Consider the following 56,445-nt stretch of genomic DNA (forward strand, 5'->3'; position numbering starts at 1 on the left):
GCCAACATCTCGGGCGTGATGATGGTGGCATTGGCCTTGTCGGCCGTGACGGTGGTGACGATGTCGGCACCGCGCACCGCCTCGGCCGTGTTGGCGCAGACGATCAAACGCAGGCCCTGCACATGACGCAGATTGCGCTGCAGCTTGGCAGTCGCGGCCGGGTCCAGGTCAAACAGGCGGATTTCCTGAATGCCCAGCAGGTGGTGAAAGGCCAGGGCCTGGAACTCGCTTTGCGCGCCGTTGCCGATCAAGGCCATCACCCGGGACTCGGGCCGCGCCAGCTTCTTCGCCACCATGGCAGAAGTGGCAGCAGTGCGCAGGGCCGTGGTGAGGGTCAGCTCGCTGAGCAGTTCGGGCAGGCCGGTGGCCACATCGGCCAACACGCCCAGGGCCATCACCGTGGGCAGGCCGAGCTTGGTGTTCTTGGGGTGGCCGTTGACGTATTTAAAGCTGTAGAGCGTGGCGTCGGCGATGGGCATGAGCTCGATCACGCCGTCCTTTGAGTGGCTGGCCACGCGAGCGCATTTGTCGAACTCGTTCCAGCGCAGATAGTCGGCCTCGATGTACGCCGCCATGCGTTGCAGCAAGGCAGGGACGCCCAGGCTTTGGGCCATGTGGGCGATGTCTTGGGTGGTGAGCAAGGTGGTCATGGAAGTCTCCTGGGTGTTGGATACGCCTTGTGATCCGTCCACTTTGCTTGTCAAAAAAGCAGGGGATCTGGCGCCGCCGCTGGGCAGGGCAAAAGCCTGCAAAAGCGCGCACCAAGCGCATCACGTTCGATGTGACTCAATTCTTGCCAGCCTCGCTGCCAGGCGGAAGCGCAAGAAGTGCTTAGTAATTGCTAGCAATTTGCCATTTCGCCAGCCTCAATTGCCAAAATGGCAGAATCAGAGCGAAATTCGCGCGCAGCCGCAGGGCCAGGCCCAATCACAGCGAGACCTCTTGATGGACACCTTGGATCAACAACTGCTGGCGCTTTTGCGCCTGGACGCCCGTGCCACCGTCGCCACCCTGGCGCACAAGCTCAAGGTCTCACGTGGCACGGTCAGCAACCGCATTGCCAAGCTGGAGGATGCCGGTGTGATCGTGGGCTACACCGTGCGCCTGCGCCCTGACGTCACGCCCAACGAGATCACCGCCTGGATGAGTATTGCGGTGGAGGGCAACAAGACCCGCGAGGTCATCAGCATCCTGCTGGGCGAGCCGGGGCTCTCGGGCCTGTTCGACACCAATGGCCGCTGGGACCTGCTGGCCGAGCTGCGCGCCGCCAGCTTGGGCGAACTGGCCGAGGTGCTGGAGCGGGTGCGTCTGATCCGCGGCATTGGGGCCACGGAGACGAGTATTCATTTGCAGACCTATAAGGCGTCTTAGGCGCGGCGAGAACAGGCGTAGCGTGTTCAGAAGAGTGGGCAGGGCCGCGCCAGGGCCCAGACCTGCCCCTGGTATGGACCCTTGAGCAACTCAAGCTTCGCCGCGCTTGGACCTTTTGTGCGCCATCGCCTCCCGCCCCATTGCTGCCCGCTCGTTGAAGCGGGCGCGCCGCTCCAGCGGGCCCACGCTGTCGCGGGCGAGTTCGCGCTGCAGTTTTTGGTAGCTCCTCAGCCGCGCCGGCGCTAGCTCGGCGCGCACCGCGCAGCCGGGTTCATCGCCATGGCTGCAGTTGCGGAAACGGCAGCCCCGCGCCAGGGCCTGCACATCGTCGAAGGCTTGCGCCAACTCGGCCGCGCTGGCATCGAGTTGCAGGCCGCGCAGGCCCGGGGTGTCGATGATGCAGGCGCCCTCGGCTGTGCCGTGCAGCCTGCGCACCGTTGTTGTGTGGCGGCCCCGGCTGTCGTCCCCACGCACGTTCTGGGTGGGCTGCAAGCTGGCCTCGCAAAGCGTGTTGGTCAAGGTCGATTTGCCCGCCCCGCTGGAGCCCAGCAGCACCAAGGTCTGGCCCAGGCCCAGCCAGGGCCTCAGCTGCTTGACTGTGTCGGCCTGGGTGCCGTCCACGGCCAGCACATCCAGCACGGCATTGCGGCTGTGTGTCAGATGTTGGCGTACCTCCTGCACCCGCGCCGCCGGATCGCGGCAGAGATCGGCCTTGCTGAGCACAAGCAAGGCCGGCACGCCGGAGCTGTGCGCCAGCACCAGATAGCGGTCCAAGCGAGCCAGATTGAAGTCATGGTCCAGCCCCATGAGAAGCAGGGCGGTGTCGACATTGCTGACCAGGGTCTGGCGTTGGCCGCTGGGGTCGCGGCGCTGCAGGCAGTTGAGCGGCGCGAGCCGCCTGTGCACCCAAGTCTCGCCCAGCGCATTGCGGCGCGCCAGCACCCAGTCGCCCACGGCGAGCTGGCGTGCCTCGGCGAATAGGGCTTGTTGCAGCGCCGGCAGCGCTCGTGCGCGACAAGTGCCTTGCTCGGATTGCAGGCCCAGCTGCTCCCGCTGGACTTCGGTGACGCGCCATAGCGTGGACGGTTCCTGCCCCTCCATAGGGGCGAGTTGAGAAAGAATGAAATGGCTGAGGCCTAGCGCTCGCAAGGCCTCGATCGTGGTGGTGTCGAGCATGGTGATGAAATGACAACAAACAGGCGAACGAAAAAATCCGCAGCCGATGCGTGCAGCATCGGCTCGGGAAGATCGTCGTGTTGTCGGCCGCTCACCCGCGGCGTAGAGGCGCTGCCTGGAACTTCAGGTGTTCCTGCTGCGCGAATCCAGCGTAAGGTCGGCCGACAGCGGCAGAGCAAGATCAAATGCAGCCATAGCAGACTCCTGTGTGGATTGAAGAGGCTGCCGAGTTTGTGGCGGGGGCCGCTTGCGGTCAAGCGCGGCGTGGGGGCCTAGCCACAAAGGTCTTGAAACCCAAGCCGCACAATGGCTGAGCTCTCGCCATCGCTGTCGCCCTCGTTGTCGCTCAAAATGCTCAAGACCCTCTGGGCTGCTCCCTGTTCCGCCCTCGGCCTGCTGGCCGCTTTGCCCCTGCTGCTTTTTGCCGGCGCCCAGCTGCGGCGGATCGAGGGCAGGCTTGAAGTCGCGCTGTTCCAAGGCGAGACGCCCAGGCACTCGGTTTGGGCGCGCATGCCCTTCAGTGCGCTCACTCTCGGCCATGTCATTCTTGGCTGCAGCGAGGCCGAGCTGGCGCGCTTGCGGCGGCATGAACAAGCGCATGTGAGGCAGTACGAGCGCTGGGGTGTTTTGTTCCTGCTGGCCTATCCCGCGGCAAGCCTGCTGGCGGCTTTGCGAGGTGGGCATTTCTACCGCGACAACTGCTTTGAAGTGCAGGCGCGTCTTGAGGAAGAATGGCCGCGCGACTCAGGATAGAAGCAGCCCATCATGTCCGACGTTTTCCTCAGCTATTCCTCTAAGGACCGCGACCTGGCCCGTCGGGTGGTCAAGCTTTTGCTGGACCATGGTTGGTCGGTCTGGTGGGATCGCGGCATTCCGGTGGGGGCCGAGTGGGCACCGGAACTGGAGCAGGCCCTGGCCCGCACCCGCGCCGTGCTGGTGCTGTGGTCGCCCAATTCCCGCGCCAGCGAGTGGGTCCACCACGAGGCCTTGATCGGGGCGGAAAAGGGCGCGCTGTTCTCGATCCTGCTGGACGGAGCCATGGTACCGGCCGACTTTGCCCAGCACCAGGCCTGCGATCTCTCCAAATGGGAGGGCGACCCCAAGTTTGCCGAGGCCGAGGCCTTGTTGACGGGCTTGGCGGCGCTGGTACCGCCCTCGCGCCTGCGCGAGCTGCGGCCGGGCTTTGACCCTGCTTTCATTTCTAAACGCAAGCCCCTGGGCCTGCCTGCCGTGACCGGGCCCGCTGTGGTGCTGCGCTATGTGCATTTCACCGTGGTCATGCACCCAGGCCGGCGCCTGGCGCATTACGTGGCCTACAACGTGGCGGGCGAGCAGTTCAGCCGGGTAGACAGCGAAGTCAGGCAGGAGTGGACGGCCGACCCCATGGTGCCGCGCTCCACCCAGATCACGGTGGCCCTGACCACCCGGAGTGACTACCACCGCGGCCATCTGGTAGCGCCGCAGACGGTCTGCTGGGGTGAGCCCGTCGTCGCGGAGACGGCCGCGCGCCACGCCATGTTTCTGCCCAATATCTCGCCCCAGCATGCCGATGTGAATCTGGGCTCCTGGCTGGCGCTGGAGAAGTGGGAGCGCGGCCTGGCGCTCAGCCACAAGAAAATCATCGGCTTCAGCGGCCCGGTGTTTGCTGCGGACGACGCCGCCTTCCGTGGCGAAATGGAGTTAGAGGATGGCGTCAAGGCCATGGACAGTTTTCGTCTGCCTCAGCATTTCTGGAAGCTGGTGATTGCCATGCCCAGCAGCCGTGCTGGACGGGGCGGCCTGCAATTGGCGGCCTATCTGGTGGCCAATACCAGCAAAGACAAAGTGGGCGCGGCACCGCAGCGTGTTGAGCTGAAAGACTTGGAGGCGCGCACCGGCCTGCGCTTCTCCGAGGTCTATCACCAGGCCAAGGCTTTGACTGGTCTTTGAGCCGCTTTTGCTTACTGGCCCTGGCGAAGACCGCCCGCCACCGCCCGAGCCAAATCCGCCAGCACCTGGCTATGCGCCTGCGCCACCCGCTCCGGGTCGCGTGAGCTGGCCTGGGCCTGGAACACACCGTGTTGCCAAGGTTTCTCACCCTGGCCCTCGCGCAGCCAGCTCCAATGCGCTTCTAGCAAGACCTGACCCTGGGCGTCGGCCTCCAGGCGGCGCACATCCAGCCAGAGCAGCCAGGCGGGGTCGGCGGCATTGGCCTGGGGGCGCAGCTTGGTCAGCGTCACGCTGCGACCCAGCAGGGCCGACAAATCATCGGCCAGCACCCTGGGCAAGGCTTCGCCCAGAGGCTCGGCCCAGCGCGCGCTGTCGCGGTAGTTCAGCTCGCCAGGCGCGATGCGTTCCAACAGGGGATTGCGTTTGACGTAGTCGGGCAGGATCACCCGGTCCACCACCACGCTGGCGCTCATGGAGGGCAGGCCGGGCAGGGCTTGCAGCGCTTGCGCCTGCAGCACCAAGCTGCGCGGCGCGGGGGCGTCGCTGGCGCAGGCGAGCAGCAAGGCGCTCAGCAGGGTGACCAGGCCCAAGGTTTTGTATCGCATCATGGCGGCTCCGATGGCTTGTTTTATCGTGAGGGAGGGGCCTCGGGCGCCGGCTTGCTCTTGCGCCCCCAGATCAGCACCTCGGGTTTGCTTTCCACGGCGTCGGAGAGTTGGCGCAGGCTCAGCGCCGTGTTCTCCAGCTCGCGTGCGGTTTGTTCCAGCTGCCAGACGGCGGTGGAGTCGCGCGTGCTCAAGTCCCGCAGGGCGCGGGCGGCGGCGCCCACCTCGGCCACGCCCTCGCGCAAGCTCTTCAGCGTGGAGGAGTTTTCGGCACTGAGCTGGCCCAAATTGTCCATGGCAGCGCCGGTCTTCTCGGCCGCTTGTTGCATGGCGGCCAGGGACTGCGCGGCCTGCGGCAACACGGCTTGCTTCTCGATCTGCAGCTCCAGGCGTTCGATGGAGACCAGGGTGCGCTTGAGGCTGGCCATGGTGCCGCCGGCATTGCCAATCAGGGTTTTGAGCTCGGGTGAGTTGACCAGAGTTTTGAGCGCCGACATGGTGCTGCCCAGGTCGGCAATCATGTCCTCGATCGGCAGCTGCTCCAGTCGCGCCGTCATCTGGTCAAAACGCGAGGGCAGGGTGGGGATCTCGCCCATCTCGTTGGAGAGACCGTAGAGCCGCTCCGGTGTCTTGGGCTGCAGCGACAAGTCCACCATCAAGAGCCCGGTCAGCAGGCTCTGGCTTTGCAGCTGGGCGCGCAGCCCCAGGCGGCGCATGCCTTCCAGATCGGTCACGCCGGTGCTGCGCAGGCGCTTCTCGGCCTCGGGTGAGAACTCCACCACCACCGGGATCAGGTACTTCTTGGTCTCGGGCGAGACGGTGATGCCCAGCTTGGCGACCTGGCCCACCTTGACGCCCAGGAACACGACGGGCGCGCCCACCTGCAGGCCGTAGACCGAGCCCTCGAAATACATCACCGCCCGTTCGGGCCTTTGGAATAGCGTGCCGCGGGCCAGGGCCATCACGGCCACAAAGGCCAGCAGCAGGGCGCCGATCACAAAGGCGCCGACCAGGGTGGGGTTGGCTTTTTTGCTCATGCTTGTTGTTCCATCTCGGTCTGGCCGCGGGTCAAAAACTCCCGCAGCTGAGGCTGGCCATGGGCCAGCAAATCCTGTGGCGAACCCAAGGCCAGCTGGGTCTTGGTCTTGGCGTCCAGAAACACCGCCCGGTCGGCGATGCCAAAGATGCTGGGCAGCTCATGCGTCACCATCACCACGGTGGCGCCCAGGCTGTCGCGCAGGGCCAGAATCAAGTCGTCCAGATTCTTGGAGCTGATCGGGTCCAGTCCGGCCGAGGGCTCGTCGATGAACAGAATCTGCGGGTCCATGGCCAAGGCGCGGGCCAGACCGGCGCGCTTCTTCATGCCGCCGCTGATCTCGCTGGGGTAGTAGTCGTCAAAGCCGCGCAAGCCCACCAGGGCGAGCTTGAAAGCGGCCAGCTCGGCGATCTCGGCGGGGCTGAGTTCGGGGCAGTGCTGTTCGATGATCAGGCCCACGTTCTCGTTCAGCGTCATCGAGCTCCACAGTGCGCCGCTCTGGAACAGCACACCAAACTGCCGCTGCAGCAGGCGACGGCTGGCTTCCTCGGCGGCCCAGAAGTCCTGGCCCTGGATCAGCACCTGGCCCCTGGCTGGCGTTTGCAAGCCGATCAGATGGCGCAGCAAGGTGCTTTTGCCGCAGCCGCTGCCACCCATGATGACGAAAATTTCGCCACGCTGGATCTGGAAGTTCAGCCCTTGCTGGATGACCCGCGAGCCATAGGCCATGGTCAGGTCTTGGACGACGATGGGAGGGCGGTCGCTCATATGCCCAGCTTGTAAAACATGATGGTCAGCATAGAAGCGGTCACCACGATCAACAAGATGCCGGTCACCACGGCCGAGGTGGCAGCCTCGCCAACGGCCTGCGCGCTGCGCCCGCACTGCATGCCGCGCAAGCAGCCCGACAAGCCCACCATCGCACCATAGACCCCGCCCTTGAGCAGGCCGACCCAGAAGTCGGTCAAGGTCAGCACCTCCAGGGTTTGATGGAAGTAGGCCGTGGCGTCCAGGCCAAACACCAGCACCACCACCAAGGCCCCGGCCAGAATGCCCATCACGCTGGAGTAGATAGTCAGCAAGGGCGTCATGCACAGCAGGGCCAGCACGCGCGGCAGCACCAGAAACTGCATGGGTGCCAGGCCCGCGGTGCGGTAAGCATCGATCTCCTCATTCACCTGCATGGTGCCCAGCTGGGCGGCAAAAGCCGCACCCGAGCGACCGGCGATGACGATGCCCGTCATCAGCGCGCCAATCTCGCGCACCATGCCAATGCCCACCAGATCGGCGATATAGATTTGCGCGCCGAACATGGCCAGCTGGGCCGCGCCCATATAGGCCAGGATCAGACCGACCAGAAAGCTGATCAGGGACACGATGCCCAGGGCCTGCGGCCCCACTTGCTCAACGACGGCCCAGAAGTCGCGGGCTCGAAATGCGCCACGCCCCCGCAGACATTGCAGGCCGGCCAGCAGCAGCTCGCCCACAAAGCGGGCGAAGGCTTGCAAATCGCCCCATAAATTCAGTGTGGCCAGACCCAGGCTGTGCAGCCAGCCGAACTGGCCTTGGCTTTGCGCCTCGGGCGGCTGGCCTTGTTGGGCCAGCTCCAGCAGGCGGCGCAAGCCCTGGGGCAGGGCGGAGAGGTCAAGCTGGGCACCCTGGGCTTGCAGCTGCAGGCTCAGGCGATTCAGCAGCATGGCAAAGGCGCTGTCCCAGGCGCTGACGGCGCTGGCGTCCAGGGTGATCCGCGGCGGCTTGGCTAGGCTGGGCAAGGGCCCGGCCAGGGTCAGCAGTTCAGCGGCGCTGGGCAGCCTGTCTTTCAGGCACCAGGAGCCTTGGAACACCCAGCGTTGGCCCGGCTCGGCCGAGCCGGGCGGAGCTGCTGCTGGGATGACATGAAATCGCTCCATGCCTGAGTCATTCGTCGTTGGGATGTGTTTGAGTGTCGCATGGGCTTTGCCCTGTGTTGGGGTCTGTGTTCCTGCGGGTACATTGGGCTCTACCACTCTTGAGTCGATGAAGCCGTGAGCACCTCTTCCAGGCCTTTCCTCCACCTGCTGATCATCGATCCGCAAAACGATTTCTGCGATCTGCCCCCGGCCCGCTGTGCGCCGGGCCACAGCCCCGCCTTGCCGGTGAGCGGCGCCGATGCCGATATGCAGCGCTTAGGCGCTCTGATCGCGGCCGCGCAAGCGCGCATCGATGCCATCACCCTTACGCTGGACTCGCATCACCGCCTGGACATCGCGCATCCAGCCTTCTGGCAAGACCGCGACGGGGGTCAGGTCTTGCCCTTCACCCAGATCACGGCGGCCGCCTTGCGGGCCGGGCAGTTCCGCCCACGCTTGCCTGAGCATGGACCACGCGCCCAGGCCTATCTGGACGCCTTGGAGGCCACGGGCCGCTACACCTTGATGGTCTGGCCCGTGCATTGCGAGATCGGCACTTGGGGCCATGCGGTTCATGACAGCGTGCATGCCGCCTATCAAGCCTGGGAAGAACAGCGGCAGCGCTCGGTCCACAAGCTCTTGAAGGGCAGCAACCCCTGGACCGAGCATTACAGCGCCTTGCAGGCCGAGGTGCCCGATGCGAAGGACCCGGCCAGCCAGCTCAACCGTGAGCTGCTGAATCAGCTGGCCCAGGCCGATGAGATATGGGTGGCGGGCGAAGCCTCCAGCCACTGCGTGCGGGCCACGGTGGAGCATCTGCTCCAGCATCTGCCGCAGCCGCTTCTGCCGCGCATCAGCCTACTCACCGATTGCATGAGTCCGGTCGCGGGCTTTGAGGCCCAGCAAGCCGAGTTCTTCGCCGCCATGCGCTCGCGTGGCCTGCAATTGCTCAGCAGCAGCGAGGCCATGCGATGAAGCCGCCCGTGATCAGCAGCTTGCTGGAGACCGATCTCTACAAGTTCACCATGTGGCAGACCATGCTGCACCGCCACCCGCAGGCGCAGGCGGAGTACCGCTTTGTCTGCCGCAACCGCCCGGAGTTTCCGCTGGCCGAGCTGCTGCCCGAGCTGGAGCGGGAGTTGGATGCCTTGTGCAGCCTCAGCTTCAAGCCGGAGGACTTGCGTTTTTTAGCCGGCCTGCGCTTCATAAAGTCGGACTTCATCGACTTCCTGCGCATCTTTCGCTTCCAGCGGGATTTCATCGAGATCGGCTTGGGCGAACCGGGCGAGGGGCAAGACCTGACCCCCAGCCTCAGCATCATCGCGCGTGGCCCGCAGGTGCATGTGATGGGCTTCGAGATCTTTGTGCTGGCCATCGTCAACGAGCTGTACTTCCGCCGCTTCGAGCAGGCCCCGGCCTTGAGCACTGGCCGCGCACGTTTGCAGACCAAGATCGCCCAGCTGCGGGCCTTCGAGCAAGAGCCCCCGCGCAGCCACCCCTTCGAGGTGTTTGACTTCGGCGTGCGGCGGCGCTTCTCCGGCGCTTGGCAGCGCGAGGTGGTGTCCACGCTCAAGCAAGAGCTGCCGCAGTTCTTCAAGGGCACCTCCAATGTGCTCTTGGCTCGCGACCTCGACCTGGTGCCGATTGGCACCATGGCGCATGAGTATCTGCAGAGCTACCAGGCCACCGGCGTGCGCCTGCGCGACCATCAGAAAGCGGCGCTGGAGGACTGGGTGCAGGAGTACCGCGGCGATCTGGGCGTGGCCCTGACCGATGTGGTGGGCATGGATGCCTTCCTGGCCGATTTCGACCTCTACTTCGCCAAGCTTTTCGACGGCCTGCGCCACGACAGCGGCGACCCCTATGTCTGGGGCGAGAAGGCCTTGGCCCACTATGCCAAGCTGCGTATCGACGCCCACACCAAGCGCCTGGTCTTCTCCGACGGCCTGGACGTGCCGGCCGCCCTGGCGCTTTACCGCCACTTTGCCGACCGCACCCAGCTGGGCTTTGGCATCGGCACCAATTTCTCCAACGATATGGGCCTGACCCCGCTCCATATCGTGATGAAGCTGACCCACTGCAATGGCCAGCCGGTGGCCAAGCTGAGCGACAGCCCCGGCAAGACTTTGTGTGATGACCAGACCTTTCTGGCCTATCTGCGTCAGGTTTTCAGCATCGCTGCGCCCTGAGTGGCTGCGGCCAGCTCGCTTGGGTGCGCTTGTTTTGAATGTTAGAGTTTTGCGCCATCATGGACCCCACCCCCGTCAACCGCCCCCAAGACATCGAGCCAGACCCCGAGTCCGCGCGGGCCGAGCGCGCCGTGCTTGAACCGATAGACCGCATCTCCGAAGTGCTGTTTGGCCTGCTCATGGTGCTGTCCATCACCGGCAGCCTCAGCGTGGCCAGTGCCGGGCGCGAGGATGTACGCACCATGTTGCTGGCGGCCCTGGGCTGCAACACGGCCTGGGGCTTGGTGGACGCGGTGATGTTTGTGCTGCGCAGCCTGGTGGCGCGCGGCCATCAAGCCAGTCTCTTGCGCCGGCTGCAGGCCTGCCCCGACGCGGAGCAGGCGCGGACCTTGATTCGTGCGGAACTGGGTGATCTGGCCAAAAGTCTGAGGCCGGCCGGCTTGGATGAAATCTACCGCTGGGCCTTGCATCAGCCGCTGGATGGCGGCCCACGCCTGCGCCTGCGCGATCTGCGTGCGGCCTTGGCGGTGTTTGGCCTGGTGTTTTGCTCGACCCTGCCGGTCATCCTGCCCTTTGTCTTCATCGACCAGCTGCCGCTGGCCATGCGCTGCTCGGGGCTGATCGGCACGGCCATGCTCTTTGTCTGCGGCTATGCCTGGGCGCGCTATGCCGGGGCCAGGCCGCTGCGCTGGGGGCTGGGCATGGTCTTGCTGGGCGGGGCGATGCAGGGGGCCATCATCGGGCTGGGGGGCTGAGGCGGGCATAGCTTTGCTGCCGACAAACACCCCGCCCTAGGTCGAATGCCACCTGCATTGCAGGAGAACCTTTATGCCTGATGCAGTTAGTGACAGCCGACTGAGCGCGCTGTTGGCCAAGCACAGCAACCATGAAAATTTGTCGGCGGCTCAGGTCCAGATAGATGGCCTTTGCCTGCGTGGATGGACCGCGGCTTGTGCGGCACCGCAGAAGCCAGGCGAAACGACATTGGTCCAAGAGTCAGGGCGTTTGAGTGACCTTGGTAGTGAGCACATTTCCAGTGACGGCGTCCTCAATCCAAACGCTCGAGCCCTGTTTTTTTAGTTCTCCGCGTACAACATAACGGCCGCTACCCTCGGGCTTGAAATCAACCACACCTTCAACCGAAAAGAAGGTGCCGGCGATTTGCATGGCCATTGCTTGGATCGGGGCCCCGGTAAGTGGATGCGCACTCAATTTGAGTCGCATCGGAACGGCCGGGACCTCACGCGTGACGGTTGACTGCGTCAGTTTGAATCCTTGACCCTGGCTGGCTTGCGTCGAAGCGGTGAAGGTGTTGTGCACTGGTTTCCCATCAATCTCAACGACGGCAAAGACATTGGCCAGACTGGCAGTACGCGCCTGAACGCTGTCAGCGATTTGCGCCACTGGGCCAGCGTAGTCTTTGGGTATCGGGTTATAGGGCGTGGCACATCCAGCCAGCATGGTGAACGAAAGACAGAGGAGGATCAGCCTAGTACGCATGTGCTTGTCGCCTGTTTCGATGAAGTTAAAGAGATGCCGCTGTAATCATTTCAGCAGAGAAGGAAATTCAGGAGCGTTGACCAACTTCCCGAGCAAACCTTGTGTAGCCCCAACAAATGCATTGGCGGCATTTATGCAAGCTTCAGTTGCTTCAAAGGCACTGTCGAATTCGAAGATTTCGTGCGCAGCCATTGTTTTGCCATTTGAGGAGCGCAGCGACATCCGGATGTCCCATTCGCCCATAGTGATGGACTTGGATGATGTGAATTTCACCGATTCGACTTTTCCAAACAAGGTGACTTTGGGCGTGGATAAGGGTGCTACGAGGGCGCGGCTGGCTTTCATTTCAGCCTCCAAAGCATTCTGAATGTACTGTGCTGGTGATCGATCATTTGGCCAGGTCAGAACTTTAAGACCTCTGCAACTGGTGTCGATGGTTGAGGGTCCTTCCACGGTCGCAATGGCAATGCCAGTCGCTTGTGTTTGGGTGATCTGGGAAACGTTAGGGGTGGAGACGGAATAAAGTGGGACAGCGATTTGTGTTGCACAACCACCGAGCAGAAAGCTGGTCGCGATCAATGCGATGGCGCGGGGTGAGGCAGGCAAAGCAACGCGCGAAGAATTCATGGCTCATCCTCTTGATTTTTTGGGGGGTACGGCCCTTGGTTGGGGGACTTTACCGATGAACAGTGTCAGTCTGCGTTGGCAGTTTCCCTGGCGGTGGCAGGTGGGCTTGTCGTCTGTAAGTTCGACCCTGTCGTGCGTCCGAAATCGCCTCGCGCTCTTCCTTACTTGCGTGCTACAAGCGAGTTTATGGGGGCTTGCAGCCGACCCTATGTTCGCCTAAGTGGCCCCTGAACCCTGAAAGGACGCCCCATGTCTGCTCGCGAAATCATCTACACCTCCCAGGTGGCCACGCCGCCGCCCATGTTCAGCCAGGCGGTGAAGGCGGCTGGCTTGATTTTTGTCTCGGGCACCACGCCGACGGACGCCAAGAGTGGGGCCTTCAAGGGCCACACGATTCAGGAGCAGACCCATCAGGTCATGCGCAATATCTCGGCCATCTTGCGCTCGGCCGGCAGCTCGCTGGAGAAGGTGGTCAGCGCCACCGTCATCCTCGACGACGGCGCCGATTTCGAGGGCATGAACGAGGAATGGCTGAAGTGGTTCCCCAACAAGCCACCGGCTCGTCAGGTCACCCAGCTCTCGGTCAAGATCGAGGGCCTGAAGGTGTCGGTCGCCTGTATCGCCTTGGCCTAAAGCCAGGTTAGGGCAGGGCGTCCAGCTGGTGCAGCGGCTTGCCCGCCAGCAAGGGTGTGGCCTCGCCGCGGGCCCATGGGCCATGGCCAGCCCCGTAAAAAGGTGACATGGGGTGGCCGCTCTGGCCGCCGGGCATGGACAAGGTCGCCTGGGCCTCGCGGCCGGGTGACACCACCAGGCGTTGCGACTGGCCAAAGGCCGGCGCCGCCACATGGGGCAGATTGCTGTCGCCGCCTTGGTCCATGCCTGGCATGTCCAGGAAGTAAGCCAGGGGCGGGATGGCTTTGGACAGCACATGCTGGATCTTGCTGTGGTTGCGTTGGCCCCAGCTGGCCTCGGCCAGGGTTTGCTTGCCCGACTCGCGCATCTCTTGCGCGGCGGCATCGAGCTGGGCCAGCAGCAAGGCGTCCCAGCTGGCGAAGGCGGGCGGCAGTAGATGGGCGGGCTGTTGGTCCAGGGCCTGGCTCGCCGGGTACTCAAAGCTGCTGCGCCATTTGATGGCCTGCTTCTCGTCGCGCTGCTGCTTGCCCACAAAGGGCTCGGTCCAGGCCAGCCAGAGGGTGTCCAAGGTCTTCAGCCTTGCCGCGCGAATCAGGCGGTAGCCGGCCTGCTCGGCATCGGCCCGGCCGTTCCAGCGGCGCAGCAGCTCGGCGGCTTCGGCGTGCTGGGGGCTGGCCGTGGCGAGTTTGAGCAGGCGCTGGCCCCAGGTCTGCATGAAGCGAGCCTCGTTGTCCAGATGCAAGGCCATCAGGCTGGCCTCATCATGCTTGGGTTTTTCGCTCAGGCGATCGCGGATCTGCTGGGCCCGGGCGCCCAGATCAAAGCCGCCATCGGCGATCAGCTCGGCCGCGGCGCCGCCCAGCTGGCGGTTGTTGGCGGTCCAGAGTTGGCCGTTCTTGGGGTTCTTGATGAGGGGGTAGTCGGCGGGCGAAGTCCAGCTGTGCGCGGGTTCATCGGCGCTCTGGATGCGGGCATAGCTCTTGGCCAGACCTTGTTGGCTCCACAAACGGCCGGCCACGGTCCAGGCGATCTGGCCGCGTGAGTCGGCGATGACGATGTTCTGGTGGGGCATGCCGCTGCGCTGGGCGATGCCCAGGGCCTCGTCCACATGGCGGGCCAGCAACATGCGGTCCAGCTCCAGATTGACGGCCTCGCCCTGGTGGGCGATCCAGCGCAGGGCATAGCGCTGGCCGTCTTGCTCGCGCAGCACCGGCGCGCCATCGAACTCCTGCAGCTCCAGCTTCACAGCGGCCTGGCCTTTGATGGCGATGGTCTGGGTATAGGTTTTGAGCCGCTCGGGTGCGGCGTTAGCGGGCAGCTGGATCCAGTCAAACCACTGGCCGTAGGCATTGGTAAAACCCCAGGCCACCGCGCCATTGCTGCCCACCACGATGCTGGGCATGCCGGGCAGGGAGAGCCCGGCCGTGCGTTGCTCGGGCCGGCCGCCGCTGCTGGGAATCTGCAGCTGGGTGCGGAACCAAATGCTGGGCACGCCTAGGCCCAGATGCATATCGTCGGCCAGCAGGGCGCCGCCATGCTCGCTGCGGCGGCCCGCAACCGCCCAGTTATTGCTGCCGATGACTGCTTGCTCATCCGCGCTGGCTTGAAGCGTGGCGATCTGGGGCAGCGCTGCTTGCGCGACCTTGGCGCTGGCCTGGCGCAGATCCAGCTGCTCCGGCGTGGGCATCGCGGGGGGCTGGAGCTGGCTGCCATCCAGGGCCGCGTCCCAGCGGCCACCGCGTGGGTTGAGCCAGTCGAACAAGGCGTCGCCGGTCTTGGCTCGCAGCTGGGCGCGCTCGAAACCGGTATCGATGCCCGTGCCTTGCAGCATCCAGAACATCTCGATCACCACCAGGGCCGAGTCCGCCGCCGCCCAGGGCTCGGGCTCGGCGCGCAGCAGCAGGTACTGCCAGGGTCGTAGCCGCAGGGCGGCGAGGCCGGCGTTGACGCCGCTGGCATAGGCCTCCAGCAAGGCGCGGTCGGCGGCAGGCAGCTGGGCCAGGCGCTCCTGCATGCGCTCTCGCATGCGGTGCATGCGGCGCTGCTTGTCGCGCTCCAGGGCGACGGCGCCAAACAGGGCGGACAGCTCACCGGCGGCCGAGCGACGCGTCAGGTCCATCTCAAAAAAGCGTTCCTGTGCATGCACAAAACCGAGGCCGCGGGCCAGGTCCAGCCGGTTCTCACCTTGCACGATGACGGTGCCCAGATCGTCCCGCGCCAGGCTTAGCGGGGCTTGCAAGCCAGGCAGGGTGACCCGGCCATTGAGCTGGGGCAAGCTGGCCCGCAACAGGGCCCAGGCCAGGATGGCCAGCACCAGGGCCAAGAGCAGCAGAGCCAGCAGGCCACGGCGCAGCCAGCGCCAGGCGGTTTTGGGTGAAGACAGGGTCGCAGGGCTTGAACTCATGAGCAGGGCGGGCCGCAAGGCCCCGGGTCTGATGCGGCCAAGGCGCCACACCTTCTCGATTGATTGTGGCCGCGCCACAGGGCCTGCCGGCTCGGGGATTAGCCGGGGGGCGAGATGCGGCGGCCCAAGTCCGACAGACTCCTAGAATGTCGCCATGTCTCTCCCTCGCGAATCTGCGCCAGCTCCGCTGCGCCGCCGCAGCCTCTTGGCTGCCTCCCTGGCCCCTTTTCTGCTGCTCTCGGCCTGCAGCACCCCATCCCAGAACTCCGGCAATCCGCCGCCCGTGGCGGTGGCGCCAGTGGCGCCCGCCCAGCCCAAGGCCGCGCCCCAATTGCCGCGCATCGGCTTGGCCCTGGGCGGCGGTGCCGCGCGAGGCTTCGCGCACATCGGCGTGATTCAGGTGCTGGAGGAGCAGGGCATCAAGGCCGATCTGGTCGCGGGCACCTCGGCCGGCAGCCTGGTGGCGGCCTTGTTCGCCTCGGGCATGAATGGCAAGGAGCTGGCCACCCTGGCCGAGAATATGGACGAAGGCGCCATCACCGACTGGGCCTTCCCAACCCGGGGTTTGATCCGCGGCGAGGCGCTGGCGCGTTATGTACGCGAGAAAACCGGGGGCAAGCTGATCGAGCAGATGAAGCTGCCGCTGGGCATCGTCGCCACCGATTTGTCCGATGGCTCGGGCGCGCTGTTCCGCCGCGGTGATACCGGCGTGGCGGTGCGGGCCTCCAGCGCGGTGCCGGCGGTGTTTCAGCCGGTCAAGATCGGCACACGCGAGTATGTGGACGGTGGCCTGGTCGCTCCGGTGCCGGTGCGTTACGCCCGGCAGATGGGGGCCGAGTTGGTGATCGCGGTGGACATCTCCTCGCCGCCTGACAAGAACCCGCCCGGGGACGCCATGCGCATGCTGATGCAGACCTTCTCCATCATGGGCCGCAGCATCAATAATTTCGAGCTGGGCGAGGCCGATGTGGTGATTCGGCCCAAGCTGGATGGCGTAGGCAGCGCGGACTTCAGCGCCCGCCGCCGCTCCATCCAGGCCGGCCGCGAGGCCGCCACGGCCATGCTGCCGCTGCTGCGTGCACGCATCGAGGCCAAGAGCCGCTGATGGCGGGTTTTGTTGATTCCCGCTGATGGCGGGCTACACCGATGGCAGTCAAAGGGAAGCGAGGTCCTTGAATGAGCGCAGAAACAAAGCAGGTCATCCCGCTCTTCCCCCTGCAGTCGGTGCTGTTCCCCGGCGGCTATTTGCCGCTGCGCATCTTCGAGCCGCGCTATCTGGAGATGATTGCCCGGGTGCACAAGGCGGGCCAGCCTTTTGGCGTGGTCAGCCTGATCGAGGGCGGTGAGGTGCGGCGGCGCGACGACCGCGTGCCCGAGGGCGGCGCGGCGTTTTTGCGCGAGAAGTTCCAGCCCATAGGCACGCTGGCCCATATCCAGGTCCTGGAGCGCGAGGGCCCCGGCCTCTTGCAGATCCGCTGCACCGGCGGCCAGCGCTTCAAGATCCTGCAGTCCGACTGCCTGCCGCATGGCTTGTGGATGGCCGAGGTGGCGTTGCTGGGCCTGGATGCCGAGGTGCCGGTGCCGGCCGATCTGGCCCCGGCCGCCGTGCTTTTGCAAACGCTTTTGCACAGCCTGGAGCAGGGCGCCGCGGCCGAGGACATGCCTTTGCAGCCGCCTTATCTGTGGGAGGACAGCGGCTGGCTGGCCAACCGCTGGTGCGAGATGCTGCCGCTCTCGGGCGATGAACGCCAGCGCCTGATGCAACTGGACAACCCCCTGGTGCGCCTGGAGTTGGTGGCCGATCAACTGGACCGCCTGGGCCTGCCGCCCGGGCAGTGAAAAGGTTCCCCGCGGCTCAGGTCAGCAGGGTCCAGACCGCGACCAGGGCCAAGGCGATGGCGACGGTGCTGAGGTAGAGCAGGACGATGGCAAAGGCGCGCAAAGCCGTGCTCCACCAGCGGCTGCGGTAGACCCGGGCCAGTGCAATCAGCGGGTAGATCAAGCAGGCCAGCGGCGCCAGCTGGGACAGCAGGGGGATCTTGGCGATCATCAGCATCAGCATGGCGAACCAGAAGGCATGCAGATGCAGGGCGAAGACCAGATGCTCGGTGTAGCGCCGGCGCTTGTCGACAAAAGCCAGCTTGAGCCAGAGCGCGTAGGCGGGCAAGAGCAGGAACATGGCCGTGCCCAGATGGCCGATAAAGCGCGCCGGCGCCTCACGGATCTCGGCCGCCATGGTTTGCGGGTCAGCCTTGAAGCGGCGCTCCAGGCGCTTGCACATGGAGTCGGGAAATTTTTGGCAGAAGAACTCGCCGTTCTTCAGCCCGGCCTGGAAGCCCATCACATTCATCTGGAAGTTGCTGCGTTCGCGCTCGTCGAACTTGACGGCGTTGTTCTCCAGCTTTTCGACCTGCATCGAGGTCGTCACCCGCAGCAGCACCAGGGCCAGCACGCTGATGGTCAGGTACAGCCGCAGCGGCAGCACATAGCGGCGGCGGCGCCCGGCGAAATACTCCAGCGTCAGCTGCCCCGGCAGCAGCAAGAGCCGCCACAGAGTCCGCCACAGCGCGCCTTCCATGGCGATATAGCTGCCACCGAATTGCTGCAGGAACTCCATCAGCGTGGGGGCCTTGATCTGCGTCTCCTGCCCGCATTCGCCGCAATACTTGGGGGTGGGCCTGGCCAGGGCGAAGCCGCAGTTGGGGCAGTGATGGACGGGCGTGGGGGCAATGGCCGTCGCACGACGCCAAGCCCCACTCAGGCTGCGCTTTTTTGGGGGGAGGGCGGTGGAGTCGGGCGTAGACACAGCAAGGGCTTGGGGCAGCAGTGAGGAGTGGCGCGCATCTTATGCGCAGCCCGGGCTCGTGCCGCCCGCCTTCGCCCGGGCATAAAAAAACCCAGCGCAGTGGCTGGGTTTGAACGGCACTTGTCGAGGCTTGTTGAGCTTCAAGTCGGCACCGAGGAGACAATCGTTTCAATCCCGAGCCCTGAGGCTGGGGACTGCAAGACTGCGCAAGCTTAGGCCGAGGCGCGCTTGCTAGCGCGGGTGGCGGTCTGAGTGGCCTTGACGGCCGAGTTGGTGGCGGCTTCGAAGTTGGCTTCGGCGACGTCAGCGGCTTGCTTGGCGGCCTTTTGCACGGACTCGAAAGCGTTGTTGGCAGCGGCAACAGCCGACTTCACCAGAGCAACAGCGTTTTCGGTGCCGGCGGGGGCGTTCTTGGCAGCGCTCTCGACCACGGCGGAGAACTTGGCTTGGATCTCAGCCAGCTGGGCTTCGGCAACCTTGGCCACTTCGGCATTGGTGCTGGAAGCGATGTCATACAGATGACGGCTGTAGGAGGCGGCCTTCTCGGCGCTGGGTTGCAGCAGCGAGGATTGCAGAGCCAGCAGCTCTTGGGCGTCCTTCACCGACAGAGCGGCGTGGGTGGATTCAGCGACTTCGCCCAGGGCCGTCTTGGCCACTTGCAGGTTCAGTTCGACGAGCTTTTCGACGCCTTCAAAAGCCTTGTTGGTCAGACCAAACAGGGTTTCGATATTGGCTTTGTGGGCGGCGATGATTTGTTCAGCGGTCAGCATGGAGCACTCCTTGTTCGGGGGCTACCCCGAGTTGATGTCTGCAAAAACTTCTTTGTCAGCGTTAATGTTGCACTGCAACAAAACCAAGTATAGGGGCGTCGCCGCGCATTGCAAGGACTTTTTGTTGCGGTGCAGCAAAAAAGGTGATTTTTCGCTTCCAGGCCCCGGTGGCTTGGTGGAGCCACCCGGTTTTGCGACCCCGCTCACAGGGCTTGCACTGAGCATGGGGCTAGGCCGTGACGCGGGCATGACAGCCATGTAATCGCAAGTAAAGCTATGGTGGCGCCCATGCGCGCTTTTCATTCCGATGCCGTCAGCCTGATGTTGCCGCCGGGTCATACCTTTCCACAATCCAAGTACCGCTTGCTGCGCGAGCACTTTGAGGCCCAGCCGGGCCTGCTGCGCATGGCCCCGGCCGAGCCCGCCAGCGAGGCCGAGCTGGCCTTAGTCCATACGCCTGATTATGTGGACGCCGTCCTGCTGGGCCGGCTCAGCGCGGCCCAGCAGCGGGAGATTGGCTTCCCCTGGTCTCCGCAGATGGCGGAGCGCTCGCGCCGCTCGGTCGGCGCCAGCATCGCCGCGGCCCGGGCCGCCTTGCTGGAGGGCGAGGGGGTGGCCGCCAATATGGCCGGCGGCACCCACCATGCTTATGCGGACAAGGGCTCGGGCTACTGCGTCTTCAACGATGTGGCGGTGGCCACCCGCTTGATGCAGGCCGAGTGGCACCGTCGCCAGGGGCCGGCGGCGGGTCTTTTGCGCGTTTTGGTGATCGACCTGGACGTGCACCAGGGCAATGGCACGGCGGCCATCTTTCGAGAGGACGACAGCGTGTTCACCTTCTCCATGCATGGCGCCAAGAATTTTCCCTTCCGCAAAGAGACCAGCGATCTGGATGTGGACTTGGCCGACGGCTGCGCCGACGCGGAGTATCTGGCCGCGCTGGATGTGGCCTTGCAGCAGATTGAGCAGCGCATCGCGCCCCAGTTACCCGGCTTGGCCTTCTATCTGGCCGGCGCCGACCCGCACGAGGGCGACCGCCTGGGGCGGCTCAAGCTCAGCAGCGCCGGCCTGCTGGCCCGCGACGAAAAGGTGCTGGCCTGGCTGGGCCAGCGCCGCATCCCCGTGGCCCTGAGCATGGCGGGCGGCTATGGCCATGATCTGGCCGACACCGTGGCCTGCCAGGTCAATACCTTGCAAGCGGCGGCAAGAGCCCAGCAAGTTTGGCAACAGCAGGCGATGCAAGAATGAAGGCCATGACTTCTTCCACACGCCCCCAGCCCGAGCGCCGCAGCGACTACGCCTTGTTCGAGGACCTCAGCACCCGTTGGATGGACAACGACATCTACGGCCACCTCAACAACGTCGTCTACTACAGCCTCTTTGACACGGCGGTGAACCAGTACCTGATCCGCTCGGGCGCGCTGGACATCCATGCCGGCGCCGTCATCGGCCTGGTGGTGGAGACGCATTGCAATTTCTTCGACTCGCTGGCCTTCCCGCAGCGCATCGAAGCCGGCTTGCGGGTGGGCCAGCAAGGCCGCTCCAGCGTGCGCTACGAGATCGGCCTGTTCGCCCAAGGTGCCGAGCTTTGCGCCGCACGCGGCCATTTCGTCCATGTGTACGTAGACCGCGAGCACCGCCGCCCCGTGCCCCATCTGCCTCCCGAATATCTGAACGCCTTGAAAGGTTTGACGCTGTGACTACCCCCGAATCCCGCCGTTTTGCCCAAGTCAGCGCCGCCGAGCAGGCCGCTGTGGACGCCGCCATCGAGACTCGCCACTCCATGCGCGCTTTCCTGCCCCGCGCCGTGCCGCGTGAGATGCTGGAAGACATCTTGCGCGTGGCCTCGCGCGCGCCCTCGGGCACCAATACGCAACCCTGGCAGGTGCAGGTGCTGACGGGTGCCGCCAAGCAGCGCCTGAGCGATCGCATCCTGGCCGCTTACCTGGACCCGGAGCAAAACGCTGCCCACAAAGAGGAATACGCCTACTACCCGCAGCAATGGCAATCGCCCTATATCGACCGCCGCCGCAAAGTGGGCTGGGATCTTTACGGCCTGCTGGACATCGCCAAGACCGACAAGGCCCGCATGCAGCATCAGCATGGCCGCAACTACCAGTTCTTTGACGCGCCCGTGGGCCTGATCTTCACGATTGACCGCGTCATGCAGCAGGGCAGCTGGCTGGACTACGGCATGTTTTTGCAAAACGTGATGATTGCCGCCCGCGCACGCGGCCTGCACACCTGCCCGCAAGCCGCCTTCACCCAGTTCCACCGCCTGATCGCCGAGGAGTTGCAGCTGGCGCCCGAGCAGATGGTGGTCTGCGGCATGGCCCTGGGTTATGCCGACCCCGAGGCGGTGGAAAACAGCTTGGTCACGGAGCGCGCTTCGGTCGCCGAGTTTGCCCGCTTCATCGAATCTTGAAAGAGCCACTCATGAGCCAGCCCAAAGTCCTGGTCGCCCGCCGCATCTTTCCCGAGGTGGTGGGCCGCTTGCGCGAGTGTTTCGAGGTTGATTGGTACGACGAGAACGAGCCCCTCAGCCCTGAGCAGCTGCGCCGCCGCCTGGCCGGCAAGCAAGGCATTTTTGCCTCCGGCACCGAGCAGATCACGGCCGACTTGCTGGACGCCTGCCCCGATCTCAAGGCCGTTTGCCTGATGACCGTCGGATACAACAATGTGGACTTGGCTGCCTGCACCGCGCGTGGCGTCAAAGTATCTAACGCGCCCGATGTGCTGACCGAGACCACGGCCGACTTTGGCTTCGCCCTGATGATGGCCGCCGCCCGGCGCATCAGCGAGAGCGAGCATTTCCTGCGCCGCGGCGATTGGCAGCAATGGCGGGTCGACCTCTTCGCCGGGGCCGATATTCACGCCAGCACCCTAGGCATTCTGGGCATGGGCCGCATCGGCCAGGCGATCGCCAAGCGCGGCGCCCTGGGCTTTGGCATGCAGGTGATTTACCACAACCGCAGCCGCCTGAGCCCCGAGCAAGAAGCCCCGTTGGGCGCTCGCTGGGTCAGCAAGGACGAGTTGTTGGCCCAGGCCGATCATTTGATTTTGGTGCTGCCCTATACCCCGGAGTCTCACCACATCATCGGCGCGCCCGAGCTGGCGCTGATGAAGCGCACGGCCACCCTGACCAATATCGCCCGCGGCGGCGTGGTGGACGAAGACGCCTTGGCCCAGGCCTTGGGTGAGGGGCGCTTGGCCGCGGCCGGGCTCGATGTGTTCGAGGGCGAGCCCCAGGTCAACCCGCGCTTGCTGGCCTTGAACAATGTGGTGCTCACCCCGCACATCGCCAGCGCCTCGGTGCCGACAAGGCGGGCCATGTGCAATCTGGCAGCGGACAATTTGATAGCGGTGCTGACGGGCGGGGTGATGAAGACGGGCTTGAATGGGGGTTGAGGGCAGGTTCAACGCCGAAGGAACTCGCGCGGGGTCCTGGTGCCCACCCCAAGTCCACGACACAAGAAAGAAATGAACGATGGCGATTGCAAACAAGGCTTTCAAAGACTACGTGTTCTTGGCCGACATGCTCAGCGACAAGTACTTTCCATCTGACCTGGTTCGCAAGGGCCAACAAGTCCTCATCAGACTGTGCGAAACGATGGAAGCTGAAAGGCCGGTGGACCTGGAATCGCTCTACAAAATCACCCAGTCCGCCACCGAAGAATTCAACGTCTTGGCCGAAGAGTTCGAGGCGAATGGGAGCGAGATTGAGACCGCGGCGCGCGAGAGCATTGGCGCCGACTTTGAGTTCATCGCCAAGGCTTATGGATTCGACGCCGACCTTGAAGAACTGATCAGCAATCGGGAGTGGTGAATCCGAGTAGTAGGCTAAGAGCTCGCAAAGTTCGGGGCCTCAGTTTCTATCTAAGACCTGACCCCCATTGATTCGACCTGGAACTTCAACCTCGAGTCCTAGATGAAAACTCTGTTCAACGATCCCGTCCATTGGGCAGGCTCCGCGGTCGCAAGCAAAACTCGCTTTGTTCTGAACGGTCTTGCCCTTTCCGCACTGATCGGCTTGGCCCTTTTTCAGGCCTCGCAAGACGGTTGGCGCTCCGCTGTGGGTATGGCGCTGCTCCTGATCTGCCTGCAGTTCTATCTGCTCTACGCCATGCGCGCGATGTATTTGCTGGCGCTCGCGCAGGGCTCGGCAAGTCGCGACCTGGCTTGAGTAAACGCGCCTTCGGGCTTGGCTTGAAATGACAAACGCAGAACCCTCGACCTTCCAGGCCCCATTGCTTTGCCCGGCGCAGCCTGGAACGGATGAGGCATGGGCCTTCCTGCTGCTGCCCAAGGCCGTCAGCGACACCTTGCCCAGGCGCGGTCGGACCAGCGTCGAGGTCTGCATCAAGGGCTACCGCTTCCAGGCCACGCTTGAGCCGGATGGTCAGCTGAGCCATTGGCTCAAGCTGAGCCAGGAAAGGCTTGAGGCTGCCGGTGTGAGTGTGGGCGAGATGCTCACGGTTCAAATCGCAGCGCTCGCTCGGGAGCCTGAGCCGCAATTGCCCGAAGACTTGAGGCAAGCTCTGGCGGCCAGCCCCTCGGCCACAGCGGTTTGGCAGGCCACGACGACGCTCGCAAGGCTTGACTGGATTCATTGGATAGAGTCTGCCAAGCAAGCCAAGACCCGCCGCGATCGGGTGATCGCCGCCTGCGACATGCTGTCTGCGGGCAAGAAGCGGGTGTGTTGTTTTGATCAGTCTGGTTTCTACAGCAAAAGCCTCAGTGCGCCCCGGGCGGTGGGCGAGTGAGTCGATCTCCGGGTTTTCCTATGCAAGACCGCGCCTTCCCTCCATCGGCCCTTAAGGCCTTTCTGCTCACCTCCTACCTGCCATGCTTTTTAGGCGCTTGGCTGCGCGCCTTGCTCAAGGCCTGGCCCGGCTTGCTATTGGCCTTGAGCGGCCTGTTCTTGTCGGCTTGCTCCGACGCCGAGGCTCCGGTCGCCGCTGAGGCTCAGCAGCAGCCGATCGCCCTGCGGCCTGAAGCACTCAGGCCCGGGCTCTTGCAAGAGGCCGCCGCGCGCGTGGCGCAACAGCCGGGCGCGGGCCGGAACGCGGTGTGGATGCTGGCCGATGGTTACGCTGCCTTGGCCGCGCGCTTGTTGCTGGTGCAGCAGGCGCAGCGCAGCCTGGATCTGCAGTACTACATCTGGCATGACGATATTGCCGGCGCCTTGCTATTCGATGCCCTGCGCCAGGCGGCCGACCGAGGCGTGCAGGTGCGCCTGCTGCTGGACGACAACAACACCGCCGGCATGGATGAGCTGCTGGCCGCGCTGGACGCGCATCCGCGCATCGAAGTCCGCTTGTTCAATGCCAACGAGCACCGGCGCTGGCGCTGGTTGGGCTATATCACTGATTTCACGCGCATGAACCGGCGCATGCACAACAAATCACTGACGGCCGATGGGCTTGCCAGCATCGTCGGTGGGCGCAATGTGGGCGACGCGTATTTCGGTCTGGGTGATCAAACCTTGTTTGCCGATTTGGATGTGCTGGCCCTGGGGCCGGTGGCGGGCGATGTGAGCGCCGATTTTGAGCGTTACTGGCGCAGTGCGCCGGTGCGACCCGCAGGCTCGCTCCTGGCGGCGGCCCAGCCCGGCGTGCTGGAGGTCTTGGCTGTGCGGGCGCAGGCCTTGTCGCGCACGCCGCAGGCGCGCCGCTACATCGAGGCCTTGTCGGCGCAAGGCTCGGCGGGCAGCCTGTTGAACGGCCGCCCGCCCGATGCCTGGAGCAGCCTACAGCTGGTCAGTGATGACCCCGCCAAGGGCCTGGGGCCGGTGCCCGCTGCCAGCCTGCTCACCCATGAGCTGGCGCAGGGCCAGCAGCCGCCCAAGCGTTCCCTGCATCTGATCTCACCCTACTTTGTGCCGGGGGAAAAAGGCATGCAGTGGTTCGCCGAATTGCGGCGCCAAGGCGTGCAGGTGCTGGTGCTGACCAATGCGCTGGCGGCCACCGATGTGGCCGTGGTGCATTCGGGTTATGCCAAATACCGCCATGAACTCTTGGCAATGGGGGTGCAGCTGTGGGAGCTGAAGCCCGACGCCTCGGCCCCGAGCATCGTCTCGGCTTTTGGCGCTGAAGGCAGCTCCTCGGCCAGCCTGCATGCCAAGACTTTTCTGGCCGATTGCGACCGTCTCTTCGTGGGTTCCTTTAATCTCGATCCCCGCTCGGCCAGCCTGAATACCGAGATGGGAGTGACGCTGGCCGCCCCTGACTTGGCCCAGACCGTGTGCGCGCATCTGCAGGCCCAGCTGCCCTTGCATGCCTATCAGCTCAAGCTGGCTACAGACGGGCAGATGGAGTGGTGGGAAGAGCAGGCGCAAGCTCGCAAGGTCTGGACCGAGGAGCCGCACAGCAGCGCTTGGCAACGCGCCATGCTGCGGCTGCTGGCCTGGCTGCCGGTGGAGTGGTTGTTGTAGCGCCTAGCCGCGCTTCGTTCCGCCATGCGATCAGAGCAGCCCCAAGTCCCTGGCCTTGGCCCCAGGGAAGACTTGGCTGAGTTGCGCCGCGCTCAAGCCGTACTGCCGCTGGAACAAGCCGCCCAGCACGGCGCGGTAGTCATTGAGCACGGACAAGTCGCGGTCCTGGAACAGGGTGGCGCGTTCCACGGCGACCTGCTCGCCTGCGACGCGCTGGCCGCGCATGCCGCCGCCTAGCACCCACATCACCGTGCCGTGACCGTGGTCGGTGCCGCGGTTGCCGTTCTGCCTGAAGGTGCGGCCGAATTCGCTGAGCACGACGACGGTGGTGTTCTTCCAGGCCGGCCCCATCTCTTGCGCGAAGCCGGCCAGGCCTTGGCCCAACTCGTCAAAGCGGTTGGCCAGATAGCCGGTGGCGCCGCCCTGGCCCACATGCGTGTCCCAGCCGCCCACATCGACAAAGCCGAGATTGAAGTTCTCGCGCATCAGCTTGGCGATGCGCCGGGCCTCCAGCTCAAAGCCCTTGGCCGAGATGGCCTGGCGGCTGGCGGCCTGCATCTCGCCGGCCAGATCGCGCATCAGCTCCTGGCGCAAGGCGAAGCCCTCTTGCACCGTCGCGGCCAGCGGCGTGCCGCGGTACATGGCGGCAATGATCTCGCTCTGACGCGTGTCGATCGCGGGCTTGGCCAGGGATTTGAGCGCGGTATTGGGCACCTTCTCGCTACCCTGGAAAATCTTGGGCAGTTGATCGGTGAAGGCCATGGGCGAGCTCCCACTGAGCTGGCCGGCCAGGCGGTTCAGAAAGCCCGAGCCATAGTCTTTGCGCCCGCTGCTGGGCTGGCCCAACTCCATGCTGTCCTGCGTCTCGAAATGGCTGCGCGATAAGTCGTCGGTGCCGGCAAAAGGCACGAAGGCCAGCTCGCCTCGCTGGTAAAGCGGGTAGAGGCTCTCGCGCAGGGCCGGGTGCAAACCCCAGTCGCCGTTGAGCGGCAGGGCCGATGTGAGCTCGGAGGAGGGCGGGGCGATGGCGATGTCTTTGCGCACCTCGTAGTAAAAGCTGCTGGCGTGGGGCACCAGCAAGCTGGCGGCGTCATAGCCGCCGCGCAGAAAGACCAGCAAAAACTTCGGCGCAGAGGCGCTGGCCCCGGCCGCCAGCAGCCGGCCGGTGGCGCCTAAATTCAAACCCAGGGAGGCAGCTAAGAGTGTGCGGCGACGCATGGTGATCCTTTGCCTAGCGGCTCATGAATTCGGGTGAGGACAGCAGGAATGAATTCCACTCTTGCGGCGAGTTCGCTTGTTCCAAGGCCTGTTGGGTGGCCGGGCTGAGCGTCTTGGCGATGGATTTGTAGAACAGCGCATTGGCCAGCTGCGGGAAGGCGGCTTTCTCTTGCGGCTGCGGCCCCTCGGTTTTGAACAGGCCGGCGCTGCCCGAGCCTATGGCCTTGGCGATCTCGAAGCGGGTGCTCATCTGGCCGGGGCTGCTCCAGGCCTTGGCGCTCAAGGGGTAGCCGTCGGGCGTGAGGCGGCCGTAAAGCGGCTCGCCCATGCGGTTCAGCCAGTTGAGCATGGGGCCCACATTGAGCACCGGCTTTTGTTCATAGGCCAGGCGCACGGCGGAGACCACATAGCGCATCGGGTCCTTGAACTTGCGCGGCCCGGCTTGATTGAACTCGGCCGAGTTGAACAGCAGCGCCAAGGTGGCCGCGATATCGCCCCCGTTCGCTGTGAAGGCCTGCGCCATGCGCTGCACCAAGGCGGGCGGCGGCTCGTCGCTGAGCCAGAACTGGGCCAGCTTGCGGCTGATGAACTGGGCCGTGGACGGATGGCTGGCCAGGCGGTCCAGGGCCTCGTTCAGCTCGGCCAGGCCTTGGGCCTTGATGGGCTGGCCCAGCAGCGTCTTGACACCGAAGTCATGCCGGGCCGGGTTGAACTCGAACATGGCTTTGCGTACATAAAAGCCTTGCAAGTCTTTTCTCAAGCGGGGCGTGTCGGGGCCAGCGTTGCTGCCTACACCGGTGAGCACACGGGCCAGCTCCTGCACATCGCGCTGGCTGTAGCCGCCGTCCACGCCCAGGGTGTGCAGCTCCATCAGTTCACGGGCGAAGTTCTCGTTGATGCGGCCGACGGCGTTCTGCTCGTTGTCCAGATAGCGCAGCATGGCCGGGTGGGTGGCCACCGCGCCCAGCAAATCACGGAACTTGCCCAGGGCGTGGGGGCGAACAGCACTTTCTTCATAGTCGCCCACCATGGCGCGCAGATTGCCCTTGCCCTGGAAGATGCTGAAGTGGTTCAGCCAGAACCAGTTCATCTGTTCCAACACTTGATGGTTGGAGTAGAGCGCCCGCAGCAGATGGCGGCTGGCCGCCTCGCGGGCCAGGCGATTCATCTCTTGCTGGAAGGCTTGCTGGGCGGCTTTCTTTTGCTCGTCGTCCTTGATCGCATCGGCATCCTTGCGCCGCTGCTCCATCGTCAGCACCAGCTCTTGCAGCGGCTTTTGGGCGATCGTCATGGCCTCAATCTGGGTCTGCAGCTGGCGCGGTAGCGCCGGGCCTTGGGGGTGGAGCTGGCCCTGCAAAAAGGCCTGAGCTGGCTGTTGAGAGGCCTGCTCAAGCGTGTTGCTATTGGCGCCCCAGCTCAGGCGGTTGACCCAGGCATAGTCCACCGAGGCTGTTGGCTGCACGGCGCCCGGGCCGGCGCAGCCGCTCATCCCGCCAGCCAGGGCGAGGGCGCAAACAAAGGCGGCGTTGCGGGGGGAGCATGTCAGACGCATGGGTGTGGCCCTGGGCAGAGTCGCAGTCGAAATTTCAGGTTAGCCGTGAAGCTTGAAGAAGACAACGCCGCAAGCATGCCTGCCCGAGGACAATTTCTCTGTGTTTGTTTGCAAAGTTCTTGCACTCCTTCGCTGCTTTGGAATCACACCGCCTAGCGCCCGGTCTAGGAGGCTGTCGGACTTGGAATCCGCCGGCGGACAATCGGCCGCAGCGGCCCATTTCTCACCGGCTTTTTGCCCCATAGCCTGGCTATGGGGCTGCAAATCCGGCAAGAACTGGTCTCGCTGGGGCCGATTTCCGCTTTCGGCGGCCCAAGTCCGACAGCCTCCTAGGCCCGCCAGGCGAGCGAGCCCGGCAGCGCACTGACACAATGGGCGCATGAGTATTTTTGAATTGCTGGTTCTGGTCTTGTTGCTCTTGCTGATGGTGCTGCTTTTGTGGGGTTTACGCCTGCAAATGCGCAGCGGCGCCGCGGCAGCCGAGGCGGGCCAGCAAAGCAGCGATTTGCTCAGCCGCCAGCTCGGGGCCCTGGTGCAAGCCTCCAGCGAGCGTCTGGAGCGCGAATTGCGCAATGAGCTGAGCCGCAGCAATGCTGGCATGCGGCAAGAGTTGTTGCAGACCCTGAGCCAGTTTCAGCAGGCTTTGCTGAACCAGGGCGGCGATGTGGCCCGCACCCAGAACGAGCAGATCGACTCCTTTCGCCTGCAGCTGGCCAATCTGCAACAAGGCCTGAGCCAAGGCCTGCAGCAAAGCACCCAGGCTTTTGCCGCCCAAGCGCTGGCGGCCCGTGAGGCGCAAGACGCCGCCGCGCTGCGCGGCACGCAAGCCCAGACCGAGGCCTTGCAGCGCCTGGGTCTGAGCATCAATGAGCAGCTCAAGGCGATGGCCGATCGCAATGAACAGCGCCTGGCCCAGGTGCAGACGGCGGTCGATCAACGCCTCAGCCTGATCCAGCAGGACAACGAGAAAAAGCTGGAACAGATGCGCGCCACCGTCGACGAAAAGCTGCACGCCACCCTGGAACAACGCCTGGGCGAGAGCTTCAAGCAGGTGGCGGACCGCCTGGAGCAGGTGCACAAAGGCCTGGGTGAGATGCAGAACCTGGCCCGCGATGTGGGCTCGCTCAACCGCGTGCTCACCAACGTCAAGACACGCGGCATCTTTGGCGAGGTGCAGCTGGCCGGCCTGTTGGAGCAGGTGTTCACGCCCGAGCAGTACGCCAGCAATGTGGCCACCATCCCCGGTAGTAGCGAGCGGGTGGAGTTCGCGATTGCGCTGCCCGGCCAGCGTGAGGATGGCGCGCCCTTGTGGCTGCCCATCGATGCCAAGTTCCCGCGCGAGGACTACGAGCGCCTGCTGGAGGCGCAGGACCGCGCCGATGCGGCGGGCGTTGAAGCGTCTGCCAAGGCCATCGAGAATCGCTTGCGCCTGGAGGCCAAGACGATTCGCGAGAAGTACATTTCGCCACCGCACACCACCGACTTCGGCATGCTCTTCGTGCCCACCGAGGGCCTGTATGCCGAGGCCCTGCGCCGCCCCGGCCTGGTGGAGGCCTTGCAGCGCGAGCACAAGGTCATGCTGGTGGGGCCCACCACCTTGCTGGCCACGCTGACCAGCTTGCAGATGGGCTTTCGCACCCTGGCGCTGGAGAAGCGTTCGGCCGAAGTCTGGGAGGTGCTGGGCGCCGTCAAGACCGAATTTGGCAAGTTTGGCGAGGTGCTGGCCAAGACCAAGAAGAAACTGGAAGAAGCCAGCAACACCATCGACGCGGCCGAGACCCGCACCCGTGCCATGACGCGCAAGCTCAAGAGCGTGGAGGCCTTGCCCGAGGAGGCGGCGGGCAAGCTGCTCAAGCTGGGTTTGCCGAGCGGCGCGGCCGGGGCGCTGGAAGAGGCAGAAGATGCGGATGGGGCTGAGCTTTGAGCGCCGAGGCGGCCCATGCACGCTCGGCGGCCGAGCTGCGGCGCGCCTTCCCCTGGCTGATCGCCACCCTGGTGGCCGTGCATGCCTGCATGGCCGTCACCCGGGTCGCGGCCTCGCTGTGGACCCTGAACCAGGGCTTTGGCGAGTGGACGGTGGGCGTGCTCCTGAGTCTGTTTGCCATCGCGCCCATCGCCTTGTCGCTGTGGGCCGGGCGCCTGGCCGATAAGCATGGCTTTCACCGACCGGTGGGCTTTGGCGTTAGCCTGGCCTTTACCGGCGCTGTCGTGGCCTTGGCTGGCCAGTCGCTGTGGAGCATTGCCTTCAGCTGCTTACTCTGCGGTGGTGCGGTCAGCGTGGCGGCGGTGGCCTTGCAACGTGAAGCAGGGCTGATGGCGGATGAGTCCTCCGAACTCAAACGCATCTTCAGCTGGGTGGCCTTGGGGCCGGCTTTGTCCAACGCCCTGGCACCGGTGGCGGCGGGCTTGTTGATCGACCACATCAGTTTTCGCGCTGCCTTCGTGCTGGCGCTCTTGCTGCCTCTGCTGGCCTGGGGCCTGGCGCAGAAAGTGGCGCGCCACCCACCCAATCCGCAAAGCCATGCCAGCAAGACCCGGCCCGCCTGGGATTTGCTCAGGCGCCCGGCCCTGCGCAATCTGCTGCTGCTCAATGTGGTGCTGTCGGCCTGCTGGGACGCGCACAGCTTTGTGGTGCCGGTGGTGGGCCATGCCAAGGGCTTGAGTGCTTCAGAAATCGGCCTGGTGCTGGGTGCGTTTGCGGTGGCGGCCACCTGTGTGCGCCTGGCCATCGTGCGCTTTGCTCAGCATCTGGATGAGTTGAAGGCGGTGCGCAGCGCGATGGTTTTGGCCACGCTGATGTTGCTGGTCTATGCCTGGTTGCCGGGCACGGCGGGCTTGATGGCGGGCTCGGCCGTGCTGGGTCTGGCCCTGGGTTCGGTGCAGCCCATGGTGTTGGCCTTGCTGCATCAGGTGACGCCGGCGGACCGCCAAGGTCAGGCCCTGGGCCTGCGCATGCTGGTGGTGAACAGCGCGACCGTGGCCATGCCGGTGGGCTTTGGCTTTTTGGCGGCCGCCACGGTGGTGGCCGCGCCCATGTGGTTGATGGCCAGCCTGCTGGTGTTGGCCCAGTGGCCGGCCAGCGTGATCCGCAAGCCGCAGGACTGAAGCCTGCGCCCTAGCTGCAGGTCTTGGCGACCAGGCTGCTGCTCAATCCCGCCTTTTGGGGCTTGCCGAGCTCGCCTCGTGATCCCGCTTGGCGGAACCAAAGCTCCTTGCGCTCCAGCGGTGTGGCGGCCGGCAGCAGGGGATTGGGCAACTCGATCACCATGCGAGAAGCGAGCGCAGCCTTGCGCAGCAGCGGGCCGAAGTGGCGCTCGAACAGGCAGTCAAAGCTGCCGTCCAGCAGGGCCTGCTCCAGGCCCTGGCGCACCGTATCGGCCAGGGCTTGATTGTCTTTGCGCACGAAGAAGTAAAGCGCCGTGGGGTAGTGGATCAGCACATGCGTGTCCACCGCGAGCTGGCCCTGGCCCAGCAGATCTACTTCCTGCCAGGCCTCCAGCACCGAGCGCGGGAAGTAGTCAAAGCGATGCAGGGCCAGCATGCGGAACAAGGCCTCGTAACTGCCCACCCCGTTGACGCTGATGCCGCTGTTGCGCAGGATTTGGGTGTCGGGCCAGTCTTGACCCTGGCCGGCCACCAGGGCTTGCAGGCCTTGCAGATTGCGCACACCGGCCAAGGCCTCGGGCCGGTCGGCGGCGACCAAGGCCACGCGCAGGCCCAGCAGGCCTTTGTCTATGGGGATGCGTATGGGCAGCAGCGCGTTCTCGCGGGCCACCGAAGTCATGCTCCAGGCGATGTCCAGGCCATGGCCCAGCTCCAACTCCTTGAGCACGCGCAGCTGAGTCATGGCCGTGGCGGCGGGCTCCAGCTGATAGAGCGTGCCCGTTTGCTTGGACAAGGCCAGGCGCAGCAGGTCCAGCACATAGCTGTTGCGAGCGTCGCGTTCTGACTCTGGCCGCGGGTAGACCAGACTCACCCGCTTGGGCGCCACAGCCTGGGCCCGGGCAGGGCTGGGCAGGGCCAGGTTGGCCAGCAGCAAGGCCGCCATCAAGCAAGCCTTGAGTAAACCCGACAAGCTGGAATGCAGCCCTTGCAGGGGTTTCATGGGTAAGCCTGTCTCGAACTGTCAGGGATGGGACCTTGGGACGAGTTCTGGAAGCCTTTTGCTTCCTATTTTTGTGACGGCATTTGCTGCCCTAGCCTGGCGCTTGCTAGCGCCAGAAATGAGCGGACTGCGGCGATGATAGGTGAGGCTTTGTGGTGCTGGGGGGCAGAATTCCCCTTCATTGATCGGGGTCAATTCCGCCTTTTGCGGACCGCGGCCTGCTGGCGGGTTCAGCGGGCCTGGCTCATGTGCAGGCGGCGGGCCGCGTCTTCGTCGCGGGCATCGTCGATTTCGCGCAGCACGCCGCGCAGGTCCACCGTCTTGTGCTTGCGTTGGAAGCGGCCGCTCAAGGGCGTGTCGGGCTGCAGGGCGCCGCGCTCGTAGAGGGCCCAGATCTCGGCGCCGAAATCGGTTTGCAGCAGGGCTGGCGCTGTTTGGCCGAAGAAGTTGCGCAGGTTTTCCACATCGCGCAGCAGCATGCGCTGGGCGTGGTTGTTGCCGGCTGCGTCCACCGCCTGGGGCAGGTCGATGATGACGGGGCCGTCTTCGGCCAGCAAGATATTGAACTCCGACAAATCGCCATGCACCACGCCAGCGCACAACATGCGCACAACTTCACGAATCAGGCGGGCGTGATGATCCAGGGCTTGTTCGGGTGTGAAGACGCTGTCGTTCAGGCGCGGGGCGGCATCGCCATGGGCGTCGCAGACCAGCTCCATCAGCAAGACGCCTTCGAAGAAGAGGTACGGTTTGGGCACCCGCACGCCGGCGGCGGCCAGGCGATAGAGGGCGTCGACCTCGGCGTTTTGCCAGGCCTCTTCCTGCTTCTCGCGGCCGAAGCGCGTGCCCTTGGCCATGGCGCGGGCCTCGCGACTGTTCTTGACCTTGCGGTTCTCGGTGTAGTCCACCGCCTGGCGGAAGCTGCGCTGCGTGGCCTCTTTGTAAACCTTGGCGCAACGGGTTTCCTCGCCACAGCGCACCACGAAAACCTGCGCCTCCTTGCCGCTCATCAGCTGGCGCTGCACGCCGTCGATCAAGCCTTCGTCCAGCAGTGACTGCAGTCGTTTGGGTGTCTTCATCCCTGCATTGTCGATGCTGGGGCGAAGGTGGGGCGAAGGAGGCGTTTGCGGGCGGGCTTGGGTTTGGAGAAAGGCGCTGCCGCCACCATTTTTTTGCTGGTCTGAATTGGGCGTTAGCGGCGCTTGGGCGCTTGATTTGCGCGGCGTTGGTGCAAGCGTGGCGTCAGGTTCGCCGGCCGTTCTGCTACATACTGGCCCGGCCAAACTCGGGAAGTTTTCCGTCGTTCTAGGTAGTCGCACGATGACGAGGACGGGCCGAGTCTGGCATCGTAGAAGACACAAGTTGAACCCGTTCGCAAACGGGCCCAGGCCAAGTGCAAACTCATATGGAAGAGACAAAGCTCATGAAAATCATCAAGCATTCCCTGACGGCTGTGACTCTGGCTGCGCTGAGCTTCAGCGCCCTGGCGGCCGATCCGATCAAGATTGGCGTGTCTGGCCCCTTCACCGGCGGCTCCTCATCCATGGGCGTCAGCATGCGCGACGGTGTGCGCCTGGCGGCCGACGAAATCAACAAGGCGGGTGGCGTGCTGGGCCGTCAGATCCAGCTGGTCGAACGCGATGACGAGGCCAAGAACGAACGTGGCGTGCAGATCGCGCAAGAGCTGATCAACAAGGAGAAAGTCGCCGCAACGGTGGGCTATATCAACACCGGCGTGGCCCTGGCCTCGCAGCGCTTCTATCAGGAAGCCAAGATCCCGGTGATGAACAATGTGGCCACCGGCTCCCTGATCACCCATCAGTTTGCCAACCAGCCCGAGAACTACATCTTCCGCAACGCCGCCCACGACAGCATCCAGGCGCCGATGATTGTGGAGGAGGCGATTGCCCGCCGTGGCTATAAAAAGGTCGCCATCCTGGCCGACTCCACCAACTACGGTCAGCTGGGCCGGGCCGACCTTGAAAAAGCGCTGGATCTCAAAGGCATCAAGCCGGTGGCGGTGGAGAAGTTCAATATCAAGGATGTGGACATGACCGCCCAGCTGCTCAAGGCCAAGGAGGCCGGTGCAGAAGCCATCCTGACCTACGCGATCGGCCCTGAGCTGGCGCAGATCGCCAACGGCATGACCAAGCTGGGCTGGAAGGTCCCCATGATTGGCAGCTGGACGCTGTCTATGGCCAACTTCATTGACAACGCCGGCCCCGGCGGTGAGGGCGCGCGCATGCCGCAAACCTTTATCCAGGAGCCGACGACGCCCAAGCGCCAGAGCTTCATCATCAATTACCTGAAGACTTTCAACCCCAAGAACGCGCGCATCGACTCGCCCGTCTCGGCCGCGCAAGGCTATGACTCCGTTTACCTGCTGGCTGCCGCCATCAAGCAGGCCGGTGGCACCGAGGGCCCCAAGGTCAAGGCCGCATTGGAAGATCTGAAAACGCCGGTGGAAGGCGTGGTCACGACCTATAACAAGCCCTTCTCCAAGACCGACCACGAGGCCATCACCGCCAACATCCCGGTGTTCGGCGAAGTCAAGGGCCAGCGTGTGGTCTATGCCTACGAGGCCGACTTCAAGAAGGCCTCGGAAGTGCGCGTCAAGGACCCCAACGCCAAGGGCGCGCTGGCCGTCAAGAAGTAAGCAGCGCTCACTGCTGAGAGGCAGGTGTGAAGCCTCACACCTGCCTCAGCCTGCCGAGCGCCGCGCAAGACTCGCCGCGATTCGGCAGGCCCTTTTCCTTTCTTGAACTCAGGTCCTTGCCATGCAAATCTTGACTCAACTGGTGTTCAGCGGCATCGCCCTGGGCATGATTTATGCCGTCATCGCCTTCGGCTACCAACTCACCTTCGCCACCTCCGACACGCTGAACTTCGGCCAGGGTGACGCCCTGATGCTGGGCGCGCTGGTAGGCCTGTCCCTGGTGGGTTTCGGGGTCAATTACTGGATGATGATTCCCCTGGTCTGCCTCTTCGGTGCCTTGCAGGGCGCGGTGGTGGAGCGCATCGGTGTGCGGCCGGCCATCAAGATGAAGTCCGAGTTTGGCTGGATCATGTCCACCATCGCCCTGGGCATCATTTTCAAGAACGTGGCCGAGAACGTCTGGGGCCGCGACGACCTGAAGTTCCCCTCGCCCCTGCCCGAGTCGCCCTTGCATCTGCTGGGCGCCAATGTGCTGCCCATGGAGTTGCTGGTGATTGGCGGCGCCCTGGCCATGATGTTGTCGGTGGAGTTTTTCAACCGCCGCACCATTTACGGCAAGGCCGTGGTCGCCACCTTCAATGACCGCGACGCGGCCAAGCTGATGGGCATCAACACCGGCCTGGTGATCACCTTTTCGTATGCGCTCTCGTCCATGACCGCCGCCTTTGCCGGCGTGCTGATCGCCCCGCTGACCCTGACCGGCGCCACCATGGGCGCGGTGCTGGGCCTCAAGGCCTTTGCGGTCGCCATCATCGGCGGCCTGACCAGCGGCATGGGCATCATCGTGGGCGGCGTGATTTTGGGCGTGGTGGAGACGACCACCGGCTTCTATCTGTCCACCGGCTACAAGGATGTGCCCGGCCTGGTGTTGCTGCTGATTGTTTTGGCCGTCAAGCCCGCTGGCTTGTTTGGCAAGACCGCCATTAAGAAGGTCTAACGACGATGTTCAACGCCAAAAAATTCTTTGCCGGCGCCCTGGCTATCGCGGCCCTGGCCGCCTTCCCCCTGGTCTCCGGCAACCCTTACTACATCCACCTGGTCGAGACCATCATGATCTACGCGATCGTGCTGTTCGGCCTGGACATCGTGGTGGGCTATACCGGCCAGGTCTCGCTGGGCCATGCGGGCCTGTTCGGCATCGGGGCCTACACGGCCGGGGTGCTGGTGTTCAAGCTCTCGGCTCCGCTGTGGATCACCTTGCCGGCGGCCATTCTGGTGACGGCAGGCTTCGGCGCCTTGCTGGCCTTGCCGGCCCTGCGGGTGATGGGGCCCTACCTGGCCATGGTGACCCTGGCCTTCGGCACCATCATTCAGATCCTCATTAACGAGATGAGCTTCCTCACCGAAGGCCCCATGGGCATCACCTTGAGCAAGCCCAGCCTCTTAGGCCATCAGCTGGACGAGACCGAGTACTACTGGGTAGTCGCCTTGATGCTCTTGGCCTCCCTGGTGTTTGTGCACCGGGTGCTGCGTTCGCATCTGGGCCGGGCTTTTGAGGCCTTGCGCGGCAGCCCGGTGGCTTCGGACTGCATGGGCGTTTCGGTCTATCGCTACAAGGTCTACGCCTTTGTGATCAGCGCCGGCCTGGCTGGCTTGGCGGGCGCCTTGTACGCTTACTCTGAACAGTACATCTCGCCCAATACCTATAACTTTGAGCAGACGGTGCTGTTCCTGCTGGCCATCATCATGGGCGGTCGCAAGACCCGCACCGGCGCCTTGCTGGGCGCAGCCATCATCGTCATGCTGCCCAAGCTGCTGGATGATCTGGCCCTGTTCCGCATCGTCTCGGTGCTGCTGGCCTTGGTCGTGATGGTGTCGGTCGGTGTTGCTTTCAAGCGCGGCAAGATCGCGCCCAAGGCCGCTGCGATTCCGGTGGTGGGCAGCATCGCGCTGGCGGCCCTGTCCTTCAAGCTGGAGACCATGACGGACTGGCGACTCACCGTCTTTGGTCTGATCACGCTCTTCGTCGTCTACTACCTGCAAGACGGCATCGTGGGTTTTGTGCGTAACGCCTTGAATCTGCGGGGCCATGCCGCCACCGATGCCGACGACGCCGCCAATCTGCCCAATATCGCCGATGCCCTGGGCCAGCGCGCCGGCACGGGCAATGCCGAGTTGCTGGAAGCCAAGCAGATCCTGATGCAGTTCGGCGGCCTGAAGGCGCTGAACAATGTCGATCTGAAGATCAAGCGCGGCACCATTCACGGCCTGATCGGCCCTAACGGCTCGGGCAAGAGCACGATGATGAATGTGCTGACGGGCATCTATGTGCCCACCGCCGGCACGGTCACCTTCGGCGGCCGTACGCTGAACGGGCGCACCTCGTCTGACATCGCGCTCTCGGGCATTGCACGGACCTTCCAGAATGTGCAGCTCTTCGGTGAGATGACGGCGCTGCAAAACGTGTTGGTCGGCCTGCACCACAGCTTCAAGAGCAATCTTGTCGATGTGGCCTTGCACCTGCCCCGCTATCTGCGCGAGAACCGGGAGAACACCGCGCGTGCCCTGGGCCTCCTGCGCTTTGTGGGCCTGGCCGATCTGGCCGGCGAGGAGGCGCGCAATCTGCCGTATGGCAAGCAACGTCTGCTGGAGATCGCTCGCGCCCTGGCCCTGGACCCACAGCTGCTCCTGCTCGATGAGCCGGCCGCCGGCCTGACCGCGCCCGATATCAAGGAGCTGATCGCCATCATCCGCAAGATCCGCGAGCATGGTGTGACCGTGATCCTGATCGAACACCATATGGATGTGGTGATGAGCATGTGCGACACCGTTTCGGTGCTGGACTTCGGCCAGAAGATCGCCGAAGGCCTGCCCGCCCAGGTGCAGGCGGACGAGAAGGTCATCGAGGCCTACCTCGGCGGCCAGGCTTCCTGAGTGCTTGATTTCAAGGATTCCCAATATGCTCCAAATCAAAAACCTCAGCGCCGGCTACGGCAAGGTCCAGGTCCTGCACGGTATCTCCATCGAGGTGCCCAAGGGCAAGGTCGTGACCTTGATCGGCTCCAATGGTGCGGGCAAGACGACCACCATGCGCGCCGTCTCCGGCATGATCGCGCCCACCGCCGGTGAGATCGTGCTCAACGGCAAGCCCATCGCGGGCCTGGAGTCCTACGAGATCGCCCGCCGCGGTCTGGCCCATTCACCCGAAGGCCGGCGCGTGTTTGCCACCATGACGGTGACCGACAATCTGCGCCTGGGCGCCTTCCCGCGCTATACCGGCAGCCGGCCCAAGGGCGATGTGGAGGCCGACCTGAGCCGCGCCATGGATCTGTTCCCCCGCCTCAAGGAGCGCCGCGAGCAACTCGCCGGCACGCTCTCCGGCGGCGAGCAGCAGATGCTGGCCATGGCCCGCGCCACCATGCTTAATCCGGACGTAATGCTGCTGGACGAGCCCTCCATGGGCCTGGCCCCCATCCTGGTGGCCGAGGTCTTCCGCATCATCGAGCGGCTCAAGGAGCAGGGCGTGACCATGCTCCTGGTCGAGCAGTTCGCCGCCGCTGCGCTTGGCGTGGCCGACTACGGTTATGTGCTGGAAAACGGCCGCATCTCGCTGCACGGCCCAGCCGAGAAGCTACGCAATGACCCGGCGGTGAAGGCGGCGTATTTGGGGGGCGGTGGGCACTGAGGCCCATGCGCGGCCGGGCTTCTCGCCCGAGGGGGCTTGCTGCCCTAGAACCAGTCCCGCATCTGCGCCGGGTAGTCCTTGGGCAGGATGTGGCCGCCAGGGAAGCGCAGATGCTTTTTCTCGCGGCCGGGCAAGGCCTCGAACAAGGCTTGGTTCTGCTGGAGGCTGGCGACTTCATCATCGTCGGCGCTGAGCAGCCAGAGCTTTTTGTCGGCCAGGGCGGGCGCAAAGCGCAGCGGGGCCACGGCGGCGACCTTGTCGTCCAGATGCGGCGGTACGATGGCGGCCACGGCCGTGATGCGGGGCTCCTGGGCGCCCAGGATCAAGGCCATCTGCCCGCCCATGCTGTAACCGCTGACCTGGATTTTGCGGCCGTCGATCTGAGGCTGTGGCAGCAGCCAGTCCAGCAGCAGGCGGTAGTCCTTGATGCTGTCGATGATCATGGCCTCATAGGGCTCGCGCTTGCCCCAGAGCTTCATATCGCGCATCAGATCGAGCACGCTGTACTCGAGATTCTTGCGTTCACCATGGCGGCGCGCGTCCAGGGCCAGCACCGCATAGCCTTGTTGCAGGGCCTGCTCGGTGACGAGGTGGGTGTGCTCCAGGGTTTCGCCGCCCTTGTACGTGGACTGCCACCAGCGCATATGGCTGCGGCCCAGGCCGTGGAAGGCGATCAGCAAGGGGAAGGGCGATTTGGCCTGGGCCGGGTCGCTAGGGTATTTGATGCGGCCGTTGACCGGCGCGCCATCGAAGCTGTTGAAACGGATCTCGTAAGCGTGCTCGCCCAGGTGTTTAAGGCTTGGAGCAAAAGCAAGCGGCGCGCTGTAGTCGTAGCGCGCCTGCACTTGCTCGGGGGAGGGTTGATAGGGTTTGAGTCCGAAGATGCCCCACCAAAGTGCGGCGGTGGTGGCGAGGACGGCGAGTGCTGTGAGCATGAGCTTGCTTGCCTTTTTCCTGAAAGTTGTTTGCATGGGGTTGCCTATCAAGGCCTGATCGAGGCCGGAACGGCAAGACTAAGCGGCCAGATGTGAAGCCTCTGTGAGGCCGTCTGATCGCGCCCCGCCAGCGCCTGCTTGCCGTGCGAACAGCGGCTTAGGCGTCTGTGCAAGCATCCAAGAGCCTGACCGTGGTCCAGCCCGCCGCATGCTGCAACTGCAGCTGCAGGCCCTGGGCCTCGGCCAGGCGGCGCACGATGGACAAGCCCAGTCCCAGGCCGGCGCTGGCCTCGCTCTTGAGGCCGGTTTGGCGGCCGGCAGCGTCAGCCGCCAGCAGGGCCTGGGGTGGCGCTAGGCTGGCATTGGCGATGCTCAGGCACTGCGCATCAGCGCTGATGCGGATCTGCGGCGACTGTCGGTGCGCCAAGGCATTGCCGAGCAGATTGGCCAGCAGCAGCTGGGTCAGGGCGGGCGGCCATGTGCGCGTGACCGTGGCGTCTATCTGCAGCTCAAGTTCAATGCCTTGCTGATCCAGCAAGGGCGCATGGGCCAGCACCAACTGCTCGATTTGCGGCAGCAGGGCGCGCGGCTCGCCGGCCGCGAAGGTGGGCGTGGACTCGCGGGCCAGGGCCAGCAGCAGGTCCACCGTCTGCTGCAACTGCCAGAGCGCTGCGCTCATGGAGGCCAGGGTCGCGCTTTGCTCGGGCAGGGCACGGGCTTGCAAGTCTTCGCAGGCCAGGCGCAGCACCGCCAGCGGGGTGCGCAACTCGTGGCTGGCGTCGCGGGTGAAGGCTTGTTCACGGGCGATCAGCTCGCGGGTGCGCAGGTTCAGCTGGGCCAGCTGAGTGGCCAAAAGGCCGACTTCATCATCGCCATAACTCTGCGCCAGATCGGTGGGGAGTTCCTCGGGCCGGCTCTGCGCCACGGCCTGCGCCAGACGGGCCAGGGGCGCGCTGCTGCGGCGCGCCAGCCACCATGCCAGGCCCAGGGCCAGCAGGGTCAGGCCAGCCCCCCAAAAGGCCAACCAGCCCAGCAGCTGCTGGCGCATCGGCCTCACCACCAGCTGGCCGCTGACCTCGGCCACCAGCAGGCTACCGGCCGCGTCCAGCGTCAGCAGGTGGTAGTGGCGGCCCTCGCTGCCCGCCAGTTCCTGCGAGCGAGGCTCGGCCTGGCGCGCCAGGACCAGATCGGCGGGCAAGGCCTGGCCCGGGCCGTAGAGCCGGATGAAGTCCTGCGCCGGCTCGCGCCAGCCCTGACCGGCGGCTTGACTGGCTTTTTGGCGCTGCGCTTCCTGGCGCAGGGCGGTGTTGAAGAACTGGTCTTCCACCGCGTAGACAAAGGCCATGGCAAAAAGGCCAAACACCGCGCTGACCAGCAAGGTGTAGGTGGTGAAGGCCAGCATCAGGCGCTGTTGTAAACGGGGGCGGTGGGGCGAGGTCTTCATGCTGCAACGTCCAGGCGCAGACCGACGCTGTGTACCGTCTTGATCAGGCCATGCGCCGGCCCCAGGGCCTGGCGCAAGGTGTAGAGATGGCTGCGCAAGGCGTCGGACTCGGGCGGCTCATCGGCCCACAGCGCTTGCTGCAACTCGCTGCGGCCGAGGGTGCGCGGCCAGGCTTCGGCCAGGGTTAGCAGCAGGCGGTAGGCTTGGCGCGGCAGGGCAGGCAAGACCTGACCCTCAATGCTGACCTCGGCGCTGCGGCGGTCGATTTGCAGCGGGCCGCGCTGCAGCACCGGGCTGCGGCCCAGCTCGCTGCGCCTGGACAGGGCCTGGCAGCGCCACAGCAGCTCCTCCCCCGCAAAAGGCTTGAGCAGATAGTCGTCGGCACCGGCGCCAAAGCCCTGGCGTTTGTCGTCCAGAGTGTCGCGGGCGGTCAGCATCAGCACGGGGATGGGGCGCTCGGCTTGCTCGCGCAGCTGCTGGCAGACCTGCAAGCCGTCCAGGCCGGGCAGACCCAGGTCCAGCACCATCACATCGGGTGGCCAATCCAGGGCCAGTTGCAGGCCCAAACGGCCGTCGCTGGCCTCCTCGACAAGCCAGCCAGCCGCTTGCAAGAGGCTGACGATTTGGGCGCGCAGCGGGGCATGGTCTTCGACCACGAGGATGCGCGGGGGCGGCTGCTGGCTCATAGGCTGAGCGGCTCAGGGCTTGTTCACGCTGAGCGTGGCCAGCGAGCGCTTGGCCTCGGCCATCGCCTGGCCCAGCATGGCGTGCTTGAAATAGGGTTCGGCCAGGCGCATCAGTGACAAGGCCTGGCGGCGGTCGGCGTCGTCGCTGGCTTGTTGGAATTGGTAGACCCCTAGGGCGGCGATCAGCTCGGTCTTGTAGGTTTTTGGGGTATGGGTATCGGCCGCCAACTCCGCCTGCACCGCGGCATGCTCGCCGTCCAGCCAGCGCAGGGCCAGCTTCAGCGTGGCCTCGTCGGCAAAGGCTTGGCGGGCCGCGGGTTCGGTGCCCAGGGCGCGCAAGACCGCCTCGGTCATGGCGGCGGTGGAGTAGGGGTTCTGGCCGGTGATCAGGCGCCCATCCACCACTACCTTGGGCAGCATCAGCGAGGCCTCTTCCCAGCGCGCGCCCTGGGCCTTGAGTTTGTCCTCCAGCAGCCAGGGGAATTGCGCCGCCCACTTCTTACCAAAAGCAGCTTCCTCCTCGTTGCTGAAGCCGGTCAGGCGCCGGCCGGCGACCAGGGGCTGACCGTCGGCGCGCTTGACCTCGGCCAGTGCGGCCGGGCCATGGCAGACGGCGGCGATTACCGCGCCCTGAGCGTCCATCGCACTCAGCAGCTGCTGCAGGCTGGGGTCCTTGGGCAGATCAAACATGGCGCCCTTGCCGCCCATGATCAGCACGGCGCGGTAGTCCTTGGCCCTCAGGCTGGCGGTGGCCAGCGTCTGGCGCAAAGCCGCCTGGGCCTGGGGATCGGCGGCGAGGCGTGCGTTGTAGTCGTGCTCGGCATTGAAACGATCGGCTTGCACGGCACCGCCCTGCGGGCTGGCCACATCGACGCTCAGACCGTTGGCGCGTAGCAGCAACCAGGCCTGAGCGAACTCGTCCATCTCAAAGCCGGGGCGGGTCTTGCCCTGCTCGCGGCCTTCACCGCTGACGACGATCAAGACTTTGCCGCTCGGCTCTGCGGCCCCACTGGATGCAATCAGGCCAAGGCATAGCAAGCCGCCGACGAGGCTGCGTTTGAGTGTGTGTCGCATGCAAGGAACTCCAGAAATTGAGGGTGAACTCAGTCTAGGAATCCCCTTGTGAAGCCGATGTCAAGCCAAGCTCAGACCTGAATCAAGCCATGCCCTGGTGCCGCAGCAAGGCGTCAATCTGCGGCTCGCGGCCGCGGAAGGCCTTGAAGCTTTCCATCGCGTCGCGGGAGCCGCCTACCTCCAGAATGTTCTGCAGGTAGCGGGCGCCGGTGGCGGCGTTGAATACGCCTTCCACTTCGAAGGCGCTCCAGGCATCGGCGCTCAGCAGCTCGGCCCATTTATAGCTGTAGTAGCCGGCCGAGTAGCCGCCCGCGAAGATGTGGGAGAAGCTGTGCTGGGTGCGGTTAAAGGCCGGCGTGCGTATCACCGAGACCTCTTGGCGCACCTCGTCCAGCAGGGCTTGCAAGGTTTCTTCAGAGCCCGGCTCGGCATGCAAGCGCATATCGAACAGGGCGAACTCGATCTGGCGCAGGGTTTGCAGGCCGCTCTGGAAGTTCTTGGCCGCCGTCATCTTGTCGAACAGCTCGCGCGGCAGGGTGGCGCCGCTGTCCACGTGGTGGGTGAGCTGCTGCACAACTTCCCATTCCCAGCAGAAGTTCTCCATGAACTGACTGGGCAGTTCAACGGCATCCCACTCCACGCCCGAGATGCCGGACACACCCAGCTCATTCACCTGGGTCAGCAGATGATGCAGGCCATGACCAAACTCGTGGAAGAGGGTGGTGACATCGTCGTGGCTCAGCAGCGCTGGCTTGTCTCCCTGGGGAGAGGAGAAATTGCAGACCAGCTGGGCCACCGGCGTTTGCTGTGTGCCCTCGGGGCGGGCCCAGCGGCTGCGCACCTCGTCCATCCAGGCGCCGGGGCGCTTGCCGGGGCGGGCGTAGAGGTCCAGATAGAACTGGCCGACCAGCTCGCCCTTGCGGTCCAAACGGTAAAACTTGACGGACTCGTGCCAGACTTCGGCGGCTTGTTCCACGATCTTGACGTTGAACAGGCGCTCGATGATGTCGAACAGGCCTTGCAGCACGCGCGGCAGGGTGAAGTACTGGCGCACCTCCTGGTCGCTGAAGGCGTAGCGGGCTTCCTTGAGTTTTTCGGAGGCAAAAGCGTTGTCCCAGACCTGCAAGTTGGCCAGGCCCAAGTCCTTGGCGGCAAAGGCCTTGAGCTCGGCCAGATCCTGCTCGGCAAAGGGCTTGGCGCGCTGCGCCAGATCACGCAAGAACTCCAGCACCTGGGCCGGCGAGGAGGCCATCTTGGGTGCCAAGGAGGCCTCGGCGTAGTTTTTGAAGCCCAGCAAGGCGGCCTCTTCCTGGCGCAGCTGCATCAGCTCTTGGATGATGGCCGTGTTGTCCCACTCGGGCTTCTCGCCCAGCTCGCTGGCGCGGGTGACGTAGGCGGTGTAGAGGCGCTCACGCAGAGCACGGTTCTCGCCGTACTGCATCACCGGCAGATAGCAGGGGAAATGCAGCGTGAGCTTGTAGCCGTCCTTGCCTTCGGCTTCGGCGGCCGCACGGGCGGCCGCTTGGGCGTCGGCCGGCACGCCTTGCAACTCCTCTTGCGTGGCGTAGTAGGCATAGCCGTCGGTCGCGTCCAGCACATGCTCGGAGAACTTCTGCGCCAGCTCGGCGCTGCGCTCCTGAATGGCCGCAAAGCGTTGCTTGGCCTCGCCTTGTAGCTCGGCACCGGAGAGCACAAAGTCGCGCAGCCAGAGCTTGAGTGCTTGCTTGCGCGCCGCATTCAGCCCCGCTGCCGCCGGGCTTTGGGCGATGGCCTTGTACTTGGCGTACAGGGCTTCGTCCGAGCCTTGGCGGGTGAAGAACTCGGTGACGGCGGGCAGACTGGCGTTGTAGGCCTCGCGCAGTTCGGGCGTGTTGGCCACGGCGTTGAGATGACCCACTGCCCCCCAGGCGGCACCGAGCCGCTCCGTGGCTACGCCCAAGGTGGCGGAAAGCGCGTCGTAGTCGGCCGGGGTTTGCGCCGAGGTGGCCAGAGCCAAGGCCGCGTCGGCATCGGCCAGCAATTGCGCGATGGCGGGCTGGATGTGCTCGGGTCGAATGCTCGCAAAAGCGGGCAGGGCGGCGGTACTCAGCAATGGGTTGCTCATCGAAGCTCTCGAAAAATCTGTCGGTTTCTAGGGGACCTAGGCCCAGTCTAGCCTCAGCTCGCCGAAGCTGCAGCGCGCTCCGCCGATTCCATGGTGTTGACCAGGAGCATGGTGATGGTCATGGGGCCCACGCCGCCTGGCACGGGGGTGATCCAGCCGGCCACTTCCTTGACACCGGCGTAGTCCACATCGCCGCAGAGCTTGCCTTCATCGTTGCGGTTCATGCCCACATCGATGACCACGGCGCCGGGTTTGACCATATCGGCGGTCAGCACATCGCGCTTGCCCACGGCGGCCACGATCACATCGGCCTGAAGCGTGTGATGGGCCAGGTCCGCCGTGCCGCTGTGGCAAACGGTCACGGTGGCATTGGCCTGCAAGAGCATCATGGCCATGGGCTTGCCGACGATATTGCTGCGGCCAATCACCACGGCATGCTTGCCGCGCAGGTCCTTCATGCCGATGGACTCCAGCATCTTCATGCAGCCATAGGGGGTGCAGGCCTTGAAGCCGGTTTCGCCGACCATCAGCGCGCCGGCGCTCTCAATCGCGAAGCCGTCAACGTCCTTGGCCGGAGAGATGGCTTCGATGACCTTGTGGTCGTCGATATGCTTGGGCAGGGGCAGTTGGACCAGGATGCCGTGGATGCTGGGGTCATTGTTCAGCGCTTCGACGCGTGCCAGCAGCTCGGCTTCGGTCATCGTGGCCTCGTACTTTTCCAGCACCGAGTGCAGGCCGGCGTCGGCGCAAGCCTTGACCTTGTTGCGCACATAAACCTGGGAGGCGGGGTTATCGCCCACCAGCACCACGGCCAAGCCGGGCTTGAGGCCCTTGGCCGTCAAGGCCGCAGCGCGCTGCGCCACTTCGGCGCGGATTTGTGTTGAGAGGGCATTGCCGTCGATGATTTGTGCGCTCATGGCTGTGGACTCCGTTGCTGCTGGGCGAGAGGTGTTTTCAGAACTAAAAAATGCAAAAGGCCGCTGATCTCGCAGCGGCCTTGTGGTGGGTCAGTGGGATCAGACCTTGGCTTGGGCGCCCAGGGCGATCTTGAGCAGGTCGGCCACGGTGTTGGCGTTCAGTTTTTCCATGATGTTGGCGCGGTGCGCCTCCACCGTCTTGATGCTGATGCCCAAATCGTCGGCGATCTGCTTGTTCAGGCGGCCGGCGACGATGCGCTCCAGCACCTGGGCTTCACGGGTGGTCAGGCGTGACAGCAGGGCGTCGCGGCTGGCGGCTTCCTGGTGGCTGGAGAAGGCCTCGCGGGCTTGGTCCAGCATGCGCTCGACCAGGGCGACCAGAGCGTCTTCCTTGAAAGGCTTTTCGATGAAGTCGGTGGCGCCCTTCTTCATGGTCTGCACCGCCATGGGCACGTCGCCGTGGCCGGTGATGAAGACGACGGGCAAGGGGCTCTTGCGTTCCAGCAAGCGGTCTTGCAGTTCCAGGCCGCTCATGCCTTCCATGCGGATGTCGGCAATCAGGCAAGCCACTTCGCGGGGATCGTAGCGGCTCAGAAAGGATTCGGCGGAGTCAAAGCACTTGACCCGATAGTCCTTGCCCTCCAGCAACCATTGCAGTGAATCTCGTACAGCCTCGTCGTCATCGACAACGTAGACATTACCCTTCTTCGGAATCAGACTCATGGTGTCATCATTTGGTTTGTAGCGGATCCAGAGGATCCATTTGCCCCGTTACTCCCATTGCTGGCAGCGGCAGCGGGGCTGCTGCTGAGCTCGGGACGAGAAGAGATATCTACCGGGATGCTGAAGGCAAACCTGCAGCCAACAACTAAGTCACCATTGTATAAGTTCTCGGCCCTGATTCGCCCTTGGTGAGACTCCACGATAGACCGGCATAACCCTAGTCCTATGCCCATGCCGTCGGACTTGGTCGAGAAGAAGGCCTCATACATGCGGGAGATCACCTCCTCGGGCATGCCGGGGCCCATATCCGTAACGCTGAAATCGATGTGACCCCCGAGTTCGGGGGTGTGTTTTGGCACCACACGCAATTCGATATGGCGGCGTGAGGCGGGCAGGCCGGCGTTGTCAATCGCTTCGGCCGCGTTCTTCAGCAGATTCATCAAGACCTGCTCGATCAGGATGGGGTCCACCAGCAGCTGCGGCAGGCGTTGGGCCACGTAAGTGTGGATGGCCACATTGCGGCGGCGCAGCTCGATGCCGGCCAACTCGACCGCGTCCTCGACGATGTCGTAGGCATTGGCGGCCTCGCGCTTGGGCTCGCTGCGCTTCACGAAGTTGCGGATGCGGTGAATGATCTGGCCGGCACGCTGGGCCTGTTTGGCGGTCTTCTCCAGCGCGGCCAGCAGATCGTCTTTCTGGATGGCGTCGTTACGCACACGCGAGACCATGCCATTGCAGTAATTGGTAATGGCGGTGAGCGGCTGGTTCAGCTCATGAGCGACCGAGGAGGCCATCTCGCCCATGGTCATCAAGCGGCTGGTCATCTGCGCTTTTTCGGCCTGCAGGGCGGCTTGCGCCTCGGCCTTGCGGCGGGTGGTGATGTCGGTGGCGATCAGCATCTGGGCCAGACGGCCGTCGGTCCACTGCAGATAGCGGGAACGTACGTCGAACCACATCTCCAGTGATTCGACATACACCTCGCGCGGGTCGGAGCCGGTTTCGGTCAGGTGCTGGGCGGGCAGGCCGGAGTAGTCATCCACCTCTTCGTCCACATCGGCCCCACTGCTGCGGCCCAACTGGCTGCCCGAGAGCTGGGCATGGCCGGCCGGGTCGGCACCGAACCAGAGCCGGTAGCTGCGGTTGGCAAACAGCAGCTCGCCTTGTTGAACCGAGAGCACCGACACGGCGGCGTCCAAGCCTTCGAGCACGGTGGTGAAGCGCTCGTGCGAGGCCGAGAGCTGGTCGCGCACCCGCTTGGCCTCGGTGATATTGGTCATCGAGGTCATCCAGCCGCTCTGCTTGCCCTTGGCGTCCACCAGGGGCGAGAGATAGATGCGGCCGTCGAAGATGGTGCCGTCCTTGCGCATGATCTTGACCTCGGCCCCGCCGGCCGGGCTGCGGCCGTTGATCTCCTGCTGCAGCAGGCGGCCGTTCTCCTCGAAACGATCCGGCGGCCAGAAGGGGAAGGGCGGCTTGCGGCCGATCAGCTCGGCCTCGGAAAAGCCCGTCATCGCGCAAAACGCCGGGTTGACGTAGGAGATGCGCGAGTCCATGTCCATGGCCCGCATGCCGGTGAGCATGGAGTTCTCCATGGCGCGGCGGAAGTTCATCTCCGAGCTGAGCGCGTTCTGGATCTGCAAGCGCCGCCGCATATGGCGCCAGGTGCCCAGCAGCATCCAGACGGTCAGGGTAGACAGAGCCACCACCATCCAGAACAAGGTGTTGCTGATCAGGCCGAAGGAGGAGCGATAGCCCTCGCCGCGCAGCACCAGACCGTTCAGCGCGGGCGCCAGCGGCACCTCGTGGACGATGGAGGCCGGTTTGTTGGGGCGGCCTGGCATGGGTGTGACGGTGCTGGAGACGATTTGCTCGTTGGAATCCAGAATGGCCACCACATGGCGCGAGGCCACTTCGGTGGGCACGTAGTAGCGCAGCAAGGCCTCGACCGAATACTCGGCGATCAGCACGCCGGAGAAGCCGGTGCGATCGATCAGTGGCACCTGGATTTGGAACACGGTCAGGCCGTTGGCGTCGCTGAAGGGCGGTGAATACACCGGCGTGCGTCGCTCCCGCGCGGCCTCGAAGGCCAGGGTTGGCGGGTTGGACTGGTTGGCCATGGGCATGGACGGATCGTTGCCGTCCGGCACCATCAGGCCGTCGGCCTGGAAACCGGCGGCGCTGACACTGGCGCGGCGCTCGCGTCGGCTGGACAGCCAGGTCACATGGGTGATCTCGGGTCGCTCGCGGGCGAAGGTGGCGGCCTGGGCGCTGAAGTCGTGGGCGTCGGTGGCGCGGGTGACGATCTCGCGGGCGATGCGCACCAGCTGTTCCTGGTTTTCGATCAGGCGCAGGCGAATCTGCTGTTGCGCGATTTCGGTGTCCCTCTTTACCGCTTCAGTCTCGCGCTCGATTTCCTCATTTCGCAGGTACCAGAAGGCCAGGATGATGGCCATCAAGAACAGCAGCACCGAGATCAAGGGGCCCAGGGTGGCGAAACGGTCTTGCCTGGACGGGCTCTGGCGTCGCCACCAACTCAAGGCCTTTTGTTGCATGGGACGCAGCAGAGGCCCGGTGGAGTTTTTGAGATTGAAGAAAGAGGGCATGGGCGGATTATCCGGTCGACGCCGGCTCTGTTGGCGCAAATGGCGGGGCTTGCTGCGCGTGCGTTTGACGGAAGGCAATGTCGGGATTTACGTACGTAATTTCGCATAATGAAATCGTCTCGCACGATTTGAGAGTGCGGCAAACTTGTGAGACACTGCGCGCAAACGCGAGGAGGGGCCGCGCCCGGGTGATGGGTGCGCGGGGCTTCCGATAGACGTTTTTCTGGCGCCGGCCGCGAGGCAAAAAAGTCGTGGTCGGCAGATTCAAAGAGGTGTGTGGGGACTGCTTTTTGCGCATTTGCGTGTGCGCGCAGCCCGCCCACCCAGGCCATATATTTGTTTGGAGACATCCATGTCCGCGCAGCCCCAGTCCTTCCTAGGCGCAGCCGCCAATGACACCGACGCTACTGAAACCAAGGAATGGTTGGACGCTTTGTCCGCCGTCATTGGTGAAGAAGGTAGTGAGCGTGCGCATTTCCTGCTCGAATCCCTGATCGACCATGCCCGGCAAGCCGGCATCGATGTGCCTTTCTCGGCCAACACCGCCTACGTCAACACCATTCCTGCCAATCAGGAAGTGCGTTGCCCCGGCAATATCGAAATCGAAAAGCGCCTGCGCGCATACATGCGCTGGAACGCCATGGCCATGGTGGTGCGGGCCAATCGCCTGAACCCGGCCGACGGCGGCGACCTGGGCGGCCATATCGGATCCTTCGCCTCGCTTGCCTCCATGCTGGGCGCCGGTTTCAATCACTTCTGGCACGCCGAGAGTGAAAACCACGGCGGCGATCTGCTCTATATCCAAGGCCATAGCGCGCCCGGCATCTATGCCCGCGCCTTCCTGGAGGGCCGCCTGACCGAAGCGCAGCTGGACAACTTCCGCCAGGAAGTAGACGGCCAGGGCCTGTCCAGCTACCCGCATCCCAAGCTGATGCCCGAGTTCTGGCAGTTCCCCACCGTCTCCATGGGTCTGGGCCCCTTGATGGCCATCTACCAGGCTCGCTTCCTGAAGTATCTGCATGCCCGCGGCATTGCCGACACGGCCAACCGCAAGGTCTGGGCCTTTATGGGCGACGGCGAGATGGACGAGCCGGAATCGCTGGGTGCCATCGGCTTGGCCGCACGCGAAGGCCTGGACAATCTGGTCTTCGTCATCAACTGCAATCTGCAGCGCCTGGACGGCCCGGTGCGCGGCAACGGCAAGATCATCCAGGAGCTGGAAGGCGAGTTCCGTGGCAGCGGCTGGAACGTCATCAAGCTGATCTGGGGCAAGGGCTGGGACGAGCTGCTGGCGCGCGACAAGAGCGGCAAGTTGAAGCAGCTGATGATGGAAACCGTCGACGGTGACTATCAAGCCATGAAGGCCAATGACGGCGCTTTTGTGCGCAAGAACTTCTTCGGCAAGTACCCCGAGACCGCCAAGCTGGTCGAGCATATGAGCGACGAAGAGATCTTCGATCTGCGTCGCGGCGGCCACCAGCCCGAGAAGGTCTTCGCGGCCTTCCATGCTGCGCACAACAACACCTCGGGTCAGCCGACCCTCTTGCTGGTCAAGACCGTCAAGGGCTATGGCATGGGCAAGGCCGGTGAGGGCAAGAACACCGTCCACCAGACCAAGAAGCTGACGGACGAGGACATCAAGTACATCCGCGATCGTTTCGGCATCCCCATCCCCGACAGCGAGCTGCCCAAGCTGCCTTATTACAAGCCGGCCGATGACACGCCCGAAATGCGCTATCTGCATGAGCGCCGCCAGGCCCTGGGCGGCTATCTGCCCAAGCGCCGCGTCAAGGCCGACGAGACCTTCACCGTGCCGCCGCTCAGCGCCTTCCAAGCCGTGCTGGACGCGACCGCCGAAGGCCGTGAAATCTCGACCACTCAAGCGTACGTGCGCTTCCTGACGCAGCTGCTGCGTGACAAGGACCTGGGCCCGCGCACCGTGCCCATCCTGGTCGACGAGGCCCGCACCTTCGGCATGGAAGGCCTGTTCCGCCAGATCGGCATTTACAACCCCAAGGGTCAGCTCTACACGCCGGTCGACAAAGACCAGGTGATGTACTACCGCGAAGCCAAGGACGGTCAGATCCTGCAAGAGGGCATCAACGAAGCCGGCGGCATGGCCAGCTGGATCGCGGCCGCGACTTCGTACTCGACGAACAACCGGGTGATGATCCCGTTCTACGTCTATTACTCGATGTTCGGCTTCCAGCGCATCGGTGATCTGGCCTGGGCGGCCGGCGATATGCAAGCGCGCGGCTTCTTGCTGGGTGGCACCTCGGGCCGCACCACGCTGAACGGCGAAGGCCTGCAGCACGAAGACGGCCACAGCCACATCCTGGCCGGCACCATCCCCAACTGCGTGAGCTACGACCCGACCTTCGCGCACGAAGTGGCGGTGATCCTGCACAGCGGCCTGAAGCGCATGGTGGAGCAGCAAGAGAACATCTACTTCTACATCACCCTGCTGAACGAGAACTACCCCATGCCTGGCCTTCGTGCCGGCACGGAAGAGCAGATTCTGAAGGGCATGTATCTGCTGGATGCTGCAGCGGCTAACGCTGATGCCAATCTGAGCGTCAATCTGCTGGGCTCCGGCACCATCCTGCGCGAAAGCCAGGCCGCCAAGACCTTGCTGGAGCAAGACTGGGGCGTGGCTGCCAATGTGTGGAGCTGCCCGAGCTTTAACGAGCTGGCCCGCGACGGCCAGGACGTGGAGCGCTACAACCTGCTGCACCCTTGCGGCCAGCAGCGCGTGTCCTTCGTGGCTCAGCAGCTGAGCCAGACGACCGGCCCGGTGATCGCCTCGACCGACTATATGAAGAACTACGCGGAGCAGATTCGCGCCTACGTGCCGGCCGGCCGCACGTACAAGGTCTTGGGCACCGACGGTTTCGGCCGTTCGGACTTCCGCTCCAAGCTGCGTGAGCACTTCGAGATCAACCGTCACTACATCGTGGTGGCCGCCCTGAACACCCTGGCCGACGAGGGCAAGCTGCCTAAGGCCAAGGTGGCAGAAGCGATTGCGAAGTACGGCATCAAAGCTGACAAGATCAACCCCCTGTACGCGTAAGCGGACATTAGGGGTTGATCTTGGGGCGGCACTCATATCGCCTAGCGATTGGGGGTGACGAGCCCAAGTCGTGCCCCTCGCACGGAGAACAAACATGGCATTGGTAGAAGTCAAGGTCCCGGACATCGGTGACGTCAAAGACGTGGCAGTGATCGAACTGCTGGTCAAGGTGGGTGACACGGTCGCCCTGGAACAAAGCTTGATCACCGTGGAGAGCGACAAGGCCTCCATGGAAATCCCCAGCACCCACGCCGGTGTGGTGAAGGAGATCAAGGTCGCCATCGGCGACAAGGTCAATGAAGGCAGCCTCGTGCTGCTGGTGGAAGCCGCCGGTGCAGCGGCTGCTGCGGCACCTGCTCCCGCGGCCGCGCCTGCCGTGGCAGCCCCTGCTGTTGCTGCCGCAGCCGTCGCAGCGGCCCCTGTTGCCGCCGCAGCGCCCGCCGGCGCCAGCAGCTTCATCGAGGTCGTGGTGCCCGATATCGGCGACTTCGACTCGGTGGCCGTCATCGAGGTCTTCGTCAAGGTGGGCGACACCATCAAGATGGAGCAAAGCCTGGTGACCGTGGAGAGCGACAAGGCCTCCATGGAGATCCCCAGCTCGCACGGCGGCGTGATCCGTGAACTCAAGGTCAAGCTGGGCGACAAGATTGCCAAGGGCTCGTTGCTGGCCGTGGTGGAAGTGGCCGGTGCCGTGTCTGCACCCGCTGCTGCGCCTGCGCCTGCCGCCGCGCCTGTTGCTGCTGCAGCCATAACCGCCGCAGCTCCGGCTGCTTCTGTTGTCGTCGCAGCACCGGCGGCCGCCGCCGCTCACAACCCCACCGTCGCTCCCACGGGCAAGCTGCCCCACGCCTCGCCCAGCATCCGCCGTCTGGCCCGCGAGTTAGGTGTGCCGCTGACGGAAGTCGCCGGCAGCGGTCTGAAGGGCCGCATCACCGAACAAGACGTGCAAGGCTTTGTGAAGCGCGTGATGAGCGGCGCGGTGCAGACCTTGGCCCAAAAGGCTGCAGCACCTGCCGCTGCGTCGGCCAACGCCTCGGGCGGCGCCTTCCCAGGCCTGCTGCCCTGGCCCAAGGTGGACTTCGAGAAGTTCGGCGCGGTCGAGCGCAAGGACATGTCGCGCATCAAGAAGATCTCGGGCGCCAATCTGCATCGCAACTGGGTGGTCATCCCTCACGTCACCAACCATGACGATGCAGACATCACCGAGCTGGAAGCCTTCCGCGTTCAGACCAATAAGGAAAACGAGAAGAACCCAGCCGCCGTCAAGGTCACCATGCTGGCCTTCATGATCAAGGCCGCCGTGGCCGCCTTGAAGAAGTTCCCCGAGTTCAATGCCTCGCTGGAAGGCGAGGGCGACGCGCAGAAGCTGGTGCTGAAGAAGTTCTACAACATCGGCTTCGCGGCGGACACGCCCAATGGCCTGGTGGTGCCGGTGATCAAGGATGCCGATAAAAAGGGCATCTTCGAGATCAGCGCCGAAATGGGCGAGCTGGCCAAGAAGGCCCGTGACGGCAAGCTGGGCCCCGCCGAGATGAGCGGTGGCTGCTTCACCATCTCCTCCCTGGGTGGCATCGGTGGCCGCTACTTCACCCCCATCATCAATGCGCCCGAAGTGGCCATCATGGGCGTGTGCAAGAGCCAGATCGAGCCCAAGTGGGACGGCAAGGCCTTCCAGCCGCGCTTGATGCTGCCGCTGAGCCTGAGCTGGGACCATCGCGTGATCGACGGCGCTGCTGCTGCTCGCTTCAACGTTTACTTCGCATCGCTGCTGGCGGACTTCCGCCGCATCGTGCTCTGATCGGGAGCTGAGTCATGGCACAAGTGAATGTTCTCGTTCCCGATATCGGTGACTTCAAAGACGTCGCCATCATCGAGTTGCTGGTCAAGGTCGGCGACACGGTGGCGGTGGACCAAAGCCTGATCACCGTGGAGTCCGACAAGGCCTCGATGGAGATCCCGTCCTCGCACGCCGGTGTGGTCAAAGAGATCAAGGTCGCCCTGGGCGACAAGATCAACCAAGGCACGGTGCTGCTGGCGCTGGAGTCGGCTGACAGTGCCGCTGTAGCTGCCGCGCCTGCTGCGGCTCCGGCCGCTGCAGCCCCCGTTGCTGCGGCTGCCGCTGCGCCCGTGGTGGCCCCCACCGCAGCCAGCTACAGCGGCGCAGCCGATCTGCACTGCGATCTGCTGGTGCTGGGCGCCGGCCCCGGCGGTTACTCGGCCGCCTTCCGTGCCGCCGATCTGGGTCTCAATGTCGTCCTGGTGGAGCGTTATGCCACCCTGGGCGGCGTCTGCCTGAACGTGGGTTGCATCCCCTCCAAGGCATTGCTGCATGTGGCGGCGGTGATGGACGAGGTCTCGCACCTGGGCGATCTGGGCGTGGACTTCGGCGCCCCCACCGTCAATGTGGACAAGCTGCGCGGCCACAAGGAAAAGGTCATCTCCAAGCTGACCGGTGGCCTGGCGGCGATGGCCAAGATGCGCAAGGTCACCACCGTGCGCGGCTACGGCCATTTCCTCGACGCCAACCATGTGGAAGTCGAAGAAACCACCGGCGACGCGCAAGAGAAAACCGGCGCCAAGAAGACCATCCACTTCAAGCAGGCCATCATCGCGGCCGGCTCGCAAGCCGTGCGTCTGCCTTTCCTGCCGGATGACGAGCGCATCGTTGATTCGACCGGCGCGCTGGCGCTGAAGGGTACGCCCAAGAAGATGTTGATCATCGGCGGCGGCATCATCGGCCTGGAAATGGGCACGGTTTACAGCACCCTGGGCGCGCGCCTGGACGTGGTGGAAATGCTGGACGGCCTGATGCAAGGCGCCGACCGCGATCTGGTCAAGGTCTGGCAGAAGATGAACGCCAAGCGCTTCGACAACATCATGTTGAAGACCAAGACCGTCGGCGCCACCGCCACCCCCGAGGGCATCAAGGTGCAGTTCGAAGGTCTGGACGGGAGCAAGAGCGAAGGCACTTACGACCTGGTCTTGCAAGCCGTGGGCCGCACGCCCAATGGCAAGAAGATCGCCGCCGACAAGGCGGGCGTGGCCGTGACCGACCGTGGCTTCATTAACGTCGACGTGCAGATGCGCACCAATGTGCCGCACATATTTGCCATCGGCGATGTGGTCGGCCAGCCCATGCTGGCGCACAAGGCGGTGCACGAGGCCCATGTGGCGGCCGAAGTGGCGGCCGGCGCCATCCTGGGCGACGCGCACCTGTCCAAGAGCCAGTTCGACGCCCGTGTGATTCCTAGCGTTGCCTACACCGACCCCGAAGTGGCTTGGGTGGGCCTGACCGAAGACCAGGCCAAGGCCCAAGGCATCAAGGTCAAAAAGGGCCTGTTCCCCTGGACCGCATCGGGCCGCGCGATTGCCAACGGCCGCGATGAAGGCTTCACCAAGCTGCTGTTCGATGACTCGCCGGAGGCCCATGGCCACGGCAAGATCCTGGGCGGCGGCATCGTCGGCACCCATGCCGGCGACATGATTGGCGAGATCGCCCTGGCCATCGAGATGGGCGCCGACGCGGTGGACATCGGCAAGACGATTCACCCGCATCCGACCCTGGGCGAGAGCATTGGCATGGCGGCCGAAGTGGCGCATGGCTCTTGCACGGATTTGCCGCCGGCACGCAAGTAAGAGCAAGTCTGAGCATGATAAAAAAGCCCGGGTCGGTAAACGCCCCGGGCTTTTTTTCGTGTGCGATCAACACGGTAGGTTGGAGTGAGCCCGCGAACTCCAACATTCATGGATCAATTCAAGCTATGAAATACCGCCGCTCAGACACTCCTGGCGCCACTTATTTCCTCACGCTCAACGCCGCAGACCGTAGGGGCCAGGTCTTGCTCGATCATGTTGACTGCCTGCGCCATAGCTTCAGGCAAGTTCGAGCCAGGCACCCCTTCGTGCTGGACGCCGTGGTTGTTCTGCCCGAACACCTGCATATGCTGATGACCTTGCCGCGAGAAGACGCTGACTTTGCCACCCGGGTCATGCTGATCAAACAAGGTTTTTCTCGCTTGGTGCCCAAAGGTGAGTGTGTCAACGAAAGCCGTGCTCGACGGGGCGAACGCGGGCTTTGGCAGCGCCGCTATTGGGAGCATCTGATCCGCGACGAGGCGGACTTTGCTCGGCATGTGGAATACATTCATTTCAACCCCGTCAAGCACGGTTGGGTGGAGCGCCCCGGGGATTGGCCCTATTCGTCGATTCACCTTTTTGTGAGCCGAGGCTTGTTGGATGCGAACTGGGCGACTGCGCTAGGTTCGACAGCCGATGGTTCGTTTGGCGAATGAGGATGCAGGGACG

The 56,445-nt window shown here is 64.3% G+C and carries 50 protein-coding genes; 27 read left to right on the top strand and 23 right to left on the bottom strand.

Going from position 1 to position 56,445, the window contains the following annotated elements:
- Nucleotides 1-650 (bottom strand): ornithine cyclodeaminase (locus tag DBR47_RS25055; protein ID WP_231512330.1); only part of this gene is annotated, 650 nt, incomplete at its 3' end.
- A 295-nt stretch (nt 651-945) separates the two neighbouring features.
- On the opposite strand from DBR47_RS25055, the gene DBR47_RS15345 reads away from it, so the two are divergent.
- The gene (locus DBR47_RS15345) at nt 946-1,371 is read left to right on the top strand and encodes an Lrp/AsnC family transcriptional regulator (RefSeq protein WP_124451572.1); all 426 of its coding nucleotides are present in this window, start codon (nt 946-948) and stop codon (nt 1,369-1,371) included.
- 90 nt (nt 1,372-1,461) lie between these two features.
- Here DBR47_RS15345 and rsgA read toward each other — a convergent pair whose 3' ends face one another.
- Nucleotides 1,462-2,547 carry a ribosome small subunit-dependent GTPase A gene (gene rsgA / locus DBR47_RS15350; protein WP_124451574.1) on the bottom strand — a complete coding sequence of 362 codons (1,086 nt, stop codon included), beginning with the start codon at nt 2,545-2,547 and terminating at the stop codon, nt 1,462-1,464.
- Nucleotides 2,548-2,853: 306 nt separating this feature from the next.
- On the opposite strand from rsgA, the gene DBR47_RS15355 reads away from it, so the two are divergent.
- Together DBR47_RS15355 and DBR47_RS15360 are read left to right on the top strand one after the other, a co-directional pair.
- Nucleotides 2,854-3,300 (top strand): hypothetical protein, encoded by a 447-nt coding sequence (locus DBR47_RS15355; RefSeq protein ID WP_124451576.1) that lies wholly within the window; start codon nt 2,854-2,856, stop codon nt 3,298-3,300.
- A 12-nt stretch (nt 3,301-3,312) separates the two neighbouring features.
- Entirely contained in the window at nt 3,313-4,476 is a 1,164-nt protein-coding gene (locus tag DBR47_RS15360) for a DNA/RNA non-specific endonuclease (RefSeq protein ID WP_124451578.1), read from the top strand.
- 11 nt (nt 4,477-4,487) lie between these two features.
- On the opposite strand, the gene DBR47_RS15365 is transcribed toward DBR47_RS15360, so the two are convergent.
- The 4 genes from DBR47_RS15365 to DBR47_RS15380 are packed head-to-tail and all read right to left on the bottom strand — an operon-like array spanning nt 4,488 to nt 8,027.
- Nucleotides 4,488-5,081 (bottom strand): membrane integrity-associated transporter subunit PqiC, encoded by a 594-nt coding sequence (locus tag DBR47_RS15365; RefSeq protein WP_197047096.1) that lies wholly within the window; start codon nt 5,079-5,081, stop codon nt 4,488-4,490.
- Nucleotides 5,082-5,104: 23 nt separating this feature from the next.
- Complete coding sequence (locus tag DBR47_RS15370; protein WP_124451582.1) at nt 5,105-6,118, bottom strand: MlaD family protein; 1,014 nt, start codon at nt 6,116-6,118, stop codon at nt 5,105-5,107.
- The gene (locus tag DBR47_RS15375; RefSeq protein ID WP_124451584.1) at nt 6,115-6,885 is read right to left on the bottom strand and encodes an ABC transporter ATP-binding protein; all 771 of its coding nucleotides are present in this window, start codon (nt 6,883-6,885) and stop codon (nt 6,115-6,117) included. The genes DBR47_RS15370 and DBR47_RS15375 overlap by 4 nt, the downstream gene beginning before the upstream one ends.
- Entirely contained in the window at nt 6,882-8,027 is a 1,146-nt protein-coding gene (locus tag DBR47_RS15380) for an ABC transporter permease (protein WP_124451586.1), read from the bottom strand. Before DBR47_RS15380 ends, DBR47_RS15375 begins: the two co-directional genes overlap by 4 nt.
- A 114-nt stretch (nt 8,028-8,141) precedes the next feature.
- Between DBR47_RS15380 and DBR47_RS15385 the strand changes: the two genes are divergently transcribed.
- From DBR47_RS15385 to DBR47_RS15395, 3 genes are read left to right on the top strand one after another with little or no spacing between them, the layout of a single operon-like run.
- Nucleotides 8,142-8,981 carry an isochorismatase family protein gene (locus tag DBR47_RS15385; protein ID WP_124451588.1) on the top strand — a complete coding sequence of 280 codons (840 nt, stop codon included), beginning with the start codon at nt 8,142-8,144 and terminating at the stop codon, nt 8,979-8,981.
- Nucleotides 8,978-10,195 carry a nicotinate phosphoribosyltransferase gene (gene pncB / locus DBR47_RS15390; RefSeq protein ID WP_124451590.1) on the top strand — a complete coding sequence of 406 codons (1,218 nt, stop codon included), beginning with the start codon at nt 8,978-8,980 and terminating at the stop codon, nt 10,193-10,195. Before DBR47_RS15385 ends, pncB begins: the two co-directional genes overlap by 4 nt.
- Before the next feature lie 59 nt (nt 10,196-10,254).
- Nucleotides 10,255-10,950 carry a VIT1/CCC1 transporter family protein gene (locus DBR47_RS15395; RefSeq protein ID WP_124451592.1) on the top strand — a complete coding sequence of 232 codons (696 nt, stop codon included), beginning with the start codon at nt 10,255-10,257 and terminating at the stop codon, nt 10,948-10,950.
- Nucleotides 10,951-11,191: 241 nt separating this feature from the next.
- Here the strand turns inward: DBR47_RS15395 and DBR47_RS15400 are convergent, their stop codons facing one another.
- The gene (locus DBR47_RS15400) at nt 11,192-11,695 is read right to left on the bottom strand and encodes a hypothetical protein (protein ID WP_124451594.1); all 504 of its coding nucleotides are present in this window, start codon (nt 11,693-11,695) and stop codon (nt 11,192-11,194) included.
- Nucleotides 11,696-11,740: 45 nt separating this feature from the next.
- Nucleotides 11,741-12,322: a hypothetical protein gene (locus tag DBR47_RS15405; protein WP_124451596.1), complete on the bottom strand. Its 582-nt coding sequence runs from the start codon at nt 12,320-12,322 to the stop codon at nt 11,741-11,743.
- A gap of 249 nt (nt 12,323-12,571) precedes the next feature.
- Here DBR47_RS15405 and DBR47_RS15410 point away from each other — a divergent pair, with 249 nt between their 5' ends.
- On the top strand, nt 12,572-12,955 hold the full coding sequence (locus tag DBR47_RS15410; protein ID WP_124451598.1) for a RidA family protein: 384 nt from the start codon (nt 12,572-12,574) through the stop codon (nt 12,953-12,955).
- A 7-nt stretch (nt 12,956-12,962) separates the two neighbouring features.
- On the opposite strand, the gene DBR47_RS15415 is transcribed toward DBR47_RS15410, so the two are convergent.
- Nucleotides 12,963-15,359, bottom strand: a complete 2,397-nt coding sequence (locus DBR47_RS15415) for a penicillin acylase family protein (protein WP_124451599.1) — start codon at nt 15,357-15,359, stop codon at nt 12,963-12,965.
- Between the two features lie 154 nt (nt 15,360-15,513).
- On the opposite strand from DBR47_RS15415, the gene DBR47_RS15420 reads away from it, so the two are divergent.
- Nucleotides 15,514-16,464, top strand: a complete 951-nt coding sequence (locus DBR47_RS15420) for a patatin-like phospholipase family protein (RefSeq protein ID WP_124451601.1) — start codon at nt 15,514-15,516, stop codon at nt 16,462-16,464.
- Nucleotides 16,465-16,535: 71 nt separating this feature from the next.
- Nucleotides 16,536-17,198, top strand: a complete 663-nt coding sequence (locus DBR47_RS15425) for an LON peptidase substrate-binding domain-containing protein (RefSeq protein WP_124451603.1) — start codon at nt 16,536-16,538, stop codon at nt 17,196-17,198.
- A 16-nt stretch (nt 17,199-17,214) separates the two neighbouring features.
- Here the strand turns inward: DBR47_RS15425 and DBR47_RS15430 are convergent, their stop codons facing one another.
- On the bottom strand, nt 17,215-18,165 hold the full coding sequence (locus tag DBR47_RS15430) for a DUF3667 domain-containing protein (RefSeq protein WP_124451604.1): 951 nt from the start codon (nt 18,163-18,165) through the stop codon (nt 17,215-17,217).
- A 212-nt stretch (nt 18,166-18,377) separates the two neighbouring features.
- Nucleotides 18,378-18,935 (bottom strand): TIGR01841 family phasin, encoded by a 558-nt coding sequence (phaP, locus tag DBR47_RS15435; RefSeq protein WP_124451606.1) that lies wholly within the window; start codon nt 18,933-18,935, stop codon nt 18,378-18,380.
- Nucleotides 18,936-19,223: 288 nt separating this feature from the next.
- On the opposite strand from phaP, the gene DBR47_RS15440 reads away from it, so the two are divergent.
- The 8 genes from DBR47_RS15440 to DBR47_RS15475 all read left to right on the top strand — a co-directional run bounded on the left by DBR47_RS15440 (nt 19,224) and on the right by DBR47_RS15475 (nt 25,368).
- Complete coding sequence (locus DBR47_RS15440; protein WP_124451608.1) at nt 19,224-20,183, top strand: histone deacetylase; 960 nt, start codon at nt 19,224-19,226, stop codon at nt 20,181-20,183.
- A gap of 5 nt (nt 20,184-20,188) precedes the next feature.
- On the top strand, nt 20,189-20,635 hold the full coding sequence (locus DBR47_RS15445; RefSeq protein ID WP_370454925.1) for an acyl-CoA thioesterase: 447 nt from the start codon (nt 20,189-20,191) through the stop codon (nt 20,633-20,635).
- Between the two features lie 83 nt (nt 20,636-20,718).
- Nucleotides 20,719-21,360, top strand: a complete 642-nt coding sequence (locus DBR47_RS15450) for a nitroreductase (protein WP_124451978.1) — start codon at nt 20,719-20,721, stop codon at nt 21,358-21,360.
- An 11-nt stretch (nt 21,361-21,371) separates the two neighbouring features.
- Complete coding sequence (locus tag DBR47_RS15455; RefSeq protein ID WP_124451612.1) at nt 21,372-22,343, top strand: D-glycerate dehydrogenase; 972 nt, start codon at nt 21,372-21,374, stop codon at nt 22,341-22,343.
- Between the two features lie 79 nt (nt 22,344-22,422).
- Nucleotides 22,423-22,761: a DUF5713 family protein gene (locus DBR47_RS15460; RefSeq protein WP_124451614.1), complete on the top strand. Its 339-nt coding sequence runs from the start codon at nt 22,423-22,425 to the stop codon at nt 22,759-22,761.
- Between the two features lie 102 nt (nt 22,762-22,863).
- Nucleotides 22,864-23,118: a hypothetical protein gene (locus tag DBR47_RS15465; RefSeq protein WP_124451616.1), complete on the top strand. Its 255-nt coding sequence runs from the start codon at nt 22,864-22,866 to the stop codon at nt 23,116-23,118.
- A gap of 28 nt (nt 23,119-23,146) precedes the next feature.
- A complete protein-coding gene (locus DBR47_RS15470; RefSeq protein WP_124451618.1) occupies nt 23,147-23,698 on the top strand; it encodes a YdeI/OmpD-associated family protein in 552 nt (183 codons plus the stop codon).
- 20 nt (nt 23,699-23,718) lie between these two features.
- The gene (locus tag DBR47_RS15475) at nt 23,719-25,368 is read left to right on the top strand and encodes a phospholipase D family protein (protein ID WP_124451620.1); all 1,650 of its coding nucleotides are present in this window, start codon (nt 23,719-23,721) and stop codon (nt 25,366-25,368) included.
- Between the two features lie 30 nt (nt 25,369-25,398).
- Here DBR47_RS15475 and DBR47_RS15480 read toward each other — a convergent pair whose 3' ends face one another.
- Nucleotides 25,399-26,586 (bottom strand): DUF1501 domain-containing protein, encoded by a 1,188-nt coding sequence (locus DBR47_RS15480; protein ID WP_124451621.1) that lies wholly within the window; start codon nt 26,584-26,586, stop codon nt 25,399-25,401.
- 13 nt (nt 26,587-26,599) lie between these two features.
- Nucleotides 26,600-28,138 carry a DUF1800 domain-containing protein gene (locus DBR47_RS15485; protein ID WP_124451623.1) on the bottom strand — a complete coding sequence of 513 codons (1,539 nt, stop codon included), beginning with the start codon at nt 28,136-28,138 and terminating at the stop codon, nt 26,600-26,602.
- Between the two features lie 379 nt (nt 28,139-28,517).
- Between DBR47_RS15485 and DBR47_RS15490 the strand changes: the two genes are divergently transcribed.
- On the top strand, nt 28,518-30,062 hold the full coding sequence (locus DBR47_RS15490; protein WP_124451625.1) for a DNA recombination protein RmuC: 1,545 nt from the start codon (nt 28,518-28,520) through the stop codon (nt 30,060-30,062).
- On the top strand, nt 30,059-31,243 hold the full coding sequence (locus tag DBR47_RS15495; RefSeq protein ID WP_124451627.1) for an MFS transporter: 1,185 nt from the start codon (nt 30,059-30,061) through the stop codon (nt 31,241-31,243). Before DBR47_RS15490 ends, DBR47_RS15495 begins: the two co-directional genes overlap by 4 nt.
- A gap of 10 nt (nt 31,244-31,253) precedes the next feature.
- Here DBR47_RS15495 and DBR47_RS15500 read toward each other — a convergent pair whose 3' ends face one another.
- Nucleotides 31,254-32,243, bottom strand: a complete 990-nt coding sequence (locus tag DBR47_RS15500) for a transporter substrate-binding domain-containing protein (RefSeq protein ID WP_231512331.1) — start codon at nt 32,241-32,243, stop codon at nt 31,254-31,256.
- A gap of 230 nt (nt 32,244-32,473) precedes the next feature.
- On the bottom strand, nt 32,474-33,322 hold the full coding sequence (locus DBR47_RS15505; protein ID WP_124451629.1) for a PA4780 family RIO1-like protein kinase: 849 nt from the start codon (nt 33,320-33,322) through the stop codon (nt 32,474-32,476).
- A 344-nt stretch (nt 33,323-33,666) separates the two neighbouring features.
- Between DBR47_RS15505 and DBR47_RS15510 the strand changes: the two genes are divergently transcribed.
- The 4 genes from DBR47_RS15510 (at nt 33,667) to DBR47_RS15525 (ending at nt 38,584) form a co-directional block, all read left to right on the top strand.
- A complete protein-coding gene (locus DBR47_RS15510) occupies nt 33,667-34,899 on the top strand; it encodes an ABC transporter substrate-binding protein (protein WP_124451631.1) in 1,233 nt (410 codons plus the stop codon).
- Nucleotides 34,900-35,020: 121 nt separating this feature from the next.
- Nucleotides 35,021-35,896 (top strand): branched-chain amino acid ABC transporter permease, encoded by an 876-nt coding sequence (locus tag DBR47_RS15515; protein ID WP_124451633.1) that lies wholly within the window; start codon nt 35,021-35,023, stop codon nt 35,894-35,896.
- 5 nt (nt 35,897-35,901) lie between these two features.
- Nucleotides 35,902-37,833, top strand: a complete 1,932-nt coding sequence (locus DBR47_RS15520; RefSeq protein WP_124451635.1) for an ATP-binding cassette domain-containing protein — start codon at nt 35,902-35,904, stop codon at nt 37,831-37,833.
- 25 nt (nt 37,834-37,858) lie between these two features.
- Entirely contained in the window at nt 37,859-38,584 is a 726-nt protein-coding gene (locus tag DBR47_RS15525; RefSeq protein ID WP_124451637.1) for an ABC transporter ATP-binding protein, read from the top strand.
- Between the two features lie 44 nt (nt 38,585-38,628).
- On the opposite strand, the gene DBR47_RS15530 is transcribed toward DBR47_RS15525, so the two are convergent.
- The 8 genes from DBR47_RS15530 to DBR47_RS15565 all read right to left on the bottom strand — a co-directional run bounded on the left by DBR47_RS15530 (nt 38,629) and on the right by DBR47_RS15565 (nt 49,019).
- The gene (locus DBR47_RS15530) at nt 38,629-39,519 is read right to left on the bottom strand and encodes a S9 family peptidase (RefSeq protein WP_197047097.1); all 891 of its coding nucleotides are present in this window, start codon (nt 39,517-39,519) and stop codon (nt 38,629-38,631) included.
- 157 nt (nt 39,520-39,676) lie between these two features.
- A complete protein-coding gene (locus tag DBR47_RS15535) occupies nt 39,677-40,963 on the bottom strand; it encodes a histidine kinase dimerization/phospho-acceptor domain-containing protein (protein WP_124451641.1) in 1,287 nt (428 codons plus the stop codon).
- Nucleotides 40,960-41,649 (bottom strand): response regulator transcription factor, encoded by a 690-nt coding sequence (locus tag DBR47_RS15540; protein ID WP_124451643.1) that lies wholly within the window; start codon nt 41,647-41,649, stop codon nt 40,960-40,962. The genes DBR47_RS15535 and DBR47_RS15540 overlap by 4 nt, the downstream gene beginning before the upstream one ends.
- Before the next feature lie 12 nt (nt 41,650-41,661).
- Nucleotides 41,662-42,723, bottom strand: coding sequence for a type 1 glutamine amidotransferase domain-containing protein (locus DBR47_RS15545; protein ID WP_124451645.1), 1,062 nt, complete (start codon nt 42,721-42,723; stop codon nt 41,662-41,664).
- Between the two features lie 82 nt (nt 42,724-42,805).
- The gene (locus DBR47_RS15550; RefSeq protein ID WP_124451647.1) at nt 42,806-44,827 is read right to left on the bottom strand and encodes a M3 family metallopeptidase; all 2,022 of its coding nucleotides are present in this window, start codon (nt 44,825-44,827) and stop codon (nt 42,806-42,808) included.
- Nucleotides 44,828-44,880: 53 nt separating this feature from the next.
- Nucleotides 44,881-45,744, bottom strand: coding sequence for a bifunctional methylenetetrahydrofolate dehydrogenase/methenyltetrahydrofolate cyclohydrolase FolD (folD, locus tag DBR47_RS15555; protein WP_124451649.1), 864 nt, complete (start codon nt 45,742-45,744; stop codon nt 44,881-44,883).
- A gap of 99 nt (nt 45,745-45,843) precedes the next feature.
- Nucleotides 45,844-46,467, bottom strand: a complete 624-nt coding sequence (locus DBR47_RS15560) for a response regulator transcription factor (protein ID WP_124451651.1) — start codon at nt 46,465-46,467, stop codon at nt 45,844-45,846.
- A complete protein-coding gene (locus DBR47_RS15565; RefSeq protein ID WP_231512341.1) occupies nt 46,464-49,019 on the bottom strand; it encodes a PAS domain S-box protein in 2,556 nt (851 codons plus the stop codon). The genes DBR47_RS15560 and DBR47_RS15565 overlap by 4 nt, the downstream gene beginning before the upstream one ends.
- Before the next feature lie 403 nt (nt 49,020-49,422).
- Here DBR47_RS15565 and aceE point away from each other — a divergent pair, with 403 nt between their 5' ends.
- The 4 genes from aceE (at nt 49,423) to DBR47_RS15585 (ending at nt 56,432) form a co-directional block, all read left to right on the top strand.
- On the top strand, nt 49,423-52,140 hold the full coding sequence (aceE, locus tag DBR47_RS15570; RefSeq protein ID WP_124451655.1) for a pyruvate dehydrogenase (acetyl-transferring), homodimeric type: 2,718 nt from the start codon (nt 49,423-49,425) through the stop codon (nt 52,138-52,140).
- A 94-nt stretch (nt 52,141-52,234) separates the two neighbouring features.
- Nucleotides 52,235-53,938, top strand: coding sequence for a dihydrolipoyllysine-residue acetyltransferase (gene aceF / locus DBR47_RS15575; RefSeq protein WP_124451657.1), 1,704 nt, complete (start codon nt 52,235-52,237; stop codon nt 53,936-53,938).
- 14 nt (nt 53,939-53,952) lie between these two features.
- Nucleotides 53,953-55,776: a dihydrolipoyl dehydrogenase gene (gene lpdA / locus DBR47_RS15580; RefSeq protein WP_124451659.1), complete on the top strand. Its 1,824-nt coding sequence runs from the start codon at nt 53,953-53,955 to the stop codon at nt 55,774-55,776.
- Nucleotides 55,777-55,901: 125 nt separating this feature from the next.
- Nucleotides 55,902-56,432 carry a transposase gene (locus DBR47_RS15585; RefSeq protein WP_124451661.1) on the top strand — a complete coding sequence of 177 codons (531 nt, stop codon included), beginning with the start codon at nt 55,902-55,904 and terminating at the stop codon, nt 56,430-56,432.
- Nucleotides 56,433-56,445: the final 13 nt, after the last annotated feature.

This window comes from Paucibacter sp. KBW04, from assembly GCF_003852425.1.
In the GTDB taxonomy this organism is placed as follows: domain Bacteria; phylum Pseudomonadota; class Gammaproteobacteria; order Burkholderiales; family Burkholderiaceae_C; genus Paucibacter_A.

Coding starts and splice junctions, on each gene's coding strand:
- DBR47_RS15345 (WP_124451572.1), top strand. CDS start 946: ATGGACACCTTGGATCAACAACTGCTGGCGCTTTTGCGCCTGGACGCC.
- rsgA (WP_124451574.1), bottom strand. CDS start 2,547: ATGCTCGACACCACCACGATCGAGGCCTTGCGAGCGCTAGGCCTCAGC.
- DBR47_RS15355 (WP_124451576.1), top strand. CDS start 2,854: ATGGCTGAGCTCTCGCCATCGCTGTCGCCCTCGTTGTCGCTCAAAATG.
- DBR47_RS15360 (WP_124451578.1), top strand. CDS start 3,313: ATGTCCGACGTTTTCCTCAGCTATTCCTCTAAGGACCGCGACCTGGCC.
- DBR47_RS15365 (WP_197047096.1), bottom strand. CDS start 5,081: ATGCGATACAAAACCTTGGGCCTGGTCACCCTGCTGAGCGCCTTGCTG.
- DBR47_RS15370 (WP_124451582.1), bottom strand. CDS start 6,118: ATGAGCAAAAAAGCCAACCCCACCCTGGTCGGCGCCTTTGTGATCGGC.
- DBR47_RS15375 (WP_124451584.1), bottom strand. CDS start 6,885: ATGAGCGACCGCCCTCCCATCGTCGTCCAAGACCTGACCATGGCCTAT.
- DBR47_RS15380 (WP_124451586.1), bottom strand. CDS start 8,027: ATGGAGCGATTTCATGTCATCCCAGCAGCAGCTCCGCCCGGCTCGGCC.
- pncB (WP_124451590.1), top strand. CDS start 8,978: ATGAAGCCGCCCGTGATCAGCAGCTTGCTGGAGACCGATCTCTACAAG.
- DBR47_RS15395 (WP_124451592.1), top strand. CDS start 10,255: ATGGACCCCACCCCCGTCAACCGCCCCCAAGACATCGAGCCAGACCCC.
- DBR47_RS15400 (WP_124451594.1), bottom strand. CDS start 11,695: ATGCGTACTAGGCTGATCCTCCTCTGTCTTTCGTTCACCATGCTGGCT.
- DBR47_RS15405 (WP_124451596.1), bottom strand. CDS start 12,322: ATGAATTCTTCGCGCGTTGCTTTGCCTGCCTCACCCCGCGCCATCGCA.
- DBR47_RS15410 (WP_124451598.1), top strand. CDS start 12,572: ATGTCTGCTCGCGAAATCATCTACACCTCCCAGGTGGCCACGCCGCCG.
- DBR47_RS15415 (WP_124451599.1), bottom strand. CDS start 15,359: ATGAGTTCAAGCCCTGCGACCCTGTCTTCACCCAAAACCGCCTGGCGC.
- DBR47_RS15420 (WP_124451601.1), top strand. CDS start 15,514: ATGTCTCTCCCTCGCGAATCTGCGCCAGCTCCGCTGCGCCGCCGCAGC.
- DBR47_RS15425 (WP_124451603.1), top strand. CDS start 16,536: ATGAGCGCAGAAACAAAGCAGGTCATCCCGCTCTTCCCCCTGCAGTCG.
- phaP (WP_124451606.1), bottom strand. CDS start 18,935: ATGCTGACCGCTGAACAAATCATCGCCGCCCACAAAGCCAATATCGAA.
- DBR47_RS15440 (WP_124451608.1), top strand. CDS start 19,224: ATGCGCGCTTTTCATTCCGATGCCGTCAGCCTGATGTTGCCGCCGGGT.
- DBR47_RS15445 (WP_370454925.1), top strand. CDS start 20,189: ATGACTTCTTCCACACGCCCCCAGCCCGAGCGCCGCAGCGACTACGCC.
- DBR47_RS15450 (WP_124451978.1), top strand. CDS start 20,719: ATGCGCGCTTTCCTGCCCCGCGCCGTGCCGCGTGAGATGCTGGAAGAC.
- DBR47_RS15455 (WP_124451612.1), top strand. CDS start 21,372: ATGAGCCAGCCCAAAGTCCTGGTCGCCCGCCGCATCTTTCCCGAGGTG.
- DBR47_RS15460 (WP_124451614.1), top strand. CDS start 22,423: ATGGCGATTGCAAACAAGGCTTTCAAAGACTACGTGTTCTTGGCCGAC.
- DBR47_RS15465 (WP_124451616.1), top strand. CDS start 22,864: ATGAAAACTCTGTTCAACGATCCCGTCCATTGGGCAGGCTCCGCGGTC.
- DBR47_RS15470 (WP_124451618.1), top strand. CDS start 23,147: ATGACAAACGCAGAACCCTCGACCTTCCAGGCCCCATTGCTTTGCCCG.
- DBR47_RS15475 (WP_124451620.1), top strand. CDS start 23,719: ATGCAAGACCGCGCCTTCCCTCCATCGGCCCTTAAGGCCTTTCTGCTC.
- DBR47_RS15480 (WP_124451621.1), bottom strand. CDS start 26,586: ATGCGTCGCCGCACACTCTTAGCTGCCTCCCTGGGTTTGAATTTAGGC.
- DBR47_RS15485 (WP_124451623.1), bottom strand. CDS start 28,138: ATGCGTCTGACATGCTCCCCCCGCAACGCCGCCTTTGTTTGCGCCCTC.
- DBR47_RS15490 (WP_124451625.1), top strand. CDS start 28,518: ATGAGTATTTTTGAATTGCTGGTTCTGGTCTTGTTGCTCTTGCTGATG.
- DBR47_RS15500 (WP_231512331.1), bottom strand. CDS start 32,243: ATGAAACCCCTGCAAGGGCTGCATTCCAGCTTGTCGGGTTTACTCAAG.
- DBR47_RS15505 (WP_124451629.1), bottom strand. CDS start 33,322: ATGAAGACACCCAAACGACTGCAGTCACTGCTGGACGAAGGCTTGATC.
- DBR47_RS15510 (WP_124451631.1), top strand. CDS start 33,667: ATGAAAATCATCAAGCATTCCCTGACGGCTGTGACTCTGGCTGCGCTG.
- DBR47_RS15515 (WP_124451633.1), top strand. CDS start 35,021: ATGCAAATCTTGACTCAACTGGTGTTCAGCGGCATCGCCCTGGGCATG.
- DBR47_RS15520 (WP_124451635.1), top strand. CDS start 35,902: ATGTTCAACGCCAAAAAATTCTTTGCCGGCGCCCTGGCTATCGCGGCC.
- DBR47_RS15525 (WP_124451637.1), top strand. CDS start 37,859: ATGCTCCAAATCAAAAACCTCAGCGCCGGCTACGGCAAGGTCCAGGTC.
- DBR47_RS15530 (WP_197047097.1), bottom strand. CDS start 39,519: ATGCTCACAGCACTCGCCGTCCTCGCCACCACCGCCGCACTTTGGTGG.
- DBR47_RS15535 (WP_124451641.1), bottom strand. CDS start 40,963: ATGAAGACCTCGCCCCACCGCCCCCGTTTACAACAGCGCCTGATGCTG.
- DBR47_RS15540 (WP_124451643.1), bottom strand. CDS start 41,649: ATGAGCCAGCAGCCGCCCCCGCGCATCCTCGTGGTCGAAGACCATGCC.
- DBR47_RS15545 (WP_124451645.1), bottom strand. CDS start 42,723: ATGCGACACACACTCAAACGCAGCCTCGTCGGCGGCTTGCTATGCCTT.
- DBR47_RS15550 (WP_124451647.1), bottom strand. CDS start 44,827: ATGAGCAACCCATTGCTGAGTACCGCCGCCCTGCCCGCTTTTGCGAGC.
- folD (WP_124451649.1), bottom strand. CDS start 45,744: ATGAGCGCACAAATCATCGACGGCAATGCCCTCTCAACACAAATCCGC.
- DBR47_RS15560 (WP_124451651.1), bottom strand. CDS start 46,467: ATGAGTCTGATTCCGAAGAAGGGTAATGTCTACGTTGTCGATGACGAC.
- DBR47_RS15565 (WP_231512341.1), bottom strand. CDS start 49,019: ATGCAACAAAAGGCCTTGAGTTGGTGGCGACGCCAGAGCCCGTCCAGG.
- aceE (WP_124451655.1), top strand. CDS start 49,423: ATGTCCGCGCAGCCCCAGTCCTTCCTAGGCGCAGCCGCCAATGACACC.
- aceF (WP_124451657.1), top strand. CDS start 52,235: ATGGCATTGGTAGAAGTCAAGGTCCCGGACATCGGTGACGTCAAAGAC.
- lpdA (WP_124451659.1), top strand. CDS start 53,953: ATGGCACAAGTGAATGTTCTCGTTCCCGATATCGGTGACTTCAAAGAC.
- DBR47_RS15585 (WP_124451661.1), top strand. CDS start 55,902: ATGAAATACCGCCGCTCAGACACTCCTGGCGCCACTTATTTCCTCACG.